The organism is Aeromonas sp. 130281, assembly GCF_056642115.1.
Map to the genome: position 1 here is coordinate 1 of NZ_JBWVQS010000010.1, position 56022 is coordinate 56022.

Genomic DNA, 56022 nt, shown 5'->3' on the forward strand with positions numbered 1-56022 from the left:
CATGCTTTAAAAATGATACAGATGGGTCGTTAGCTCAGTCGGTAGAGCAGTTGACTTTTAATCAATTGGTCGCTGGTTCGAATCCAGCACGACCCACCATCATTCAGTCTTATCCCAGGTCGTTTAGCTCAGCTGGGAGAGCACCTCCCTTACAAGGAGGGGGTCACTGGTTCGAGCCCAGTAACGACCACCATGCTTTGAAAAAAATGATACAGATGGGTCGTTAGCTCAGTCGGTAGAGCAGTTGACTTTTAATCAATTGGTCGCTGGTTCGAATCCAGCACGACCCACCATCATTCAGCTTTATCCCAGGTCGTTTAGCTCAGCTGGGAGAGCACCTCCCTTACAAGGAGGGGGTCACTGGTTCGAGCCCAGTAACGACCACCAGATTGAAAAAAAGCCCGCAGCAATGCGGGCTTTTTTGTATCCGCGCGTCAGGTGCGCAGCCGATCGAGTTCGTTGGCCAGCGTGGTTGCCGCCTGCTCCAGCTCCTCGCTCAAGAGGTGGCTGGCACTCGCCTCCTGCCCCAGGGCGGTGGCGGTATCCCCAATGCGCATCAGATTCTGGTTGATGCTATCGCTGACGGCGCTCTGCTGCTCGGCGGCGGTCGCCACCTGGCTGATGTGATCATGGATCTGCTGGATCTGGCTCACCACCTGATTGAGCGCCTCGAAGGCCTGCTCGGTTCCCTCGACCGTGCTGACGGATCGGGTGATGCCCGTATTCATCAGCTGCTGGCTGCTGGTGACCTCGGTTTGCAGACTGCCGATGAGCTGACCTATCTCGTCGGTGGATGAACGGGTCTTGTTGGCAAGGGCTCTTACTTCATCTGCCACCACGGCAAAGCCCCTGCCGATGTCGCCAGCCCGCGCCGCCTCTATGGCCGCATTGAGTGCCAGCAAATTGGTCTGCTCGGCGATGGCCCGGATCACGTCGAGAATGTGGCTGATGTTGGTGCTGCGCTGGGCCACCTGCGCCACCGCCTTGTCCGCCTGGTGCATGTCCTCGACCAGGGTGTGGATCTCGCTACGGGCCCGGCTCAAGGTCTGCTGGGCCCTGTGGATATGGTGAGTGGCCGTTTCCGACTCTTGCGCCGCCTGCTCGGCGTAACCCGCCACGCTGACCGCAGTGGTGCTCATCTCGTGCATGGCACTGACCACGCTCTCCAGCTCCAGACTCTGTTCATCCAGGCTGCTGCGCATGGCATCCGCCGTCTGCTTCATGCCCCTTGCCTGCTGGTGTACCTGCTGGCCAATCTGCTTGCTGCCCTGCACCATGGCCCTCAGTTTGCCGAGGAAGGCATTGAGGTGCTTGCCGAGCTCGATGAGCTCCTGGTGGGTATCTATCTGCATCTGCTGGGTCAGATCCCCCTCATTGCTGGCGAGGTGGGAGACGTGGCGGCTAATGAGGGAGAGGGGTGCCGTGATGGTCTGAATGAACCAGACGAGCAGAGCCAGTGCCACCAGGGTGATGGCGACTATGGCCATCAACTGCTGTTGCTGGGTGGCTTGCAGCAGGCTGCCAAGCTGGTTGCTGATGGTGTTGGCCTGACTGAGGGCGAGGGCCTTGGGCACCTTGATCATCAGCCACCACTGGCTGTCGGCGGCGTCGATCTTGATGGGTTGCTGCAGGATGAAGTCGCTGTCGCTATCCCTGGGTTTGCCATCTGGCGCCACCAGTCCGGCCTCCGTCAGGGGGCGCCCCAGCTTGTCCGCATGGCGGTTGCTGCCGACGATAAAGCCCATCTTGCTGACCAGGGTCACCTCGGCCTGATTGTCATACAGACTCTTGCCGAGGCGCTCGGCCAGTTGCTGGAAGATGGGCAGGTTCATGTCGACCCCGGCGATCCCGACAAACTTGCCCCCCTTGAGGATGGGGACCGTCAGGCTGGTCATCAGCATCTGCTTGCCAGGGCTTATCTCGTAGAGGTAGGGCTCCATCAGGCAGGGGCGCAGGCTGTCACGGCCACAGAGATACCACTCGCTGTTGCGAATGCCGAACTCGTTGCGCGAGGTATCGAACTTGGCTTCGCTGGTTGCCGCATCTATCTGCTGCTGCGCAATCTGGCCATTCTGCTCCCGGGTGAAGTACACCTCCAGACTGCCTTTGCCCGAGACCGAGTGTGTTGCCCCCGTCTGCCAGCTGGCATCCTGCCCGTCATAGCCATCGGGTTCGAACTGGGCATAGATGGAGCTGATCCCCTCAGCCTGACGCAGGCGGCTGCCAAGCAGCAGCTCCACCTGCGGGCGGCTCGGCATCAGCTCCGGCTGTGCCATGCCGTCTTCGAGCTGTGCGGCTATCCCCAGCGGTATCTGGTAGGACTGCTGCAACAGGTCGGCGATTTGCACGGCATAGCGCTCGGCCTGGAATTGCAGGGTACGCGATACCTCCTGCTCCAGGGCGCCGCGAGTCTGGGTCATGATGTCATTGCGCAGGGTGTTCAGGGAGGCAGACTGCATCAGGGTCATGGCGACGCCACTGGCGAGAAAGAGGCCCAGGGTGAGCAGCAGCAACTTGGTTTTGAGCGAGCGTTGTTTCATTCGACAACTCCTTTTGGCAAGAATGACAACGATACATCCGGGCGGGTTCTGACCGTTTTACTGTACTGGATTTGTTGATGGGTTTGTGCGCGGCTTCTGGTTATAATTTTGGCCTTTCCAAGCGTTGATGGAACAGTCGCAATGAGCAATGCACTGAGCAGTGTCCCTCCGGTCATCGAGATGGACTATCCCTTTCCGGTCAAACCGGCTCCCCTGACTGCCGAACAGAAGGCGGCCCTGATCATCGAGATCAAGGCGCTGCTCGAGGCGCGTCAGGCCGTGCTGGTTGCCCACTACTACACGGATCCCGAGATCCAGGCGCTGGCCGAGGCCACCGGCGGTTTCGTCGGCGACTCCCTCGAGATGGCTCGCTTCGGTCGTGATCACGCCGCCCAGACCCTGATCGTGGCCGGTGTGCGCTTCATGGGGGAGACCTCCAAGATCCTGAGCCCCCACAAGCGGGTGCTGATGCCGACCCTGGAGGCGGAGTGCTCCCTGGATCTGGGCTGCCCCATCGACCAGTTCTCCGCCTTCTGCGATGCCCATCCCGACCATATAGTCGTGGTCTATGCCAATACCTCGGCGGCGGTGAAGGCGCGGGCCGACTGGGTGGTCACCTCCAGCATCGCGCTGGAGATAGTCGAGCATCTGGACAGCCAGGGCCACAAGATCATCTGGGGGCCGGACAGACACCTGGGTGCCTACATCGAGAAGAAGACGGGCGCCGAGATGCTGCGCTGGCAGGGTCACTGCATCGTCCACGACGAGTTCAAGGCCAAGGCCCTGCGCGAGCTCAAGGCCCAGAACCCGGATGCGGCCGTGCTGGTGCACCCGGAGTCCCCGGCTTCCGTCATCGAACTGGCGGATGCGGTGGGGTCTACCAGCCAGCTCATCAAGGCGGCCCGCGAGCTGCCCCAGCAGAAGCTGATCGTGGCGACCGATCGCGGCATCTTCTACAAGATGCAGCAGGCCTGTCCGGAGAAGGAGATGGTGGAGGCGCCGACCGGTGGCGATGGTGCCACCTGCCGCAGCTGTGCCCACTGTCCCTGGATGGCGATGAACGGCCTGGTGGCGATCAAGGAAGCGCTGACCGACGGCGCCGAGCGTCACGAGATCCATGTGGATGAGGCGCTGCGCCTGAAGGCCCTGATCCCGCTGGATCGCATGCTGAACTTCGCTGCCGAGCTCAAGCTCAAGACCCAGGGCAATGCCTGATCTTCTCTGATGACAAGATGCAAAGAGGGCTCCCGCGGGAGCCCTCTTTATTTATCCGTCTGACATATCGTCAGATGATCACGGTAGAGAAGCTGTGCTCCTCGTTCGGCGCCACCGTGATGCCGGCGTCGGCGGTGATGGCTGCCTCGACACAGAGGTGGGAGTGATAGCCTTCATCGCCCGGCCAGGCTTCAGATGATCACGGTAGAGACGCTGTGCTCATCGTCCGGTACCACAGTGATGCCGGCGTCGGCGGTGATGGCTGCCTCGACACAGAGGTTGGAGTGATAGCCTTCATCGCCCGCCCAGGCTTCAGATGATCACGGTAGAGAAGCTGTGCTCCTCGTCCGGTGCCACCGTTACGCCAGCGTCGGCAGTGATGGCCGCCTCGACACACAGCATGGTGCGGTAGCCGTCGTCGCTCATGTCGGCCATGGCCGCGGCGCCCTCAGCCCAGGGATTCCAGACCACCACGCTGTCATGGTTGCCGCTCACTACCCGGGTGGTGCGATCCCCATCCTGCACGCTGACCATGGCGTCGGGCTGGTTGTAGATGCGATCCATGGCGGCAGAGAGCGTCAGCGCCCCCTGTTGCTGCGCATCCCGGCCGGTCAGCTTGTCATGGTAAGGCTCGCCGAGGCCGGTCACTTGAACGGCCTCCGGGCGGCTTATCTGCAGATAGGTGTGCAGGGCCGCGTTGTAGGTGAGGGGCGTCTTGCCGGTGTTGCGGGTGGTCAGCACCAGAGAGAGCTCCTTGCCCACCAGCACATCCAGCTCCAGCTCGAAGGCGTGGGGCCAGAGGGCACGGCTGGCGTCGGTGTCACGCAGAGAGAGATGGACTAGGGTGCCATCCCCGTGATCGGAGACGCCATCCAGGGTCCAGAGGCTGGTGCGGGCGAAGCCATGGGCGGGCTTTCCGCTGCCGACGCGAGCGGGGGAGGGGCCGAACCAGGGCCAGCACAGAGGGATACCGCCCCGGATCGGCTTGCCGCCATCCAGCACGGCCTTGTCGCTGAGCCAGATAGAGGCGGGTTCGCCGTGGCGCTGGTAGCTCAGCACATGGGCGCCAAACAGGCTGATCTCCGCCCTGGCATGCTGGTTGTCGATGGTCAGCAGAGGCTGGCCATCCGCTGGGTGGCTAAGGGTGCAGTGGGCAGTCAGAGTACGTGTCGGTTGCATGAAGACTCCTGTGTTCGGGCACATTCAGAAAGGGTCCGTGATTCAGAATACAAAAAGGCGGCCAATGGCCGCCTTTTTTCAAGCTACGCGATTGCGCATCCCAAATTACTTGGAGATGTGAGCGATCAGGTCCAGAACCTTGCTGGAGTAGCCCATTTCGTTGTCGTACCAGGAGACGACTTTCACGAAGGTCTTGTTCAGCTGGATACCAGCCTTGGCATCGAACACGGAAGTCTGACGCTCACCCAGGAAGTCGGTGGAAACCACTTCGTCTTCGGTGTAGCCCAGCACGCCCTTCATGGCGCCTTCGGAGGCAGCCTTCATGGCCTGGCAGATTTCAGCGTAGGAAGCTTCTTTCTTCAGGTTGACGGTCAGGTCAACGACGGACACGTCCGGAGTCGGAACGCGGAAGGCCATGCCGGTCAGCTTGCCGTTCAGTTCCGGGATGACCACGCCAACAGCCTTGGCAGCACCGGTGGAGGACGGGATGATGTTCTGAGCCGCACCGCGGCCACCGCGCCAGTCTTTGGCAGACGGACCATCAACGGTCTTCTGGGTCGCAGTGGTAGCGTGAACAGTGGTCATCAGGCCGGATTCGATACCGAAGGTATCGTTCAGAACCTTGGCGATGGGGGCCAGGCAGTTGGTGGTGCAGGAAGCGTTGGAAACGATGTCCTGGCCAGCGTAGGAGTTCTGGTTAACACCCATGACGAACATCGGGGTGGCGTCTTTGGACGGACCGGTCAGTACGACTTTCTTGGCACCGGCAGCGATGTGCTTGCGAGCGGTCTCGTCGGTCAGGAACAGACCGGTAGCTTCGGCAACAACGTCAACACCGATGGCATCCCATTTCAGGTTTGCCGGGTCACGTTCAGCGGTAACACGTACGGTTTTGCCGTTGACAACCAGGTTGCCGTCTTTGACTTCAACGGTGCCCTTGAAGCGGCCGTGGGTGGAGTCGTACTTCAGCATGTAAGCCATGTAGTCAACGTCGATCAGATCGTTGATACCAACCACTTCGATGTCAGCACGCTCAGCGGCCAGACGGAAAACGAAACGACCGATACGGCCAAAACCGTTAATACCTACTTTGATAGTCATAATTGGTTACCTAACTGTTCAGTAGTCAAAGAAAATTCCGTTTGTAAATTTACTAGAACTCACCGGTGAGTCAACCAACAATCTGCGCGAAATTGCGCTATATCATGAAAAACTGTGAAATTTATTTTCGTTTTATGTAACTGGCTACCAACTTTTGTCGAATGCATCATCAGCGGATCCGGTCGCAGAGATCAACAATAGTGCCTGTCCGGTCACACATCCGGCCGGGGAGATATGTAAAAATGTGCGCGGTTTAGCATGGCCAAAGAGCCACTGTTCAAGTACCACCCATAAAAATTAATCACAAATAGTGTAGATAGAATCCACAGCGGGAATTCTCAAACTATGACCACCCTGATTGAACAGCTGGCTGCCGCCAAAGGTATCGCCAGTGAGTATGTTGATGCCTGGGGCCACCCGGCCCAGGTATCCGAAGAGAGCAAGGCCGCCATGCTGGGCGCCATGGGCTACCGCGTCGACGACGAGGCCGCCCTGACCGAGCAGCTGGAGCAGGAGCACCGTCAGCACTGGTTGCGGCCTCTGGATCCCGTGATGGTAGTGCGCAGTGGCGATCCCGTCAGCCTCGAGGTTCGTCTGCCCATCGAGTTCGTCAACGACGCCCTCCACTGGCAGATAGAGCTGGAGCAGGGCGCCCTGTTGTCCGGCCAGCTGACCCCCATCGAAGGGGAACTGGTCGGCGTCGCCGAATTCGAAGAGATGGAGTGCCAGGCCTACAGGGTCGCGCTGGATGTGCAGCCGGAGCTCGGCTATCACCAGCTGGTGCTGCTGGAAGAGGGCAACGACGAGCCGCTCGCCACCATGCGCCTCATCGTCGCCCCCAAGTCCTGCTACAAGCAGGCGCCGATTGCCAACGGCCGCAAGGTGTGGGGCCCGAGCGTGCAGCTCTACTGCCTGCGCAGCCGCCACAACTGGGGCATAGGTGATTTCAGCGACCTCGGTCAGCTGGTCGAGAAGGCCGCCGCCTGGGGAGCCCACTTCGTGGGGCTGAACCCCATCCACGCCCTCTATCCGGCCAACCCCGAGAGTGCCAGCCCCTACAGCCCCTCTTCCCGTCGCTGGCTCAACGTGGCCTACATCAACGTGGAAGCCGTGCCCGAGTTTATCGCCAACGAGCGGCTCAAGGCCGATGTGGCGAGCCCGGCCTTCCAGCAGCATCTGGCCTCCCTGCGGGCCAAGGAGAACGTGGATTACACCGGCGTCATCGAGACCAAGATCGGCATGCTGCGTCAGGTGTTCGATGAGGCCAGGCTCGGCGCCGAGCGTCAGGCTGCGTTCGATGCCTTCGTGGCCGCCGGTGGCGACAGCCTGCAACAGCAGGCGGCCTTCGATGCCCTGCAGGCCCACTTCTATGGCAAGGGTGAGAACGCCTGGGGCTGGCCGGTCTGGCCGGATGCCTTCCGTGATTACCACAACCCGGAAGTGGCGGCCTGGATGAAGGAGCACCGCCAGGATGTGAATTTCTACCTCTATCTGCAGTTCCTGGCCGATGAGCAGCTGGCACAGGCCGATGCCCGCGCCAAGGCGGCCGGCATGGTGATGGGGATCTACCGGGATCTGGCGGTGGGCGTCTCCGAAGGCTCCACCGAGATCTGGGCCAACCGGGATCTCTACTGCCCGAAAGCCTCGGTCGGTGCCCCCCCCGACATCCTGGGCCCCCTCGGCCAGAACTGGGGCCTGCCCCCCATGAACCCGAACCAGCTGTTCGAGGCGGCCTATCAGCCCATGGTGGATCTGTTCCGCGCCAACATGCGTGCCTGCGGCGCGCTGCGCATCGATCACGTGATGGCCTTGCTACGGCTGTGGTGGGTTCCGCCCGGAGCGTCCGCCGCCAAGGGCGCCTACATCTACTATCCGGTCAACGATCTGCTGGGGATACTTGCCCTCGAGTCCCACCGCAACCAGTGCCTGCTGATCGGCGAGGATCTCGGCACTGTGCCGGAAGGCATAGACGTGACCCTCAAAGAGAACGGGGTCCACTCCTACAAGGTGTTCTTCTTCGAGCGCTCCAAGGACGACGGCGGCTTCATCTCCCCGGCGCACTACACCGAGCAGGCGATGTCGGCCCTGACCACCCACGACATGCCGACCCTGAAGGGCTTCTGGCATTGCGACGATCTGGCGCTGGGTCGCGAGCTGGGCCTGTACCCGGATGAAGAGGTACTCAAGACCCTGTATGCTGATCGCCACCAGGCCAAGCAGCGGATCCTTGACAGCCTGCATGCCCATGGGGTCATCTCTGGCAACATCAGCCATGACGTGAACTGGGTCGGGATGAACACCGAACTCAACCATGGCCTGCAACTGCACATGTCCCGCGGCAGCTGTGCCCTGTTCAGCACCCAGCTGGAAGACTGGCTGGAGATGGACAAGCCGGTCAACGTGCCGGGCACCAGTTACGAATACCCGAACTGGCGTCGCAAGCTTTCAAAGGATCTGGAAGATATTTTTGCCGATGAGGCGCTCAAGGCGCTGGCGGGCAAGATGAGCCAGGCCCGTGACGAGGCCAGTCGTTGAGCCCCTGCTGTCAACATGTGACTCACTTTCATCCGCTTCGGCCCAGGCCGGAGCGGATGTTCAGCCATGAAAGGAAATGTCGATGCCCGTTGAACGTTTGGTTGCCGCCCGCTGTGCCGATCCCTTCTCCCATCTAGGCCTGCTGGCCAATCCGGATGGGCCAGGCCTGAAACTGACGGCCTGGTTGCCCGATGCGCTCGAGGTCCGGGTCAGGGACCTCAAGTCAGGCAAGATAGTTGCCACCCTGACCTCCGCCGACGAAGCGGGCCTTTTTGAAACTGTTTTCACTCGCCGCAAGAATCCCTTCCCCTATCAGCTGATCGCCAGCTACCCCGATGCCAGTGCCGAATCCATCGACCCTTACCAGTTCCAGGCTGCCGCCTGGGAAGGCCTGGCCGAGCTCGGCTTCCAGCCGGAAAACCTCTACCACACCCTGGGTGCCCAGCTGCGCACCGTGGAGCATCTCGGCCAGCGGGTGGCAGGGGTGCGCTTCGCCGTCTATGCACCGAGCGCCACGGCGGTGAGCCTGATCGGCGATTTCAACTTCTGGGATGGTCGTCGCCACCCCATGCAGCGCAGCCAGTGCGGTCACTGGGTGCTGTTCGTGCCTGGCCTCAAGGCCGGGGATCGCTACAAGTTCGAGCTCAAAGACCCCATGGGCAACCGCCTGCCCCACAAGAGCGACCCGGTGGGCTTCTACTGCGAGCAGTATCCGTCGTTCGCCTCCGTCATCCACGACCATGAGCAGTACCAGTGGCAGGATGCCGCCTGGCGCGAGAGCCAGCGCAACGACAAGCGGGAGCAGCCGCTCTCCATCTACGAGCTGCACGTGGGATCCTGGAAGCGTCACCCCAACGGCGACAGCCTGAACTGGCGCGAGCTGGCGGTGGAGCTGGTCCACTACGTCACCGAGATGGGGTACACCCACATCGAGCTGATGCCGGTCTCCGAGCACCCCTTCAGCGGCTCCTGGGGCTACCAGCCGGTGGGCATGTTCTCCCCCACCAGTCGCTACGGCAGTGCCGATGACTTCAAGCATTTCGTCGACGCCTGCCACCAGGCCGGCATAGGCGTCATCCTCGACTGGGTGCCGGCCCACTTCCCGGCGGATGCCCATGGTCTCGCCCGCTTCGACGGCACCCCGCTCTACGAGTACGAGGATCCGCGTCGTGGCTGGCACCCGGACTGGAACTCCTACATCTACGATTTCGGCCGCAACAACGTGCGCCAGTTCCTGGTGGCGAGCGCCCTGTTCTGGCTCGACAAGTTCCACATTGACGGCCTGCGGGTGGATGCGGTGGCCTCCATGCTCTATCTGGACTATTCCCGCAACGCCGGTGAGTGGGTGCCGAACGTCGACGGGGGCAACCACAACTACGAGGCGATCAGCCTGCTCAAGTGGACCAACGAGGAGGTCTACGGCAAGTATCCCCACGCCATGACCATCGCCGAGGAGTCCACCGCCTTTGCCGGTGTCTCCCGTCCCACCTTCCTCGGTGGCCTCGGGTTTGGTTTCAAGTGGAATATGGGCTGGATGCACGACACCCTGAGCTACATGCAGAAGGAGCCTATCCACCGCCGTTATCACCACAACGAGATGACCTTCTCCATGGTCTATCACTATGACGAGAACTTCATCCTGGCCCTGTCCCACGACGAGGTGGTGCACGGCAAGCACTCCCTGCTCTACAAGATGCCCGGTGACGAGTGGCAGCAGGCCGCGAACCTGCGGGCCTACATGGGCTTCATGTATGGCCATCCGGGCAAGAAGCTCAACTTCATGGGCACCGAAATCGCCCAGAGCAACGAGTGGAATCACGATGCCCAGCTGCCCTGGCACCTGCTGCAATTCCCCAAGCACGGCGGCCAGCAGCGGCTGATCCGGGATCTCAACCGGCTCTATCGTCATGAAGCTGCCTTGTATCAGGCGGATTATGAGCGGAGCGGCTTCCGCTGGCTGGATCACAACGACGCCGATAACAGCATCTTCGCCTGGCTGCGCGCCGACAGGCAGGGGGCCAATCCTGTGGTGATCGCCTCCAACTTCACCCCGGTGCCGCGCCTCGCCTATCGCCTCGGGGTGCCGGCGGCGGGCCGCTATGCCGTGGTGCTCAACACCGACAGTGAGCATTACTGGGGCAGCAACTATGATGTGGGTTTGACCCTAGTCGCCGAGCCGACCCCCTGGCAGGGGATGGCGCACAGCATAGTGCTGGACTTGCCGCCGCTCGCGACCTTGTTCATCAAACAGGAGTCCTGATGTTTGTAATGGAAAATGGGGTGGACTACCCGTTGGGAGCCCGGCTCGACGAGGCTGGCTGCCACTTCTGCGTCTGGGCCCCCCAATCGGACAAGGTGGAGCTCTGTCTGTTCGACGAACAGGAGCAGGAGCTGGTCCGGCTGGCCCTGCCCGGTCGGCGCGGCCAATACAGATTCGGCTATGTGCGCGGGGTGCGGGCTGGTCAGCGTTACGGCTACCGGGTTCATGGCACGCCCCAGGAGGGGATGCTGTTCGACCCGGACAAGCTGCTGATCGACCCCTATGCCAGGGCGCTCAGTCGGGCGACCCGTTGGGATGACGACCTCTATCAGGGGGACAGTGCGGCCATGGTGGCCAAGTCGGTGGTGGTAGACGACGCCTTCGACTGGCAGGGCGTCGGCAAGCCCGCCATCCCCCCCGAGCGGGTGGTGCTCTACGAGACCCACGTCAAGGGCTTCACCCGCCAGCACCCCGGGGTGCCCGAGGCGCTGCGGGGCACCTACCTCGGCATCAGCCATCCGCTGATGATCGAACACCTGCTCTCTCTCGGGGTCACTTCGGTGCAGCTGATGCCGGTGGCCGCCTTCATGTCGGAGCCCAGGCTAGAGCAGCTTGGGCTGACCAACTACTGGGGCTACAACCCCATCGCCTTCTTCGCCCCCGAGCCGCGCTACGGGGCGGGGGAGGCGGTGACCGAGTTCAAGACCATGGTGCGCGAGCTGCACAGGGTCGGGCTCGAGGTGATACTGGACGTGGTCTACAACCACACCGCAGAGTCCGGTGCCGACGGCCCCATGCTCTCCCTCAAGGGGTTCGACAACGCCGGCTACTACGCCTTCGAATCGGGGGCCCACGGCCCTGACTACCAGCGCCACGCCAACGTCACCGGCTGCGGCAACAGCGTCAACCTGGATCACCCCAACAGCCTGCGCCTGGTACTCGATGCCCTGCGCTACTGGGTCACCGAGATGCAGGTGGACGGTTTCCGCTTCGATCTGGCAGTCACCCTGGCGCGGGAGGCGGGGGAGTTCGATCCCATGAGCGCCTTCTTCAAGGCCCTGCTGGCGGATCCCGTGCTGGCACGGGTCAGGCTCATCGCCGAGCCCTGGGACATAGGCCCCTTCGGCTATCGCCTCGGCCAGTTCCCGAGCCAGTGGCTGGAGATCAACGACCGTTATCGCGACACGGTACGCGCCTTCTGGCGCGGCGACGCGGGCAAGATGGGGGACTTCGCCACCCGGCTGGCGGGGTCGCGGGATCTCTTCCCGAAGAACTGGCGCTCCCCCCACACCAGCGTCAACTACCTCTGCTATCACGACGGCTTCACCCTGGAGGATCTGGTCTCCTACAACCAGCGCCACAACCAGGCCAACGGCGAAGACAACAGAGACGGCCACGGCAACAACCTCTCCTACAACCACGGGGTGGAGGGGCCGACCCTGGACCCCAGGGTAAACAACCTGCGCCAGCAGCAGAAGCGCAACCTGATCGCCACCCTGCTGCTCTCCCAGGGCACGCCGCACTTCCTGGCCGGAGACGAGATGGGCCGCAGCCAGCTCGGCAACAACAACGCCTATTGCCAGGACAACCAGATAAGCTGGGTCAACTGGCAACTGCGCCCCGAAGATGAACGGCTGCTCGCCTTCACCCGCCAGATGATGGCGCTGCGGGCGGAGTCCGGGGTCTTCGCCAACCTGCAACTGAGCGACGATGAGTGGAATGGCAAGGCGACCAGCTGTCACAGGGTCAACTGGTATCACCCCGATGGCCATCAGCTCACCGATCAGGACTGGCACGCCCCCATGGGGCAGGCGTTCGCCATGGACATCGGCATGCTGACGTGCGGCGGAGAGCGCTGGTACGTGCTGTTCAACGCCAGCGACTACGACATCCAGTTCCGCCTGCCACCGCCAGGAGAAGGGCTGGAGTGGATCCAGACCATAGACACGGCCACCAACGACGGCCTGCCCTTCCTGCCTGATGACATCAAGCGGCAGGTGGCGGTGGGGCGCGCCCACTCCCTCAAATTGCTGGAGCGGGTTGCGCTGCCGGCGGTGGCGCTGGCCAAGGAAGGGGTAGTCGCCACGCCGGATGTTGCCGCCGTGTTGCCAACGGGATCACAGTTCCCGCTGGCGGGGTAGAGTCGGGGCGTCCGAGTGGGTATGCTGGGCGCCGTGATAAAAGGCAAGGAGTCAGTATGAAGGGCAACAATCCCGAGCAGTGGCGCAGCAAGTTGAATACTGAGAGCCGAGCAGTGTCATGTTTTGGCAAGGGGTCAATATGAGCGGTAACAATCCCGAGCAGTGGCGCAGCAAGTTGAGCGCAGAGCAGTTTCACGTTTGCTGGGAGAAGGGCACAGAGCGCCCCTACAGCGGCGCCCTGCTGCACAATCGCAAGAGCGGCGACTATCTCTGCGTCTGCTGCAAGAGCGTACTGTTCCATGCGGATGCCAAGTTTGACTCCGGCTGCGGCTGGCCCTCCTTCGATCGGGCCATCGAGGGGACAGTGACCTACACAGAGGATCGCAGCCACGGCATGGCAAGGGTGGAGATCACCTGCAGCCAGTGCGGCTCCCACCTGGGTCACGTCTTCCCGGACGGGCCGACCGAGACAGGCCAGCGCTACTGCGTCAACAGCCTGAGCCTGGAGTTCGAGCCCGATACAGACGCCTGAGCGCGTCGGAAATGAAAAATGGCGCCTCCGCTTGCGGAGGCGCCATTTTTTTATGGGGTCCTGGTTGCCCCTCAGAGCGGCAGCAGGCTGGCTCCCACCAGCAGGGCGGCGAGCGCCAGTATGGGCAGCCTGATGACGCGCAGCAGATAGAAGCCGATGGCGGCCAGCGCCAGATCGGTCGGGGCCAGCACGGCGCTCTGCCACACCGGCTGATAGAGGGCGGCCAGCAGCAGCCCCACCACGGCGGCGTTGATGCCGGCTACGGCTCCCGCCAGCCTGGGGTGGGCCAGCCAGCGCTGCCAGCAGGGACCCAGGGCCCAGAGCAGCAAGAATCCCGGCAAAAATAGCGCGAACGTTGCCAGCAGGGCGCCCGCCAGCGGCGCGGCAGGCAGCAGCTGGGCGCCCAGGTAGGTGGCCAGGGTGAACATGGGGCCGGGCACCAGCTGGGCCAGGCCATAGCCGGTCAGGAACTGCTGCTCGCTGAGGCTGTGGCCGACGCTCTCCTGCAACAGGGGCAGCACCACGTGACCGCCGCCGAACACCAGGCTGCCCGCCCGATAGAAGTCGGCGATCAGCTGGCTGGCGGGGCCCTGGGCCAGCAGCGGCAGGCCGACAAACAGCAGAGCAAACAGCAGCAGGGTCGGCCAGTGGGGTTGGCGAGCCAGATCCTCTGAGGGGGCCTGCGCCGGCTCGCTCTGCTCACGGTAGGCGCAGAGCAGGGCCGCCCCCAGCAGCATGCCCAGCTGGGTCAGCAGGCCAGGCTGCCACCAGAGGGCGGCGGCGGTCGCCACCATGACTCCCTGTTGCAGCGCCGTCTTGCAGAACTGGCGGCTCATGGTGAGCACGGCATCGGCCACCACCACCAGCGCCAGCAGCTTGAGGCCGTGCAGGGCGGCATCCAGCCAGAGGTTGTTGCCGAGCTGCCCGAGGCCGATGGCGGCGGCCAGCAACAGCAGGAAGGAGGGCAGGGTGAAGCCGGCAAAGGCGGCAAGCGCGCCCCCAAGGCCCGCCCGCTGGCGGCCGATGGCGAAGCCGAGCTGGCTGGAGGCGGGTCCCGGCAATAGCTGGCACAGGGCCAGCAACTGGGCAAACTCGGCCTGGCTCAGCCAGCCCAGCCGCTGGACGAAGGTGCGCTGGAAGTAGCCGATATGGGCGGCTGGCCCGCCGAAACTGATGCAGCCGAGCCACAGAAATTGAAGGAATACCTGTCCCACCACTCACTCCCCGTTGTCATCGTTGATGGGCGGGATGATATGACAAAGCGATGACTTTTTTATGACAATTCGTGCTGGTGTGGCTGTGGCAATTAGCCGCGAGCCAGCCAGCAGGGGATGGGTATTAGGTCGGCTGGCCTGGTTGTGGCAGATAGCAGCGTCCCGCCAGCCAGCAGGGGATGGGGATTAGGTCGGCTGGCCTGGTTGTGGCAAGTAGCAGCGCCCGGTCAGCCAGCAGGCGATGGTCACGCTGTCGGCTGAGGCAGATAGCTGCGCCCGGCCAGCCAGCAGGCGATGGACTGGCGGCTGGCATCGAAGTGGGGCTCGGGCAGCGCGCGGGGATCGCACCAGACCCAGCCCTCGCACTTCTCAGGCTCCAGCAGTTGCGGCTCCCCTTCCACCTCGGCCAGCAGGGTGACAGAGATGTAGTGCAGCCCGCTCTCGCGCCAGGTTTCCAGGTTGTTGGTGACGGCGATGACGCTGGGGTTGGTGATGAGAAAACCTGTCTCCTCGGCCACCTCCCGGATCGCCGCCGACTCGAAGCTCTCGCCAAGCTCCAGATGGCCGCCGGCGATGGACCAGTAGGGGGCGTGGCTGCCCTTGCGCTTGCCGAGCAGCACCTGGCCCTGATGGTTGACGAGGATGACACCGACCCCGACGCGGGGATAGGGAGTGGACATAAGAAGAGCTCCTTGCTGTGGCTGTGCGACGAGGGGCATCGACCACCGACGCCGGGACAAGACGTGGCAGGGATGGGCAGGGCACCCTGCCGACCCGGCATGGCACCATAAAAAACGGGCCCACCTTAGGACGGATGGGCCCGTTTCGCAAGTCGCCGCTGGAGGAGCCCGAGGGCGCGGGATCTTGCCGTTTCTCTATCTGCCAATCAGATGGCTATCGCGATATTGCATCTACCAGGCAGATGGTAGAAACGGGGAATGAGGCTCCCCGGTGCGTGGCTGGCCGTCAGTCCAGCCAGATCGGCCTCTTGCCGTAGCTGTGCCCATCGTCGATAAGGGCCAGGTCAGGCCGCTTGTCAGCCCAGCCTGACCAGCATCTTGCCGGTATTGCGGCCCTCGAACAGCCCGATAAAGGCCTGCGGCATGCTCGCCAGCCCCTCGCTGATGGTCTCCTCGGCCTGGAGGGCGCCGGCCTCGAAGGCGGGGATGGCCTCGGCCAGGAACTCCCCGTAGTGCTGCCAGTGATCGGAGACCAGCAGCCCCTGCATCAGGAGGCGTTTGCGGATCATCTGGGAGAGGTTGCGCGGGCCGCTCCCCTGGCCATTGCTGTTGTACTGCTCGATGAGGCCGCACAGGACGATGCGCCCGTGCAGCGCCATGTGGTTGAGGGCCGCGTCCAGCATGGCGCCCCCCACGTTCTCGAAATAGACCTGGATGCCTTCCGGGGCGAGGCGGGCCAGCTCGGCGTCGAGATCCGGCGTCTCCCTGTAGTTGATCACCGCATCAGCGCCCAGCGTCTTGAGGTAGGCGACCTTGTCGGCGGAGCCGGTGGAGCCGATCACCCGGGCACCGGCCCGCTTGGCGAGCTGCACCGCCATGGTGCCGACCGCGCCGGAGGCCGCCGAGACCAGCAGGGTCTCACCGGCCTGCAGGCGGGCGACCTTGTGCAAGCCCGCCCAGGCGGTCATGCCCGGCATGCCGAGGGCGCCGAGGAAGAGCTGGGAGGGCAGCGCCGTGGCGGGCAACCGGGTCAGCTGCTCCCCCTTGGCGACGAAGGCATCCCGCCAGCCCAGCATGCTGCTCACCTGGTCACCCACCTGGAAGTCGGGGTGACGGGAGGCCTGCACGGTGCCGATGGCGCCGCCGTCGAGGGGGCCGTTGAGGGGGAAGGGGGGCACATAGCTCTTGGCCTCGCTCATGCGACCGCGCATGTAAGGGTCCACCGACAGCCACTGGTTGGCTACCTGCACCTCACCCTCCTGCAGGGTGGGCAGGGGCACTTCCCTGAGGGCGAAATCGTCCGGGGTGGGGAGGCCGGTGGGGCGGCGCAGCAGTTGGATCTGATGGCTGATCGGGGTCATGGTCTTTCTCCAGCGGGGTAGGGGGCTGTCGACGCCGCGCCAGCCTGGGGGCGGAGGCGGCGGCTCGGGCATTCTGTTTGTGTGCAAACTAAAATCAGGTTAATCCCGAAAAGAGGGGGTGACAACTGTTTTGTGTGCAAATTATTCAGGCGTCAGTTGTCCTGGGGTATACTGGCCCCAGTCGTCAGCGAGGTGCCCCATGAGTGAATTGAAAAAGCAGGTCTGTTTTGCCCTCTACAGCGCCTCCAATGCGGTGATGCGCGCCTACAGGCCGCTCTTGGACAAGCTGGATCTCACCTACACCCAGTATCTGGTGATGCTGTCGCTCTGGGCGCGGGACGAGGTCAGCCTCAAGGAGATTGGCCAGGAGACAGGGCTGGACGCGGGCACCCTGACCCCCATCGTCAAGCGGCTGGAGAGCAAGGGCTGGCTGACCCGCACCGTCTCCAGCGAAGACGAGCGGCAAAAATGCATCCGCCTGACCGAAGCGGGGCGCCAGCTGCAGCAGGGGGTCAGGGAGTGCTGTCTGGCGGACAACCTGCGCAATCAGGTGGATCTGGCCGATGCCGAGCTGGCCGAGCTCAAGCGACTCTGCGATCGCGTGGCGGCCCAGCTCGGGCGCTGAATCCTCTTCCCCTTGCCTGGAGTCATCCGATGAAACCCTGGTTACCCTTGCTTGTTCTGCTGCTCGGTGGCTGCGTCGGCGGCACCCAGCCCCCGTCCGAGTTGCGGATCGATGATGCGGATGCCTGGCAGGCCCTCTGCAAGGATGGCGTCCGGGTCAGGGCCATCAGCGAGGAGGGGATCTGCGCGGATCACCGCGGCCTGGCCATGTGGACGAATAAGCCAAGGGCGGTTCGAATGGCAGAGGAAGCCGCCAAATAGTGTGATCCAGACGCCATAAAATGACACAACCGGCCCCTTGGCCGGTTTTTTTCGCGATCTCGCCTGCACTTTGCGGCCTTGTTCATGGTGCACTCATGCTTCCCTTTCCATACTGGCCCCACAGTTTCATGAGAGGAGAGAGAGATGCAGTCATCCATCGTCGGGCTCTCCATTCTGTGGGGGCTGGCCAGTTTTGGTGTTCAGGGGGATTTCATCGAGAGCCGTGATTCCGTTGCGCCGTCCTGGCAAGCCGAGTCCAGAGTGGAGATGGAAGGTTATCTGATTGAATCGCTTGGCGAAGATCGCTGGGTGTTCGACAACGGCAGCGAGAGTCTGCTGGTCTCCCTGCCCGAGGGGCAGTGGGTGTCAGAGGGGGAGCGGTTGCGACTGAGCGGTGAACCCCAGCAGGAGCAGGCCGGCTGGCTGTTGCAGGTGCAGGACGTCAGCCAGGTCGGCGTCTGACCCTGTCATTCCCTGACATCAGAAACGACAAAGAGGAGGCCTGGGCCTCCTCTTGCTTTTTGCGTCTCTGGCCCTCAGCCCGGGTGCCGGGCTGTCAGCCCAGGTGATTGAGGGGCAGCGCCGTCTTGTGCTTGATGCGGCGCAGCACGAAGCTGGAGCGCACCCCGGTCACCCCGGAGATGTGGGTCAGCTTGTCCAGCAGGAAGTGCTGGTAGTGCTCCATGTCCCGCACCACCACCTTGAGCTGGTAGTCGGCGTCGTTACCGGTGATGAGGTCGCACTCCAGCACCTCGGGCAGATCCTGGATGGCCCGATCGAAGTTTTCGAACCGCTCGGGGGTGTGCCTGTCCATGGAGATGTGAATGTAGGCGGTGAGGGTGAGCCCCAGCTGGCGGGCGTTGAGCAGGGTGACGTGGGTATCGATGAGACCGGCATCCTCCAGCGCCTTGACCCGGCGCGAGCAGGGGGAGGGGGAGAGCCCGACCAGTTCGGCCAGCTCCAGGTTGCTGATGCGGCCATTCTCCTGCATCAACTCCAGAATATGCCTGTCTATGCGATCAAGTTTCAGCATTCTCCGTTCCTCGTTGCAATTACTGATTCACTTTTCCTAGATTAAGGGTGAACTATTGCAAAAACAACTGAAAATACCTACTACTTCACAACCACTCACCGCACCGGCAGGCGTACCATGGTTTCATCTTCCGGTGGCAAGACAGATGCCCGACCAGGCCTCTGTGGTGAAGGACCTTACCGGGTCAACAACCCCATCAGCCGTCCGACCTTATCGGGAAACGACGGGCTGGAACGAGAGCATCCCCTCCCCGAAGGCAACAAAGCAGGCATCCCGGCGCCTGCTTTGTTGTTTTTGCGCGCCGGCATCCTCAGGCCTGCGGCGGCCGGATGCGATAGAGGCAGCGCCTGTCCCCCTCCAGCAGGTACTGCTCTCGCTCCACCCCGGCCGGTGCCAGCAACTGGCGAAACAGCGCCAGCTCGCTCCGGCAAAAGCCCCTGCAGGCCCGCGCCGCGGCGCAGATGGGGCAGTGACTCTCCCACCATAGCCAGCTGCCATCCTCCTCCTGGCTCATGTCCGCCATATAGCCCTCCCGGCTGCGCAGCTCCTTGAGCACGGTCAGCCGATCCGCCAGCGCCGGCTGGGTCAGCCTGGCCTGATAACGGCTCAGCATCTGCTGCTCCCGCCGTGCGATCAGTTGATCCAGGCCGCTCTCGCCAAACAGCTGCTGCACGTCGTCGATGAGCTGCAGGGTCAGCTCGCTGTGGGTGTCGGGGAAGCGCTGCCAGGCCTGCTCGGTCAGGTGCCAGAGCCGTACCGGGCGACCGCGGCCCCGCGCCTCGTCGCTAAAGCCCACCCAGCCGTCGGCCTCCAGCGCCGTCAGATGCTGGCGGGCGCCCATGGAGGTCATCTGCAACTGCTCCCCCAGCGCGGCGGCACTCTGGGGACCGTGAGTCTTAAGCAGGTAGAGGATCTTGTCGGTACTGGCGTTCATGGGGATCTCGTTGTCGACAGGCGTTCGCTGCGGGAAAGCCAGGGCGGCACTGGCGTTGATAGGGTCATTATGGGCAGCGGCCTCATTTAAATCAATAATTCACTTTACTTAATGCCGTTCCCTTCGCAGTATAAATAAACCAATGACTTTATTTAATGAGGCAAAGATGGAAGGGATCAAGGGACAGGCAACCCTCTGGGTATTGGTGATGACGGTGACCCTGGCGGTGGCGGGCTTCAGCCTGCCCTCGCCGGTGCTGGCGCCGCTGATGCTGGATCCGGCCCAGGGCATGCTGACGCCCGAGGCGTCTGACTGGAGCCGCAAGCTGTGGCTCGGGGTCATCATGGGGCTCTATCCACTGTTTCAACTGCTGGGGGCCCCCTGGCTGGGCAAGCTGTCGGATCGCCATGGCCGCAAGCCGGTGCTGACCCTCTGCCTGGTGGGGGTGCTGGCGGGTTATGTGCTGATGGCCCTGGGGATCGCCTGGCGCTCCCTGCCGCTCTTGCTGCTGAGCCGGGTGGTGGAGGGCTTCTTCAACGGCGACATCGCCATCGTCCAGGCCATGGCGGCAGACATGAGCACCGCCAAAACCAAGGCGCGCAACTTCGCCCGCATCAACATCGGCATGAACCTGGGCTGGGTGCTGGGCCCCATGATAGGGGGCTATGCCGCCGTGGTGTCGGGGGATTACAGCCTGGCGGCCTGGCTGGCGGTGGCCATGACGGCGGGCAACCTGCTGCTGGTGCTCTGGCTGTTGCCCAATCGGCCGCCAGTACCGGCCGAGCAGGAGCTGGCCTCCCTCTCGACCCGTCAGTTGTTGTTGCAACCCCGCCTCCTGCCCTACTTCGTGCTGACCCTGCTCAGCTACGGGGCGGTGCAGCTCTACTTCACCTACTTCAACGTCTGGCTGGTGGAGCGGCTCTCCTGGGATCCGGTGCAGCTGGCCCAGGCCGCCGTGCTGGTGAGCGTGCCCATGATGCTGGGTTCCTGGCTCGGGGAACAGTTGGCCCGCCACTGGCGCGGCAGCTCCCTCGGCATAGTCGGACATCTGGTGATGGCGGCGGGCATGCTGATGTTCATCCTGCCGACCCAGTGGTGGGGGCTGGCGCTCACCTTCATTCCGGCCGGCATCGGCATGAGCCTAGGGGAGCTCGCCACCTCGGTGGCCATCTCCAACCGCAGCCATGCCAGCCAGCAGGGGCAGGCGATGGGGATCTATCGCGGCCTGGCGGTGGGCAGCGAGATCCTGGCGGTGGTGCTCGGCAGCCTGGCGCTGCTGGCAGGCACAGAGTGGCCCTTCTATCTGGCGGCGCTCTGCGGCGTGATCTGCGCCCTCGGCTTCTACGGGTTGCGCAGACGGGCGGACAGGCGAAGCGCCGTGGCCGCTTTTGCCGAGCCGGGCTGACGAAGGGCGAGGGGATCACAGATTGGCGCCGGGGTGGCAGGCGGGGCTTGCATCCCGGCGCCGAGTTTGGGACGGTATGGCTCTTTGTCCCCTTTTACTCCGTCGCCCGGCGAACCTGGCCAGCACAGGCCTTCATATGCGCCCCGCGATGCCCAGTCCTGAGAGGTGATATGAATCATTATCAAGCCATTGCGTTGGACGCGGGATTGTACGGTGCCGCATTCGTTTCGACATTCTTGGAGGTGATATGAGTCGTTTTCAGGCCATTGCTTTGGATATGGACGGTACCCTGCTGACCCGGGATCACAAGATCTCGTCCGCCACCCGGGCCGCCCTGGCCCAGGCCCGGGCCCACGGCATCAAGGTGCTGCTGGTGACGGGCCGCCACTTCATGACGGCCCGCCCCTTCCATCACGAGCTGGCCCTCGACACCCCCCTCATCTGCAGCAACGGCGCCTACCTCTATGATCCGGTGCAGGATCGGATCCTGGTCGGGGATCCCCTGGCGGTGGCGCCGCTCACCACCCTGCTCGCCGAGGTGCAGGCCCAGCAGATGGGCGCCCTGTTCCACCTCGACGAAGGCATCGGCTATCTCGGCTGCGAGGAGCACGTGGGGCGGATGCGGCACTGGTCGGCGAACCAGCCGGATCACCTCAAGGTCTCCCTGCTGCCCGCCGAGGATATCGACAGCTGGCTGCAAAAGCCCATCTGGAAGCTGGAGCTGTTCAATCAGGATCCCGGCCTGCTGCACCGCTTCGTGGGGGAGGTGGTGCAGCATCTGCCCTTCACCCAGGACTGGGCGGCGCCCTATGCGGTGGAGCTGGTGCAGCCCGGGTGCAGCAAGGGCAACCGGCTGGCCCAGTGGGCGGCGAGGGAGGGCATAGCGATGGAAAACGTGGTGGCCTTTGGGGACAACAACAACGACATCAGCATGTTCGAGCAGGTGGGGCTGGCGGTGGCCATGGGCAATGCGGCGCCCCAGATCCAGGCCCATGCGGACAGGGTCACCGCGGATCACAACGAAGACGGCATAGCGCTGGCGCTGCAGCGCTGGGTCCTGCCCTCCTGAGGGGCAACAGAAAGGGGCCGGCGCGGCCCCTTGTTTGTCAGCTCCCGAAGGAGAACTGGATCACCCGATCCGGGAAGCGGATCCGGTTGTAGTCACGGCGTACCCCCTCGTAGTGGCGGATGGCACGCTCGCGCTGGGCCCGGTAGTAGTCCCGCTGCTTGCTGTCGCTCTCGCCCCGGATCTGCTGATCCAGCTGATAGATGGTGCGCTCGGTGCGCTCCAGCTCCTGTTGCAGCTCGCCGAGGCGCTGCTCCAGCAGGAACTCCTTGCGGCCGCGCTCGAACTGGGTGAGGAAGCTGGTGTCGTTGGGGCAGACTCCCAGGTATTCGTTCCCCTCCCGCCCCTTGCTGTAGGCGAGCTCCGGGATGCAGTAGAGCTCCAGCCCCTTGGCGTAGCCGCGCTGCCACTCATCTTCGTCCACCCTGAGGCCGTACTCCCCGCAGGTCTGCTTGTAGTCACGGGTGGCGGTCCGGGTCTTGCCCTGCTCCCCGTCCTGATAACCCTGGTTGTACCAGCTCATGGCGCGGCACTCCTCCTCCGACAGGGAGCTGCACCCGGCGAGCAGCAGGGGGAGGGTCAACAGCAGGATTTTGGGGGACATGAAGGGGCTCCGACAGCAATGATGGTGGGGCATTCTAGAAGAGGAAGCCCGCCCGGGACAAGCACCCGGCACCAGGCCGATATCATGATGTTTTTATCAATATTTTCAAGCCGTTGTGAACGGGTTTCCGGCAACCTTTTCTTGCCGGGGGAGGCAGGGTAAACTGCGCCTACTTTTAACTGGCATGTAACAAAAAAACAATGAAAGTCCTGACCGTCGATTATCGCTCCCCCGACGCGGCCGAGCGCTTCACCGAATCCCTGCGCACCACCGGCTTCGGGGTGCTGACCCACCACCCCATCCCGAAGGAGCTGGTGCAGTCCATCTATGACAACTGGTATCGCTTCTTCATGAGCGAGCAGAAGCAGGCGTTCCTGTTCAACCGCGAGACCCAGGACGGCTACTTCCCGCCCTCGGTGTCCGAGGTGGCCAAGGGTAACACCCAGAAGGACATCAAGGAGTACTTCCACCTCTACCCCTGGGGCCAGATGCCGGAAGAGCTGAGGGCGCAGGCGATGGAGTACTACCGCCTCGCCAACGATCTCGCCGCCGAGCTGCTCTCCTGGGTGGAGCAATACACCCCGGCGGACATCGCCGCCCACTACAGCTGCCCGCTCTCCTCCATGATCGAAGAGAGCCAGAAGACCCTGCTGCGGGTGCTGCACTATCCGCCGTTCGACGGCACCGAGGAGCCGGGGGCCATCCGCGCCGCCGCCCATGAAGACATCAACCTGCTGACCATTTTGCCCGCCGCGAGCGAGCCCGGTCTGCAGGTGAAGGGTTCCGACGGGGAGTGGATGGACGTGCCCTGCGACTTTGGCACCCTGATCATCAACATAGGTGACATGCTGCAGGAGGCCTCCCGTGGCTATTACCCCTCCACCACCCACAGGGTCATCAACCCGACCGGCGGCAGTGCCGCCAAGTCCCGCATCTCCTTGCCGCTGTTCCTGCACCCGCGTCCGGACGTGGTGCTCTCCGAGCGCCACACCGCCCACAGCTACCTGATGGAGCGGCTGCGGGAGCTGGGGGTCATCTAATCCCGCCAGAGGCGATCAGACAGCAAACCGGAGCAAACCGCTCCGGTTTTTTATTTTGTGGCACGTTTGGTGGGTTATCCGAATTTTATTGGTTAATGATGCTAAAAACTGAGTTTTATATCGGATATACGCCGAGTGATTGCGCGCCCCCGGGCGTACTCTGAGCGCCATTCCGGGCCCCGCTGGCGGGCCCCTCGATTGGAGTTCCCATGAAGCAGTCCCAATGGTCATCCCGGCTCGGTTACATCCTGGCCGCCGCAGGTTCGGCGGTCGGTCTCGGCGCCATCTGGAAGTTCCCCTATGTGACCGCCGCCAACGGTGGCGGCGCCTTCCTGCTGGTGTTCCTGCTGTTCAGCTTCACCCTGGGGGTGGCGGTGCTGATGGGGGAGACCTTGCTCGGCAGCCTGACCAGGCGCGGGGTGGTGGGGGCCTTCGGCGAACTGATGGGCAAGCGCTGGCGCTGGGTCGGCGCCATGGGCCTGCTGTGCAGCCTGCTCATCTTCAGCTTCTACAGCGTGGTGGGGGGCTGGACCCTGGGCTACACCGGCATGGCGCTGGCGGGAGAGTTGCAACAGGGGGACGGCGCCGCGCTGACCGCCCGCTTCAACGACTACGTCGGTGATCCGCTCTGGCCGGTGCTGACCCACCTGCTGTTCGCCGCCCTCACCTGGTGGTTCGTGCAGGGGGGCGTGCAGAAGGGGGTGGAGCGCACCCTGCGCTGGATGATGCCGGCCCTCTTCATCATGATCCTGCTGCTGGTGGCCTTCGGCCTCACCCTGCCCAATGCCATGGCCGGGGTGCGCCACTTCCTGATGCCCGATTTCAGCAAGCTCGGCATGTCCGGGGTGCTTGACGCCATGGGGCTGGCCTTCTTCTCCCTCTCCATCGGCCTGGGCATCCACACCACCTATGGCGCCTACCTGCCCTCCAGCGAAGGGGTGGGCCGCTCCAGTCTCTGGGTGGTGCTGCTGGCGAGCCTGATCGCCGTGCTGGCGGGCTTGATGATCTTCCCGGTGCTGGCGGCGACCGGCATAGATCCCGCCTCGGGGCCCGGCCTCACCTTCATGACCATGCCGGCGGTGTTCCAGCAACTGCCCTTCGGCCAGGGGCTGGCGGTGGTCTTCTTCGCCCTGCTGGTGGTGGCGGCGCTCTCCTCGGCCATCTCCCTGCTGGAGCACCTGCAGTGCTTCGTCTGCGAGGGCCTGGGCTGGTCGCGGCGGGCGGCCTGCAGCCTGATCACAGCCCTGGTGATGGCGGGAGGCATCCCGGTCAGCCTGTCGTTCGGCCCCTGGGCGCAGGTGACCCTGTTTGGCAAGAACATCTTCGAGCTGCTGGACTTCATCACCTCCAACCTGATGATGCCCCTGTTCGGGCTGGCCCTGACGCTGCTGCTGGGCTGGCAGCTCGGTCGCCGGGCGCTGCCCGCCGGGCTGGCACCGCACTGGCGCACCCTGCTGATGGGCTGCTGGCGCTGGCTGGCTCCCCTGCTCATCGGCGGCATCCTGGTGCGGGGTCTGCTGTAACCTCCCGCCGTGCGGGTGGGCCTCCGGGCCTGCCCGTTGTCCGGACAGAGAGAGGATCCTCGCCGGCAGGATTGACTGCCTCGAAAAATCCACGAAATAGCGGTTTATCAAAACTTTGATTTATCGCTTGGCGATTTAATTGATAAATATTCTGTTTTGCGGGCAAAAATGGACTATTGGCTGTCAACTTCTCTTGCCGTGGTTTAGGCTGTGGCTCCTTTTTCGCGTCCAGGTTACCCACTGCATGTCACCCCTCATCGCCCTCACTGGTCGATTTTTCCGCTCGCAAGAGAGGTGACCCTGCACGCGCACTCAGTCTGAATGTTCATTGCAAAGGTCGCCCCCGGGCGGCCTTTTTGTTGCAACCCGGTCGTTGCGACCCAGGTTGCACTTACCCATGGAGTATCGATTCGATGTTGTCTTCCCCGGAGGTTGTATGAGCCAGGTTCAGTGGTCTTCCCGTCTCGGTCATGTGCTGGCGGCGGCCGGCACGGCCATCGGCCTCGGCGCCATCTGGAAGTTTCCCTATGTGACCGCCACCAATGGCGGCGGCGCCTTCCTGCTGGTGTTTCTGTTGTTCAGCTTCACCCTGGGGGTGGCGGTGCTGGTGGGTGAGACCCTGCTCGGCAGCCGCAGCCAGCGCGGGGTGCTCGGCGCCTTCCACAAGCTGGTGGGGCCGAACTGGCGCTGGATGGGCTACATGGGGATCCTCTGCGGCTTCTTCATCTACAGCTTCTACAGCGTGGTGGGGGGCTGGACCGTGGGCTATGCGGCGCTGGCTGTGGCGGGCAAGCTCAACCTCGGCGAGGGCTCGGCGCTGACCGCCCTGTTCAACGGTTATGTCAGCCATCCCTGGTGGCCTGTGCTGACCCATCTGGTCTTCGCCGGGCTCACCTGGTGGTTCGTGCAGGGGGGCATCCAGAAGGGAGTGGAGCGGGCGCTGCGCTGGATGATGCCGGCGCTCTTCATCATGATGCTGCTGCTGGTGGGAGTGGGTCTCTCCATGCCGGGGGCCATGGCGGGCGTGCGCCAGCTGCTGCTGCCGGACTTCTCCATGCTGACCGGCCAGAGCGTGCTGGATGCCCTGGGGCTGGCCTTCTTCTCCCTCTCCATCGGGCTTGGGGTACACACCACCTATGGCGCCTACCTGCCGAGCAGCGAAGGGGTGCTGCGCTCCGGGGTCTGGGTTGTGACCCTGGCGAGCCTTATCTCTGTGCTGGCGGGGCTGATGATCTTCCCGGCGCTGGCCTCCACCGGCATAGACCCCACCGCCGGCCCGGGTCTCACCTTCATGACCATGCCCGCGGTGTTCAGCCACCTGCCGTTCGGCCAGGGGCTGGGGGTGGTCTTCTTCCTGCTGCTGCTGGTGGCGGCGCTCTCCTCCTCCATCTCCATGCTGGAGCACCTGGTGCGCTTCACCTGCGAGGAGTGGGGCTGGTCGCGCCGTGGCGCCTGCCGGGTGCTGACCCTGCTGATCATGGCCTCCGGCATTCCGGTCAGCCTGTCGTTCGGCCCCTGGGCCAACTACACCCTGTTTGGCAAGACCATCTTCGACCTGCTGGACTACCTCACCTCCAACCTGATGATGCCCCTGTTCGGTCTGGTGCTGACCCTGCTGCTGGGCTGGCGGCTGGGGGAGACCATATTGCCCGGGGGGCTCTCCCCGACCCTGCGTCTGTGCCTGCTCTGGTGCTGGCGACTGGTGGCGCCGCTCTTGATCGGCGGGATCCTGGTGCGGGGTCTGCTCTAGCCGTCGCCCCGTGGCGGCCCTTGGGCTCTGGCCGCCTCTAGCGGGGTGGGAGGGAGGAAAGCCTGGGGGCCAGATGAGATCGGATCTGCCGCAGCGTCTCCTGACAGGCGTCGGCATGCTGCCCCATGAAGGCGGCGCTGTGGTTGAGGCGTAGCTCCAGCCTGTCCACCAGTTGCGCCACCGCCGGGGCGGCCATGCCGGCGGGCCAGCAGTGGGTGAGCAATGTCAGCAGTTGCCAGGCATCCCCCGCCTGGGCGGGGAACGCCTCCTGCAGGGTCAGGGCACACTGCACGGCGAGCTGGTGCTGGCCCGCCGTCATGGCCTGTTGCCGCTGCTGGCGCAACTGGACCAGGTGCTGTTCGCGCTGCTCCAGCTGCCGCTGGAGATCCTCGACCACCTGGCGGATCAGCCGCTGCAACTGCGGGCTCTGCGCCACCGGCCCCCGGTACTGGCCAAGCTGGGCCAGATAGCGCCGGGCGTGGTGGGGCAGGCCGCAGAACTGGCTGACGGCCACGCCGAGCAACTGGTTGAGGTGATGGTCCCGCGCCGCCTCGGGCGGGTGCTTGGCCAGCAGCAGCAGGGCGTCGTCGAAGCGGTAATCCAGCCCCAGCATCAGGGCGCGTAGCAGGGCCTCCTCGTGGGCCCGCAGGGTGCCCGCCTGCTGGCCGAGATCCGCGAGACCCTGTTGCAGTCCATTCACCCTGGCCGCGACCGGGGGATGCCAGAGCACCGCCAGGGTGGCATCCAGCATGCAGCGCTCGACGGACTGGCGAAACTTCTGCTTGGGGAAGAAGCGCAGGGTGAAGTCGTCGGCCTGGGCCAGCACCTTCCCCTCCTCTTTGAGCAACAGGGCCAGCAAGATGGCGGTCTGGCGCCATTGTGGCTGCCAGGGACAGCGTTGCAGCAATCCCGACAAGGTGTCCCAGGCGCTCTCCCACTGCGCCTCGTGCAGCAGGCAGGCGAGGGAGAGCTCCTGATGAATGGCGAGGGGCAACTTCTGCTGATTGCGGGCCAGATCCTTGCGGGCACTCTCCAGCCGGTTCAATCCGAGCAGGGCGAGGATCAACCCCTTGCGCGGCCACCAGGCGTCGTGCTCAGTGGTGCAGATGGCGTAGTGCTGGGTGGCCTGGAAGTGATCCTGCTCCTGCAGCAGCATGTAACCCTTGAGCCTGTCCATCTGCGGCCCCAGTGCCTTGTTGCTGGCATGCCGGTAGAGCAGATCCTCGCACTGGGCGCAGGCGCTGCGCCACTCCCTGAGGGCCATGGGCGTCGCCAGGGGGCGGCTCAGGGTCGTCAGCGCCAGCAGTTCGTGCAGGCTGCGGCTCAACTGCTCGGTGGTGAAGGGGACGGCCAGGCGCAGGGCGAAATAGAGGTCGGCGGGGGGATAATGGCCGGCATCATCGTCATGGTCCAGCAGCAGCAGCACGCAACCCGGCGTGAGCAGCCCCAGGTGGTGGGCCTCCTGCAGCAGGCGGACCCCCTCGCGGGCCTGGTGGTGATACTGGCGGCAGAGGATGGCATCGAACGACTGCTGGCGCAGCAGGGCCGGCAGGGTGGCGAGCTCTTTGCAATGGTGCAGCTGGGAGGGGGCCATCCCCTGGTCACTCAACCCCTGGGTGAGGGCCGAGCCCAGCATGGCATCGTCTTCGATCAGGAGGATCTGCATCTTCGACGCTCCTTCGCCGGTCGGGGTGGCGAGGTTGGATTCAAAAGTAGCCTCCACTGTCGTCCGGGAGCCGTAACGGGGTCAATACCTCACTTGGGTCAGTGGTGAGCTGGCGGGGCCGCAAGGCTCACGCACACTTAGCCCGGACAGGGTCCCGGCGTCGGCAGGCCTCATTGCAACCCCGGCCCCCTGGCGGAGAAGGGACAGTCGCGCTGGTGGATGCGCTGGCTGCCCTGCTGCCCATTCCCCTGCCAGGCGAGCTCGAGCTGGCCGAGGCGACCGAGGTGGCGCAGCTCGAACTCGTAGCGCAGGCAGGGATTGTCCGTGGGCAGCCGGGTCATGGACGCCGGCAGGCGGTAGTCGTAGCGCAGCAGGGGGCCGTCCTGCAGCCGGCTCTGGGCGGGCACCAGGCCCTCCGCCGTGGGGGAGGGGGCGCTCAGGTAGCGGCGCAGGGCCAGGGGCGCGTCTATGGCCTTCTGGTAGTGGAGCCCGTTCATGGCGGCCAGCTCCTCCTCCAGCCTTGTCAGCTCCCCTTCCAGGCCACTCAGGGCCTGGCCCAGCTGCTGATGGCTGGGGGAGGCGCAGCCTCCCAGCAGCAGGGTGACGAGCAGCAGGGCGGGGCGGACGGGCAGCATGGTCACTCCTTCGGGATCAGGGCCACAGACTATAGCAGGGGATTGGTGGGTGGCGCCGCGCGCAGCAGCCCGGCGAGGCGCTCCAGCCCCTCGGCGACTCGGGCGTCGGTGGCGGGCTGGCTCAGGCTCAGGCGCACCCCTTGCGGGGCGGCAAACTGGCCGGCGGCAAAGTGTTCTCCGCTCGCGACCCCGACGTCAAGGGCGTTGGCCGCCTCGGCGAACTCCTGACTGCGCCAGGGCTCGGGCAGCGGCAGCCAGGCGTGCATGGAACCCGGCTGCCAGCGGGCCCCCGGCAGCAGGTGGCGCAGCAGCTCCCCCCGACGCGCCAGGATTTTTCGCTGTTGTTCGATGAGCGGCATGATCTGGCGCTGGCTCACCAGCTTGCAGGCCAGCTCGATGAGCAGGGGGCTCACCATCCAGCTCGACAGCCGCATGGCCTGGGCGAAGCCGTTGCGAAGGGCGGGGGGAGTCAGCACGAAGCCGACCCTCAGGCCGCCACAGGCGATCTTGGCCAGGCTGCCGAGGTAGATGACCCGCTCCGGCGCCAGGTTGACCAGGGGCGGCAGCATCTCCTCGGGCAGCAGGCCGTTGACGTCGTCCTCGACGATCAGCAGATCGTGGCGGCGGGCGATGGCGACGATTTCCTCCCGCCGCGCCAGGCTCATGGTGGCCGTGGTGGGATTCTGCAGTGTGGGGGTCAGGTAGAGCAGCTTGGCCCGCCGCTGGCGGCAGGCGGCCTCCAGGGCGGCGGGGATCAGCCCCTCCTCGTCCATCGCCAGCCCCATCACCTGATTCTTCAGCTGGCGCGCATTGCCCAGCATACCGGGGTAGCTGAGTCCCTCGCAGAAGAGGGTCTCCCCCACGCAGCCGGTGGCCAGCAGGGCCAGCATGATGCCGTGCTGGGCCCCATGGCTGAATAGCAGCCTCTCCTCGCTTCCCCGGATGCCCTGCTCGGCGAGCCAGTCGATGAACAGCTGGCGCTGGGGGGCACGCCCCGCCTCCTTGTCATAGCCGAGCAGGCCGTTGAGATCCCCGTCCGCCAGTTCGGTTAGCATGGGCTTGATGATGGCGGCCCTGTCCAGCTGCACCGGCAGGTTCTGCCACAGCTCGATGCGGTGATTGTCCTCGTTGCGGATCACCCATTCGTTGGCCGGGTCCGCCGCGGCCCGGACCCAGGTGCCATGTCCCACCCTGGCCGCCAGCAGACCCCGCCGCTCGGCTTCGGTGTAGGCGCGGGTGATGGTGCCCACCGTCACCCCCAGCCTGTCCGCCAGCGCCCTGTGGGTGGGCAGCCGGGTCTGGGGAGGCAGGGCGCCATCGGCAATGGCCTGCTCGATGGCCTTGACCAGTTTCAGGTAGAGGGGCCCCTCGAAGGGGGTGAGGTCTGGCGTCCAGATTGTCATGGTGACAATAAATCCATTGATCCAATATTGTCCCCAATATAGCGTGATATTCAGCCTGTTAACAACCCGACAGCTCACATTGTACCGATACAATGTGGCGAGAAAGGAGTCACCCCATGACCATCGAATGGTACGCCACCCTGTTTGGCTTTGCCCTGCTCACCTGCGGCACCCCGGGGCCCAACAACCTGATGCTGACGGCATCCGGCGCCAACTTCGGGGTGCGTCGCACCCTGCCACACCTCATCGGGGTCGCGGTCGGCCAACCCGTGCTGCAACTGGTGCTGGCGCTCGGTTTCTATCCGCTGTTCGAGCGCTGGCCCCTGCTCAAGCTGAGCCTGCAGGTGCTCGGCAGCCTCTATCTGCTGTGGCTGGCCTGGCGCATCGCGGTGGCCGGTGCCCCAGGGGATCCGGCGAGACGCGCCCGCCCGCTGACCCTGCTGGAAGGGCTGGGCTTCCAGTTCCTCAATCCCAAGGCCTGGATGATGGGGATCTCCGCCATCAGCCTGTTCAGCCTGCCGGGGAGCGACTACTGGGCGAGCATGTGGGGCATCATGTCGGTCTTCCCCATGGCGGGGCTGCCAGTCTGCTTTGCCTGGGTGCTGTTCGGCCATCAGCTCAGTCGCTGGATCAACTCGGACAAGGGGTGGCGCCGCCTCAATGGCAGCCTGGGGGCCCTCACCGCCCTGTGCGTGGTGATGCTCTGGTATTAATGAGCGCCTGATTATTCATGCAAAGAAAATGCATTGCTGACCTTGTCGTCAGGGCAGAGGCTCTGCATATTAGGAGGCTTGCCGCGCTCTTGCCGCACTAAAGGATGAGATTGAGATGGATCTGAACTGGTTGTTCCCCCTGGCGGGCTTTGCCCTGATCACCTGTGGCACCCCGGGCCCCAACAACATGCTGCTCACCAGCGCCGGGGCCGCCCAGGGATTTCGCCGCTCCATTCCCCTGCTGGTGGGGGTGGTGGGGGGCATCAACCTGATGATCCTGGCCACGGCCCTGGGGCTGGGGGTGATGTTCGAGAAGGTGCCGCTGCTGCACGACGGCCTCAAGCTGGTGGGCTCGGCCTACCTGCTCTGGCTGGCCTGGAAGGTGGCCAATGCCAGCGGCCCGGCGGATGGCAGCCGGCCGCTGATCCCGGCTCATCAGGGGGCCATGTTGCAGTTGCTCAACCCCAAGGCCTGGATGATGGCGCTCTCCGCCATCAGCGGCTTCACCCTGGCGGGGGAGGCTTACTGGCCGTCCGCCGGCTGGGTGCTCGGCATCTTCTTCGTGACCGGCCTCTACACGGGGGCCTTCTGGGTGCTGTTCGGTGCCCAGGTGCGCCGCCTCATCCGTACCGCCAGAGGCTGGCGTCGTTTTAACCTCGGCATGGGGATCGCCACGGCGGCCTGCGTGCTGATGATCTGGGTTTAGGCCCTGGCCTGAGCCTTTACCGGCTGTCTTGTTGGCCCTTCGGGGCCTTTTTTGTTTCCCCGGCGGCGCGGCATGGCGCTCGCGTCGCCCAGTGCCAGCATGGTGGCAAGGAGGTCTAATGAAATGTATCGGTCTGCTGGGTGGCATGAGCTGGGAGTCCACCGTCAGCTACTACCAGGCGCTCAACCGGGGCGTGCGGGGGCGGCTCGGCGGCCTGCACTCGGCGCGGGTGTTGCTCAATAGCGTCGATTTTGCCGAGATAGAGCGGCTGCAACATGCCGGTGACTGGCCCGCCACCGCCCGTCTGCTGGCGGCCGAGGCCCGGGCACTCCAGGCCGGTGGCGCCGATTTCCTGATGATAGGGACCAACACCATGCACAAGGTGGCGCCCGAGATCGCCGCCGCCATCGAGATCCCGCTGCTGCACATCGCCGACGCCACCGCCCGCCGCCTGCTGGCCGACGGGGTGACCCGGGTCGGATTGCTCGGTACCCGCTTCACCATGGAGCAGGATTTCTACAAGGGGCGGCTGGAGGCGCAGTTCGGGCTGGAGGTGCTGGTGCCCGGTGACGCCGCGCGGGAGCGGGTGCACCGCATCATCTATGACGAGCTCTGCCTTGGGCAGATCCGCGAGTCGTCGCAGGCCGAATACCTGGCCATCATCGCCGATCTGGCCCGGGCCGGGGCCCAGGCCGTGATCCTGGGCTGCACCGAAATCGCCCTGCTGGTGGGGGAGTGCCAGGCCGCCGTGCCGCTCTACGACACCACCGCCATTCATGCCGACGCCGCCGTGGCGTGGGCGCTGGAGTAGGGCAGGGAGAGACAGGATCCCGTGGGGGCGCTGCGGCGCCTCCCCTCTTTCTTTCCCCTCATCCCCCCGATCCTGACTGTGAGTCAGCCTTCACTTCAGCAAGCGGATCGACGCTTTTATTGTCAAACGGCTCACATTTCCCCCTTTTGACCCTTGAGTCTGGTGCGTCAGGCGCCTAGTTTTCGATCACTGAAACGATTCAGCTTTCACGAAAACCACTCACAAGAACAAGAGACACGAGGATAAAGCCATGTTGAAGAGACTCTCCGTTGCCGTGCTGCTCGCCCTGGGCGCGAGTGCTGGCCAGGCCGCCGAATTCCTGCTGACCGACGCCCAGCAGGGGCTGGATGTGGGGGACTGGAAGATCACCAGCGACAAGCTGGGGATCAAGAGCCCGGTCCCCTTCTCCATCGAAAAGAGGCGCCTGCACGGCGGGCGCCAGGAGGGGGTGGATCTGCTCATCGTCGACAACGGGGTGATGAAGATCACCCTGGTGCCGACCCGCGGCATGGGGATCAAGGAGGTCAAGGGAGCCGATCTGCGCCTGGGCTGGGATTCGCCGGTCAAGGAGGTGGTCAACCCGGCCTTCATCGATCTGGAGAGCCGCGCCGGTCTCGGCTGGCTCGATGGCTTCAACGAGATGCTGGTGCGCTGCGGCTACGAGTGGACCGGCCACCCCGGGGTGGATGACGACGGCCGCCTCAAGAGCCTGCACGGCCGGGTGCAGAACATACCGGCGTCAGTGGTCAGCGTGACGGTGGACGAGGAGCCGCCCTACGCCATCCACGTGCGGGGCCGGGTGGACGAGCGCACCTTCAAGATGAGCGAGCTGGTCACCTGGACCCAGCTGAGCGTAGTGCCAGGTCAGGCGGAATTTGCCCTGCAGGACAAGCTGACCAACCACGCCGACTACGAGAACGAGTACCAGATCATCTATCACGGCAACTTCGGGGCCCCCATCCTGGAGGAGGGGGCGCGCGTCAGCACCCCGGTGAAGCAGATCTCCCCGTTCAACGACTACGCCAAGGGGGGGCTCAAGGGCTGGCAAACCTATCTGGGGCCCACCAAGGGCTTCGACGAGATGGTGTTCAACCTGGTGCCCTACAGCGATGCCGAGGGCAATACCCTGGCGGTGCTGAACAACAAGGCGGGCAGCGTTGGGGTGGCGGTGGGTTACAACACGCACCAGTTGCCTGTGCTGACCCTGTGGAAGAACACAGACACCCGGGCCCAGGGCTATGTGACCGGTATCGAGCCCGGCACCAGCTATGCCTACAGCACCAAGTACCAGCGTCCGCTGGGGCTGGTGCCCAAGATCCAGCCTGGGGAGACCAAGACCTTCGACCTGACCTATCGCCTGCTGCGCAATGGGGAGGAGGTGAAGCAGGCCCTGGCCCAGGTGGAGAAGATCCAGGATGGCCGCCCCACCGAGCTGCGGGAGCAGCCCCTGGTGAAGCTGCCCTGAGGCACAGGCAGACAGCAAAAAGCCGCTCCATGAGCGGCTTTTTCATGCCAGATGAGGGATCAGCAGTAGCTGGACTCAGACATGGCTATACATGGCCTCGATCTCGCTCTGGTACTTGGATTCGATGATCTTGCGGCGCAGCTTCATGGTGGGGGTGATCTCCCCGAGCTCCATGGAGAAGGCGCTCGGCAGCAGGGTGAACTTCTTCACCTGCTCGAACTTGGCCAGCTCCTGTTGCAGATCCGCGATCCGTGCCTCGAAGAACTCCACCACCTTGGAGTGGCGCAGCAGCTCGGTCTTGCACTGGTACTGCAGGTTGATGGAGCGGGCGTACTCTTCCAGGGACTCGAAGCAGGGGACGATCAACGCCGACACGAAGTGGCGGGCGTCGGCGACGATGGCGATCTGCTCGATGAAGCGATCCTTGCCCAGGGTCCCTTCCACCAGCTGCGGTGCCACGTACTTGCCGTTGGAGGTCTTCATCAGCTCCTTGAGGCGCTCGGTGAAGTAGATGTTGCCCTCGTCGTCCAGCTCGCCGGCATCGCCGGTACGCAGGAAGCCATCCGCCGTCATCACCTCGGCCGTGGCCTCTGGCTTGTTGTAGTAGCCGCGCATCACCGTGGGCGAGCGCACCAGCAGCTCGTTGTTCTCCCCGAGTTTGACCTCTATGCCCTCCATGACGGTGCCGATGGAGCCCAGCTTGAACTGGCTCTCCTCGTAGCAGCAGACGGTGGCCGTGGTCTCTGTCATGCCGTAGCCGTACTTGAGGTTGAGCCCCATGGCCTGGAAGAAGAGATTGACGTCGTCCGCGAGGCGGGCGCCCGCCACCGGCAGGAAGCGGGTGCGGCCGCCGAAGCGGGCACGCAGTTTGCGAAACACCAGCCGCTCGGCCAGGGCCAGCTGCAGGTAGAGCAGGGGGGAGGCGGACTTGCCCGCCTGGCGGGTGGCGACCATCCGCTTGCCGACCCCGGTGGCCCAGCCGAACAGGGCACGGCGCAGGCGCGGCGCCTGGGCAACTTTGGCCTGGATCATGGCGTAGGCCTTCTCGTAGAGGCGCGGCACGGCGCACATCACGGTGGGCTTCACCTCGCCAATCACCTCCATCACCTTCTGCGGATCGCGGATATAGACGTTCTCGGCGCCGCAATAGAGCACGTAGTAGCTCCAGGCGCGCTCGAACACGTGGCTCAGCGGCAGCATGCAGAGGGACACGTCCTGCTCGCCAAGATCCAGGCGGCGATCGTGCATCTCGAAGCAGGCGGCGATGTTGTTGAAGTCGAGCATGACCCCCTTGGGTTCACCCGTGGTGCCCGAGGTGTAGATCAGGGTCAGCAGATCGTCCATGCGATAGTGCTGCTCGCGCTCCCTCAGCGCCTGCTCGCTGGGCTGATGGTTGCCGGAGACCAGGAAGCTCTGGAAGTGGCTCGCCTGCTCGCAGCCACGCAGATCGACGGTGCCGTCCAGGGTGACTATCTGGTTGATCTCGCCGCTCTCGAGCAGCAGGAGCGCCTGATCGAACTGGGGCTGTTCCCCCACGAACAGCAGCTTGATGCCGGCGTCCTTCACGATGTAGCGCAGCTGTTCGAGGGTGCTGGTGGGGTAGATGGGCACGCTGACGCCACGGGCGGCCAGGATGCCGAGATCGGCCTGGGTCCACTCCGGCATGTTGCGGGCATAGATGCCGACCATCTCGGTGGGCTGGTGGCCGGCGCGGATCAGCGCCTGGGCACAGTAGTCCATGGCCTGGCCCAGGGTGCGCCAGCCGATGGCGCGCCACTGGCCATCCTGCTGTACGCGCAGGGCGGCCTTGTTGCCAAGGCGGGCAATACGCTCACGCATCACTCTAACCAGATGAAGCTGCGACATCTAAATCATCCTCAAGTAACAGTTGTGCGCCCGCAGGGGCACTAAAATCGGGGCTGGAGTTTAAACTCTAACATTACAGCTTACAAGTGTGCGCCATTTGTCCTGGATCACAAAGTCGTCAACTCGGGGAGAGTCAGGCATGATAAGGGCAAGGGTCGGATTCATTCAGGGAGTAGCGCCATGGGGATCGGGGTCAAGAGTCTGTTGACGGGCATGTTGTTGCTGCTGGCGGGAGCCGGCGCACTCTGGTTTCTCCTTGGCGGATCCGAGGGGCAGGACAACCCCTGGCTGAGGGGGGCCGAGGGTTATGAGCAGGCACAGCGGCTGGCGCTGAGGGAAGGATACCCCCTGCTCTACGTGATAGAGCGCGCCAAATGCCGACGCTGCAAGGCGCTCGATAGCGAGCTGTGGCGTGCCCCCGAGATGCAGTCTGCCCTGGCGGGGCTGGCCAAGGTGCGGCTCAACCCGGATGCGGGGGATGGCAGCGAGCACATATTGCGGCGCTTCCCCCAGGTGGCGACCGCCCCCGGCATCTATGTGCAGCGACCGGGGGAGCCGCTTCGGCCCATCAAGGTGGCGGTGGATATCCAGCAGATCTGGATGCCAGGGGTCACCTACGGGCGCGGCTTCTTCATGCCGCTCTCGGGGGCCGCCTTCGAGGCGGTGCTGAGGGTCACCCTCAGCCTGGAGGATCCCGCCATCGACAATGCCCCCCTGCCCTGAGGGGCGGCTGGGGAGCGGGATGAGGGTAGACACGACAAGGGGGCTGCACGGCCCCCTTGTCTGTTGCGGGCGGTCTCTTAGCCGAAGTCGAACAGGCGGGACATCAGCACGGCGTCCTCCCGATCCTGGCCGGTGCCGTAGTAGTCGGCGCGGCGGCAATACTCGGCAAACCCCTCGCTCTCGTAGAGGCCGATGGCGGTGCGGTTGCCCGCCCGCACCTCCAGGAACCAGGCCTCGGCCCCCTTCGCCTTGCTGCGGGCCAGATACTCCTTGAGCAGCGCCCGACCCAGCCCCTTGCCCTGAAACTCGGGGTGCACGCAGATGTTCATCAGCGAGCTGTCTCCCGCCACCAGATCCGAGATATAGAAACCGGCGGGACGCCCCTCCACCAGCATCAGGCCGTTGAGATAGCGCGGCCCGAAGCAGGAGAGCAGGTTGGCCTGGCTCCAGGGCTCCTGGTGGGCGGCCCGCTCTATGGGATAGATGGCATCGAAATCGGATTCGAGCAGGGGACGAAAGCTGGGCAAGAGGTCAGACATGGTTACTCCGGACGGGATTCGGACTTGCGACGGACGGCATGGTCATGCCATGGTCGTGGCTTCAAGGATCTTGGGGGCTGGCCGGTTCAACCGGGCTGGCGCTGCCGGCACTGCTGCCAGAGGGCGCGCTTGTGCGCCGGGCCTGGCTTGAGCGGGCAGACGAGGGCATGGGGCCAGCGCGGATCCGGGGCCGTCAGCCAGAGCAGGGGGGGCGTCACCCCCTCGGGCAGCTCGCCGAGCAAGGAGACCTCGTCCGTGCCTATGCCGAGCCACTGGCAGATGTCCCCGAGCAAAGAGGGCGCGGGCAGCGCCTCGGCCTGCAGCCACAGCTTGCCGGTCGGCACCGCCACCGGCTGGCGTGGGGTCGCCGCATCCTCTGCCGCCGGGGTCACCTGCGGCTGCCGGGCTGCCGCAGCGTCTGCCGGTTGGTCTGGCAGGCCCCGGGCTCTCAGTTGCCAGAGGGGGATGCCCATCCGGGCTAGGATGCGCTGACGCAGTGGGTCCAGCAGGGGATCTTGCATGCGAAGGCTCACTCTTGATCTGCGTTGGGGTAAATTCTGATGCGCAGAGTACACTCTCGCAGGTTTTGCTGCACCCCCTTGCGTGCCGGGATTGTCCCGCCGGGGCCGTGCTGTCCCGACCCCGACCGCGGGATGACCAGATTCAACAGACCATGACAGTGAGGCGGGGCCTGAGGCCGGACCCCGTGGACACCATGACAATACCAGCTTCGGAACTGTGCCTATGCCGCCTTTAGCCCAGAATACTGTTCGTGCCACCCCCATCCATGAGCGCCTGCCACGGCTGCTGGCTGCCCTCGGGGAGGGGCTCTATGAGCGCCAGGACGCCCTGCGGCTCGGCCTGCTGGCGGCCTTGAGTGGCGAGAGCGTCTTCCTGCTTGGCCCCCCCGGCATCGCCAAGAGCCTGATCGCGCGGCGCCTCAAGCTCGCCTTTCACGATGCCCGCCACTTCGAATACCTGATGACCCGCTTCAGCACGCCGGAGGAGGTGTTCGGCCCCCTCTCCATCCAGGCGCTCAAGGAGGATGGCAAGTACCTGAGGCTGACTCACGGCTACCTGCCGGAGGCCGAGGTGGTCTTCCTCGACGAGATCTGGAAGGCGGGCCCGGCCATCCTCAACACCCTGCTCACCGCCATCAACGAGCGGCAGTTCCGCAACGGCGACAGCCAGCACCCCATTCCCATGCGGCTGCTGGTGACCGCCTCGAACGAGCTGCCCGCCCCGGACAGCGGGCTGGAGGCGCTCTACGATCGCATGCTGGTGCGGATCTGGATGGACAGGGTGCAGGAGAAATCCAACTTCCAGGCCATGCTGGCGAGCGATGGCCAATCCCACCAGAACCTGACTCCCTCGGTGCAGATCCGGGGGGAGGAGTACGAGGCCTGGCAGGCGGAGATCGAGCAGGTGCGCCTGCCCGACGCCTGTTTTGAGCTCATCTACCAGCTGCGCCAGCAGCTCGATAGCCAGCTCGGCCACGGCTGCTATGTGTCGGATCGGCGCTGGAAGAAGGCGGTCAGGCTCATCAAGGCGAGCGCCTTCTTCAACGGCCGCGACGAGGTGGCCCCGCTGGATCTGCTGCTGTTCAAGGATTGCCTCTGGCACGACGAGGCCTCCCGCACCGCCTTGCTGGAGATGATCGGCGAGTTCTCCCGCCTCTACGGCTACCAGCAACTGGTGCTGACCCGTGAGCTGCTGGCCCTGCGCGAGCGGTTCAAGCAACTCAAGGGGGCGGTTGCCCAGCGACTCGCCTGCAAGGCGGTCAAGCGCAAGCAGTGGTTCGGCCGCCGCGCCCGCGGCACCGAATTGCCGCTGGCCAACGCCAAGCCCTTCGGCAAGCAGGTGCACTTCCACCTGCTCACCCCGGCGCCCCTGGATGGGGGGGATCCCGATCGCCTGACCGAGACCCTCACCTTCGATCGCACCCTGCTCTCCCACTGGCACCCCACCGGGGAGGCGCTGGTGGGCTGGCCCCTCGGCAACCCCAAGGAGGGGCATTACGAGCTGGTGCTCGACGAGCAGTTGCGGCTGCAGGTGCTGGATGTCCAGCGCCAGCCCGTGCCCCTGGTGCTGGTGGAGCGAACCCCCATCCCCGAGGTGGTGACGGCCCCCTGGCAGGCGGAGCTCGGTGAGCTGGCGAGCCAGGTTGTCCGGGTGCAGCAGAGCCTCAAGGGGCAGCGCAGCCTGTTCGATCGTCACCAGCCCCACCTGTTTGTCGGGGAGCACTGGCTGCGCCAGGTGGAGGACAGCTTCTTCGTGCTGAACCGGGACCTGGAGCGGCTGGGCGAGGAGCTGCAGCAGTGGCGGGATCGCCTGCCCGGGCTGGATGCCTGATGCGCTCCGGACTGACGCCGCCACCAGCCCTTGGCCGCCTGCCGCACCGGCAGCATGGCGCCGCGCGTCCCTTGCCTAGGGAGTGCCCATGCTAGAGATCGGCATGATGGATCTGGGGCTCCTCATCGGGGAGGGGGAGCTGGCGGGGGAGATGGCGCTGCTGCTGGCCTCCACCCCCAAGATCTCCGAGTTTCTCAAACGCTCCCCGCTGCAGGGCAAGCTGCTGAAAAAACGCATCCAGAGCTGGAGCGAACAGCTCGGCGAGGAGATGCGCCACAAGCCGGTGCCGGTGGCGCTGGAGCAGGAGTACCTGCTCTATCAGGCCCACAGATTGCTGTCCCTGCCCGAGCTGGTGGGGCGGCTGCCGGCCCTGCTTGAGGCGCTGGAGCAGCACAGTCCCTTCGCCGGGGATGCCCGCAGCCTGGTGCGCCAGATAGTGGCCCAGCCGACCGAGGGGCTGCGTCAGCTGTTCGTGGAGAAGTGGCGGGCCAGCCTGGTGGGCAGCCTGCTGCAGTTGCAGCAGCAGATCGCCGAGGCGGAGCGGGAGAAGCAGCGCCAGGAGATAGAGGATCAGCTGCTGGCGAACCGGACCCTGGCCGATGCCCTGGATCCGCACCAGATCTCCGCAGGGGGGCTCTGGGATCTGGCCCAGGGCAGCTGGCACAAGCGCAGCCTGGTGCTGGTGCAGCAATATGCCCGCATGTTGCAGCGCGAACCCCTGCTGGGGGAGATAGCGGCCCTGCTGGGGCGCAGCGAGCGGGATCGGCGGACCGACGCCCGGACGCAGCCCCCCGTGCCCATGCACGAGCTGGAAGAGGTGCAGACCGACGACGTGCCTGACGATCTGGTGGGGGTGCACCCGGCCAGCGATCTGATGCGCCTCTTGCCGAGCGAGGCGGTGATGCTGGCCCTGCCGGAGCTGGAGCTGGAGTTCTATCGCCGCTATCTGGAGCGGCGCCTGCTGAGCTATCAGTCGCGGGGCACCTTGCCGCGCCAGCGCCTGATGCAGCGCTCCCCGGAGCAGGGCGGGCAGGAGGTGCAGCCGCGGGGGCCCTTCATCGTCTGCGTCGATACCTCGGGCTCCATGGGAGGCTATCCGGAAGAGTGCGCCAAGGCGCTCTTCCTGGCCCTGCTCAAGCTGGCGATGGACGAGAAGCGGGGCTGCTATCTGATGCTGTTTTCTACCGAGGTGGCGACCCTGGAGATCACCGCCGACACCGGGCTGGACAAGGCGGAGCGCTTCCTCTCCATGAGTTTCCACGGCGGCACCGATCTGGTGCCTTGCCTCGAGCAGGCGCTGGTGCAGCTGGATCAACCGGATTTTGCCAGGGCGGACGTGCTGGTGATCTCCGACTTCATCGCCCAGAGCCTGCCCCATGCCCTGCTCGATCGGATGAACCGGCGGCGAACACAGCAGACCCGCTTCCACGCCGTCGCCATGTCCAGGCATGCCAAGTCGGCCATCTTGCGGGTGTTCGACAACAGCTGGCTGCTGGACTGCGGTCTGCGGGGCCGCCTGCTCAGGCGCTGGCAACGCAGCTAGGGGCGGGCTGGCGCCGCTCCGGTGTCAGGTGTCGGCCCTGTGGTAGAGGCCCCGTTCGCTGATCTGATCCTGATCCAGCAGCGGCTGGCCGCTCGGCCTGGCGATATAGAATCCCCGTTTGCCGCTGCGCTTGACCCTGTACATGGCCTGATCGGCCCGGGCCAGCGCCGTGCTGAAGTCATCCTGTGGCCGAATGGCCGCTATCCCCATGCTCATGCCCACGGCCGCCTCTCCATTGGGCAGCTCGAACGGGGTGGTAATGGTGTCGACACATTGACGGGCCAGGTGGCTGGTGCGGGGATCCTCGCTCGGCCAGGGCAGCAGCAGCACGAACTCATCCCCCCCGAGCCGACCCAGCCTGACCTCCTCGCCGCAGCAGTGACGCAGCCGCTGGCTGAGGGCCACCAGCAGCTCGTCCCCGGCGCGGTGGCCCAGGTTGTCGTTCACCTGCTTGAAGTCATCGAGATCGATAAAGCAGATCGCCTGGTATTCCTGCGGGAACTGGCGGTGCAGGGCGGTGCGATTGAGCAGGCCGGTGAGGGGATCCCGGTGGGCGAGCTGGGCCAGCTGCTGCTCGTACTCCTTCTCGTGGGTGATGTCGATGTGGGTGCCCATCACCCGGATGGGGTTGCCCTGGGCATCCCGCTCCACCACCCGGCCGCGATCCAGCACCCAGGTGGTCTTGCCGTCCTTGGCGATCATCCGGTGCATCACCTGATAGAAGGGGCTCTTGCCCTCCAGGTGGTCGAAGAAGGCCTGCAGCACCCGCTCCCTGTCTTCCGGGTGCAGGTGCTCGCGCCAGATGTCGAAGTGGGCAGACAGCTCCTTGGGCTGATAGCCAAGCATGGATCCCCAGCGCCGGTTGAAGATGATGAGCTTGCCGGTGGGCACATGGTTCTGCCAGATGCACAGGCCGGTGCCGTCCATGGCGGCATCCAGCTTCTCCCGTGCGTCGTCCGCGATGCGTTTGAGGCGCTCGTTCTCCAGCAACAACCTGTCGTAAGCCTCCCGCAGCTCCTCGTAGGTCATTCTTCATCCCTTCCCTTGTGTCAGTTCGCTTATAGTCGATGCAGACTTTCCTTCTGTAAAGAATGAGATAGCAGGATTGAGCGCTGACAGGGCAATGCATGCCGTGGCTGTGCGCCCATGACAAGGAGGGATATGATTGAGGCGGCGGGCACGGCGTCCGGGCCATCGAACGGGGAGACTGAATCAGCATGAAGATCCTGATGGGCGTTAGCCTGCTGTTATGGCTGGGAGTGACACCCGCCTTCGCGGTGTCCCCCCGGCTGACCGAGCCCGCGCTGTCCCGGGAGTTGCAGCAGCTGGAGGATGATGCCCCGCCCCTGCAGGTGTTTCGCGATCGTGTCGCCGCCCTGGTTGCCCATGTCGATGCCTATCCGCCGGAGGTGCAGGGTCGCATCGCCCGGTTGCAGTGCTGGGCCCAGCCGAGCGAGCGGGACGAGGAGTTCCTGCGTGCCGTGCGGTTTGCCGATCGGGCGCTGGCAGAGGTGAAGAGCCGCAAGGACAGGGTCGCCGAGAGCGGTCTGCTCGCCTGTCGCGGTTATCATCAGCAACTGCTCGGCAACATGGACGAGGCGCGGCAGGACTACGACGCCGCCCTGACCCTGGCGCGCAGGCTGGGGGATGAGCGGCAACGGGCCGACATCCTCAACCTGCGGGGGGAGATGTACTCCTACCAGGGGGAGCTGGCCGAAGGGCTGATGGAGCTTATCGATGCCCATCGCCGCTACGAGGCCCTGGGGTTGGAGAACAAGGGGCGGGAGGTGCTGGCCAGGATCGCCAATGCCTATCGCCGGATGGGGCTCTTCGAGCGGGCCGAGGGCTACTTCCAGGAGCTGGAGCACGACTACCGGACGCTGGGGGATCAGGAGCGGCTGGTGGATATCCACACCCAGCAGGGGCTGCTCTATGTGGACACGGGCGAGTACGACAAGGCGCTGCCCCTGATGGTGGAGGCCGAGCGCTACTATGAGGCGCAGCGGCAGGACGGGGTGCTGGCCTGGAGCAGGATAGAGCTGGCCACCATCCTGCTCAGGCAGGGCAAGACGGCGCAGGCCATGGCCAAGCTGGAGCAGGCCGCCACCTTGCTGCAGCAGGGGGAGGGGGCGGACAGTGTGACTCTGGGCCACTGGCACATCGTCATGGCCACCGCGCTGGATGCCATGGGCAAGCCGGCCGAGGCGCTGCGGCACCTGGACGAGGCCGAGCCGATTTTTGCCCGGGAGCAGAACCTGCGCTTCCTCGCCTGGGTGCACGAGGTGCGCGCCCGGGTGCTGGAACATCAGGGGCGGATCGGGGAGGCCCTGGCCAGCCTCAAGGCCTTCGTGCAGACCCGTCATGCACTGGATCAGCGGCTGCGGGAGCAGCGGGCCCTGCAGATGCGCTTCGAGTTCGATCTGGCGCGCAAGGAGCTGGAGAACCAGACCCTCAGATCCCAGCAGCAGTTGCAGGCGGAGAAGCTCAAGCAGCTGCAGGAGCGGCGCTACTGGCAATATCTGGTGGTGGCCCTGTCGCTGCTGGTCATGGGGGTACTGGTGCTCCATCAGCGCAGCCGCACCCGCAAGATGCAGCACCTCGCCATGACAGACGAGCTGACCGGTATTCACAACCGGCGCCAGATCCAGGCCAAGGGGCGCAAATGGTTCGCCCAGGCGCGTGCGAGCGGCAAGCCCCTGTGCGTGCTGCTGCTGGACATAGATCACTTCAAGAAGGTCAACGACCAGCTCGGCCACCAGGTGGGGGATCAGGTGCTGACCGCGGTGGCCCAGTGCATCGAGGAGCAGGTGCGCAGCCTGGACAGGGTGGGGCGCAACGGCGGCGAGGAGTTTCTGGTGCTGCTGCCGGACACCGGTCTGGAGGAGGCGGCCGAGGTGGCCGAGCGGGTCAGGATTGCCGTCTCCCGCCTCGTCATCGAGGGGGTGCCTGAGGATCACCCCATCCACGTCAGCATAGGCTGTGCCGAGTACAAGGCAGAGGATGACAATCTCGGGGAGCTGATCCGCCGGGCCGACGAGGCCATGTACGGCGCCAAGCTGGCGGGGCGCAACCGGGTGGTGAAGGCGGCCTGATCCCGAACCGCCCTCCAGCCCCTCATGCCGGGCTGGGTATTTTTCACTCGCGCGGGTATAATGTCGCGCAATTTTGCTTTGACTCAGGCGAGAAGGCCCATGTAACGCAGCGCTCCTCCTTTTTCCACCTGCGGGTTCCATGACCCGGCTGCGTGGCGTCGTTGTCTGCATGGGAGCCCTGATCTCAAGGTGCTGTCCCGCATTTATTCCCACGGTGGCTCCAGGCCGCCGCTCAATAGAAGAACGTCGAATTATGTCAGCTGAATTTCTGAGTGAAGTCTCCAAGAGACGCACTTTTGCGATCATCTCGCACCCGGATGCGGGTAAAACCACCATCACCGAAAAAGTCCTGCTGTTCGGACAGGCCATCCAGCGCGCCGGTACCGTCAAGGGCCGTGGCTCGGGTCAGCACGCCAAATCCGACTGGATGGAGATGGAGAAGCAGCGCGGTATCTCCATCACTACGTCCGTGATGCAGTTCCCCTACGCCGACTGTCTGGTCAACCTGCTCGACACCCCGGGTCACGAGGACTTCTCCGAAGATACCTACCGTACCCTCACCGCGGTCGACTGCTGCCTGATGGTCATCGACGCCGCCAAGGGCGTCGAAGATCGGACCCGCAAGCTGATGGAAGTGACCCGGCTGCGGGATACCCCCATCCTCACCTTCATGAACAAGCTGGACCGCGAAGTGCGCGATCCCATGGAAGTGATGGACGAGGTGGAGCGCGAGCTGAAGATCATGTGCGCTCCCATCACCTGGCCCATCGGCTGCGGCAAGTCCTTCAAGGGGGTCTACCACCTCTACAAGGACGAGACCTATCTGTACCAGACCGGTCAGGGCCACACCATCCAGGAGAAGCGGGTGGTCAAGGGGCTGAACAATCCGGAGCTGGACGCCGCCATAGGTGAAGATCTGGCCGCCCAGCTGCGCGGCGAACTGGAGCTGGTGCAGGGCGCCTCTCCCGAGTTCGATCACGAGGCCTTCATCGCCGGCGAGATGACCCCTGTCTTCTTCGGGACTGCGCTGGGCAACTTCGGTGTCGACCACATGCTGGACGGCCTGACCGACTGGGCGCCGTCTCCGATGCCGCGCAAGGCGGAGAGCCGCGAAGTGGTGGCCACCGAGGAGAAGTTCTCCGGCTTCGTGTTCAAGATCCAGGCGAACATGGACCCGAAGCACCGGGACCGTATCGCCTTTATGCGCATCGTCTCCGGCACCTACTCCAAGGGCATGAAGATGCGCCACGTGCGCATCGGCAAGGACGTGAACATCTCCGACGCCGTCACCTTCATGGCCGGTGACCGGGAGCAGGCGGTCGAAGCCTGCGCCGGTGACATCATAGGCCTGCACAACCACGGCACCATCCAGATCGGCGACACCTTCACCCAGGGTGAGGATCTGAAATTCACCGGCATCCCGAACTTCGCCCCCGAACTGTTCCGCCGCATCCGCCTGCGCGACCCCCTCAAGCAGAAGCAGCTGCTCAAGGGGCTGGTGCAGCTCTCCGAAGAGGGCGCGGTGCAGGTGTTCCGTCCGCTCATCAGCAACGATCTCATCGTCGGCGCGGTCGGTGTGCTGCAGTTCGATGTGGTGGTCTCGCGCCTGAAGAGCGAGTACAACGTCGAGGCCATCTACGAGGCGGTCAACGTCTCCACCGCCCGCTGGGTGGAAGGGACCGACGTCAAGAAGTTCGAGGAGTTCAAGCGCAAGAACGAGGTCAACCTGGCCCTGGATGGCGGTGACAACCTCACCTACATAGCCCCGACCATGGTCAACCTGCGCCTGGCCCAGGAGCGTCACCCGGACGTGGCGTTCCGCCAGACCCGCGAGCACTGATCACCCCGCCCGCGCCCTGCGGGTGGCTGTGACAAGAGAGACCCCGCTTCGGCGGGGTCTTTTGTTATGTGCGCTTTCGGGAGGCTATCCCCATCCGGGGCTTGATGTGTGAATAAAAAACACGGATAAGTGATTTAAATTTCATTTGTGGAGGTAAATATGTCCGTCACCCAACCCGTAGAGGCGCAGTTTGCCGCCTACAATGCCCACGACATCGACGCCTTCCTGGCCTGCTTCGCCGAGGATTTCAAAGGCTATCGCATGCCGACCGAGACCCCGAGCACAGTCGGCAAGGGGGCGCTTCGGAGCTTCTATGCCGAGCACAGATTCAACAACCCGGCCTTGCGGGCCGAGCTGCTTTCCAGAACCCTGCTCGGCAACAAGGTGTTCGATCACGAGCTGATTTATGGCCTCTCCCCTGAGCCCATCGAGAGCGTGGCGGTGTTCGAGGTGAAGGACGGCCTTATCCAGACCGCCTGGTTCTATTTCCCCTCTTAAACCCGACACTGTATTTGCCATAGGGCCCCATCCGATTGCACGAGCTGAGATGATGGGGCGGGCGGCGCTGCTAGCTAGAAAGCGCGCAGCAATCGGGCGGGGTTGCCGGCATAGGTGCCAGGTACAGTGATGTCCCGGGTCACCACGGCGCCAGCACCGATGACGGCTCCCTGGCAGATCCGTACAGGTAAAATGGTGGCGTTTGAACCTATGGACACCCCGTCCCCGATGTGGGTGTGGCCCCAACTGGCGGGATCAGGGTCGGGGGTGCCGTTCTGAAAGAGGTCATTGGCAAACATGACGCCGTGGCCGATAAAACAGCGCTCACCTATGGTCACATGCTCACAGATAAAGCTGTGGGACTGGATGCGGGTTGCGCGCCCTATGGAGACGTTCGACTGTATCTCCACGAAGGGGCCGACAAAGACATCGTCAGCCAGGGTACAGCCGTAGAGATTGACAGGCTCAACCAGTTTCACCCCTTCACCGAAGCTGACATCTCGTATGCCGACAGCGAGTCGGGTTGGTTCACTCATATCCCCTCCTTCCCGTCGAGCGCCAGCACCATGCAGATCTCGCAGGCGTCGTGGCCGGTACAGCCGAGCGGGCCAGGCAGGTGCTCGAAGCCCAGCGACTCGTAGAGGCTGGTGGCCTCGCGCAGATCTGCCGTGGTCTCCAGATAGCAGCACAGGTATCCGAGGTTGCGTGCCTCGGCCAGGGCCTGCAGCACCAGCCGCCGCCCCAGCCCCAGGCCGCGCAGGGCGGGCAGGAAGTACATCTTCTGCAGCTCGCAGGTTCCGGCTTCCCCTGCCAGGGGGGCTATGCCGCCCCCGCCGAGAATGGCGCCGTCCGGCCCCTCAATCACCCAATATCGGCTCTGCTCCCCCTGATAGGTCTCATGGAGGAGGTCGAGATTGGGATCCGCCACTCCGTAGCCCTTGTCGGCGGTGAGGCCGTATTCGGCGGAGACGGCCCGGATCACGGCGGCGATGGCGGCATTGTCCTCGGGGGCTATGGGCCTGATGCGATAGCCCTGCTGGCGGCGGGCGCGGGAGAGGGCGCTGCGATAGAGGCGCATGCCGTCCCAGAGCCGCTCGCGTTCCTCGGGGGCGAGCTGGGCCAGGGTCTCGGCCATGGCCTCGTCCATCTGCCGGTGCAGCTCCTCAAGCTGCGCCTTGCCCTGTCCGGTGAGGCTAGCCTGCTTGCTGCGCCCGTCCGAGGGGTGCGGCTGCCAGGTGATCAGCTCCCGCTCGGCGAGGCGGGCCAGGGGACGGCTGGCATTGGACTTGTCGATGCGCAGCCGCTCGGCGAGCTGCTGGTTGGTGGCGGGGCCATTCTCCAGCTCGATGAGCAGGTGGGCCTCCAGGGGGCTCAGGGCCAGGGAGCCGCACTGCTGGGAGAGCATGCCGAGTTCGCGTACCAGTTCCCGTGACAGGGCGCGCAGGGGGCGGGGATCCATCTTGTGAGTGTCCTTCTGGTTGTTACCTGCAACCAATATAGCCAACTAGTTGTTGGTGGCAACCATTTTTCAGGGGCAGAAGGCGGGCACAAAAAAGGGCCCGGGAGAGGGGCCCAAACATTGGAAACCCGCGCCAGGGCGCGGATCCCATCCTTGGTCAGGAACAAGCTGGCCGGGCAAAGGCGGCCCGGCCTGTGTATGGCTCGGATCTGGCGGCTTGTACCAGCTCGGTCAGCATGGTGCCGGCCACAGCGCTGCCTCGGGGCGCGGCGCGGTTTATACCAATTCCGCCAGCATGGTGTCGGCATAGGGGACCAGGGCGTCGCCCTGTTTCACCTTGGCGAGGTAGTCCGGGTTGGCGATAAGGGGGCGGCCGATGGCGACGAGGTCGAAGCGGTCGGCACGGATCGCCTCGGCGGCCCTCTCTGCCGTGTAGTTGCCGACCCCCACCAGGTGGCCGTCGTAGTGGGCGCGCAGGTAGTCGGAGGCGCGGCCATCCAGGTAGTCGAAGGTGAGGCTGTCATCGAAGATGCCGAGGTGCACATAGGCCAGGGCGCGCTGGTTCAGCTCCGCCAGCAGGTGGTCGAACACGGCGCGATCCCGCGCATCCCCTTCCAGGTGCACATAGGCACCGGGGGAGAGGCGCAGGCCTACCCGCTCGCTGCCGATGCGGGCGTTGATGGCGTCCACCACCTCCAGGGCGAAGCGGCTCATGTTCTCCGGGGTCTGGCCGTACTGGTCGGTGCGCAGGTTGCTGGAGTGGTGCAGGAACTGATCGATGAGGTAGCCGTTGGCACCGTGGATCTCCACCCCGTCAAAGCCCGCCTCGATGGCGTTGGCGGCGGCCTGGGCGTAATCCTCGACCAGCTGGGCAATGTCGCTCTCGGTCAGGGCGCGGGGCACCTGATATACCAGTTCGCGCATGCGCGGCACAGTGCCATCATGGGCGACCGCGGACGGTGCCAGCACCTCGCCCTGATGGAAGAAGGGGTGGGAGAGACGGCCCACGTGCCACAGCTGGGCGAAGATCTTGCCCCCCTTGGCGTGCACGGCGGCGGTAACCTGTTTCCAGCCGGCGATCTGCTCAGGGCTGTAGATGCCGGGGGTGTTGGGATAGCCCTGGCCGTCCGGGCGAATGATGGTGGCTTCGGAGATGATGAGGCCGATGTCGGCGCGGCGGCCATAGTAGGCTGCCATCTGCGCGGTCGGCACCAGTCCCGGGCCCGCCATGCAACGGGTGAGGGGAGCCATCATGAAGCGATTCGCGAGGGTGAGGGTGCCGTTGAGGCGGTAAGGTTGAAACAGGGTATCCATGCAGAGCGTCCTCGGGGGTGATTCTTGAATGGGCATTCAAGACGTTTTTTGATTTGTACGCAAGTCTTTTTTGAGCAAGCATTCAACATGGATTGGTCTTGCCTGCCTGCTGGGGTAAACTTGCCGCCCTGTTCCCCGGTACGCCGGGCCCTTGCCAGCGGAGATCCCATGCGCAGTGCCGAATTTGATCGGGACCTTGTCCTGCGAAGCGCCATGGAGGCGTTTCGTGCCAGAGGCTATGCCAAGACCACCATGCAGGATCTGGTGGCGGCAACCGGGCTGCACCCGGGCAGTCTCTATGCCGCCTTTGGCAACAAGCGTGGGCTGCTGCTGGAGGCGGTCGATCACTATGTGCAGGAGAAGGGCGCCCTGCGCCGTCGCTGCTTCGATCAGCCGAGCCCGCTGGCCGGGCTGAAGGCCTACTTCACCCAGCTGGTGGACGATGCCCTGCAGGGCTCCTGCCTGCTGACCCGCACCCTGATGGAGCTGGCGGAGCAGGACGAAGAGCTGCACCTGCGCTTCAAGGTCATCTATGGCGAGCTGGAAAGCGACCTGGCGCAGCTGCTGCGTCAGGCCAGCGAACGGGGGGAGCTGGCCCCCGGGGGGGACATTCCCACCCTGACCGCCTTCTTGCAGGTCAACATCCAGGGGCTGGTGACCTTCGCCCAGTGCCACCCAGACCGCGCCCTGCTGGGGGACGTCGTCGACCAGCTGATGGCGGCCCTGACCCCTCGCCGCTGAATCCCGGCCCTCTGGGCCTATATTTGTCCCCGGTGCTTGCCCCTGCCTGCCCCCTCTTCCATCTTGATGGTGAGGATATCGGCAGGAGGAAAGAGAATGACCAGGAAGGCAACGTCTCGGACGATACTGGCGCACTTCACCACGCCACAGCTCTCCATCGCGCAGCGGTTCGCCGCCGGCAAGGCCCTGCGGGAACAGTTTCCTCGCGAAGCTCACTCCTGGCTGCCGCCCGCGCCCTATGACAGGGATCCCATCGCCGTGCTCAAGGCCCAGGCCACCACTCGCTTGAAGCAGCTGGTGCCGGTGCGCCATGCCAGGATGCAGGAGTCCCCCTTCGCCTTCCTGCGCGGGGCGGCCGCCATCATGGCGGGGGATCTCGTCGCCACCCCTCACTCCGGCCTCATGGTCCAGGCCTGTGGTGACATGCATGTCGCCAATATCGGCCTCTACGCGAGCGCCGAGCGCAACCTGGTGCTGGCCATCAACGACTTCGATGAGACCCACCTCGGCCCCTGGGAGTGGGACCTCAAGCGCCTGGCCGCCAGCGCCCTGGTGGCGGCCGAATACCTGGGGGCCGACGCCGCCCGCCAGCGGGAGGCGGCCAGGATGATAGCGACCGGTTACCGCACCAAGCTGCGGGAATACGGCAAGATGGGCTTTATGAGGGTCTGGTACGATCACATCGAACAGGCCTCGGTGCTCGACGCCTTCTCCGTCGATGCCCACAGACGGGTCAAGGCCACCTTCGCCAAGGCCCGGGGTCGCAACCACCTGCAGGTGCTCGGCAAGATGACGGATCTGGTGGACGATCAGCACAGGATCCGCGAACTTCACCCCTTCGTCATCCGCGAGACCCACACCGAGGACGGGGAGCCCGTCTATGAGGTGCTCGGCGAGTTGCTGGAGGCCTATCTTGCCTCCCTGCCGGAGGACAGGCGTATCCTGCTGCGCCGCTACCGGGTCGTGGACGTGGCCCGCAAGGTGGTGGGGGTGGGCAGCGTGGGCACCCGTTGCTGGGTGATCCTGCTCACCGGCGCCGACGATGAGGATCCCCTCTTCCTGCAGGTCAAAGAGGCGCAACCCTCGGTGCTGGCCCCCTATTTCACCTCGGAAGACGACAGCGGCAACCAGGGGCGGCGGGTGGTGCGGGGGCAGCGGATGATCCAGGGATCGCCGGACATCTTCCTCGGCTGGTGCGAGCTCAGGGGTCGCCACTTCTACGTGCGTCAGCTGCGGGACATGAAGGGGGGCATCGACATCACCCCCGGCATGGTCAAGCCCCGCCACTTCGTGGAGTATTGCCAGCTGTGCGGCTGGGCCCTGGCGCTGGCCCATGCCAAGTCCGGGGATGCGGCCCAGATCGCCGGCTACCTTGGCAAGTCGGAGGTGATGGATGAGGCCATCGCTGACTTCGCCGTGGCCTATGGCCAGCGCACCCGGGAAGATCACGCCCTGCTGCTGGCCGCCATCGCCCGCGGGGAGCTGCCGGTCGCCTCAGAGGCGAGGTGAGCGCTTCCCCTCACCCTGACCCTCTCCCGGAGGGAGAGGGAACCGATCGAGGAGCTGGTGGAGGCGAGGCTCGAAATAGGCTGTAGTGCCAAAGTGCTGGAATCTTGGAATCTTGGAATCTTGGAATCTTGGAATCTTGGAATCTTGGAATCTTGGAATCTTGGAATCTTGGAATCTTGGAATCTTGGAATCTTGGAATCTTGGAATCTTGGAGTCTTGGAGTCTTGGAGTCTTGGAGTCTTGGAGTCTTGGAGTTTTGAATCTTTCTTGCCTTGGCGTGTCGGCTGCCACGATTTATCCGCAGGCCGCCGATCCGCTCCCTTCTCCCCTTGCGGAAGAAGGGTTGGGGATGAGGGGGGGATCTAGTCACTGCAATGACAATCTGATAAACGCCAGCACTCCATCCATCCGCCCCAGCACCTCGTTATTCCACACCCTGATCACCCGAAACCCTTCGCCATTGAGATAGGCCGTTCTGGTCTCATCCTGTTGTTGACCTTCCGGCTGGCTATGTTGCGAGCCGTCGACCTCGATCACCAGCCGCTGTTCCAGGCAGATGAAATCCACTATGTAGGGCCCGACAGGGAACTGGCGGCGGAACTTGAGCCCCTCAAACCGGCGATTGCGAAGCTGGAACCAGAGCTTCTGCTCTGCCAGGGTAGCTTCGGTACGTAGGTGTTTGGCGAAAGAATGGGTCTTCATCACATACCTGCGGTGCTGTTTGAACCTAATAGGTATAGCCATCCGCCAGTCCGCTCACCCGCTGGTCATAGCGGCCCTCACCCTGGCCCTCTCCCAGAGGGAGAGGGAACCGATCGGGGAATCCTTGAAAGTGAAGATCACAAGGGGCCTCTAGTGCCAACACATTGAAGCCCTGGCATTTTGGGTCTTTGTCGCGTTGTCGCGTTGTCGCGTTGTCGCGTTGTCGCGTTGTCGCCTTGTGCCTTGTCGCTTTGGCGTGTCTGCTGTCCCGATTCTTTCTATTTAACACCGATCTGCCCCCCTTCTCCCCTTGCGGGAGAAGGGCTGGGGATGAGGGGGAGGAACTGCCAGACTCAGCGGGCTTAAACAGGGCTCACCAACTCCTTCATCAGCTCTTTCAACCAGATCAACGCCGGCTGCTGCGCATGGACCGGGTGCCAGACGCAGTTGAGATGATAATCGGGCACGGCTTCGGGCAGGGGCAGGCTCTTCAGCGGCCAGTGGTTGGCGAGCAGCTCGGCCACCATGCTCGGCAGTACCAGCAGGTGGTCGCTCTGGCTGACGATGGCGGCGGCGGACATATAGCTCTGGCTGTTGACCGAGATGGTGCGGCTGTGCCCCAGGCTCTGCAAATAGCGGTCGAGGCTCGCCTCCGAGGTGCCGAGCGGCGAGTGGAACACATGGGGCATCTCGATAAGCTGGGCGAGCGTGATGCGCTCCTCCTCCAGCTCCAGGGTGGCGCGCACCAGCCCGGCCAGGGGCTCGGTGAGCCAGGTCTCCTTGCCCAGATACCCCGGCACCTGCATGTACTCGTCAAAGCCCAGCACCAGGTCTATCTCGCCGCTCGCCAGCTCCGCCTCCGGCAAGGTGTCGCGCAGTATGCGGATCTCTATGGTGACCCCGGGCGCCAGCTTCCTGAGGCGCTGGATGAGCGGCGGGATCAGCACGCACTCCACGTAGTCCGTGGTGCAGAGCACGAAGCGCCGCTTCGACTGGCGCGGCTCGAACAGCTCCTCCTCGCTGAGCTGCTGCTCCAGCAGTCGCAGCACCTGCTGCACCCCCAGATGCAGCCGCTGGGCCCGGGGGGTCGGCAGCATCCCCTGGGGCGTGCGCACCAGCAGTGGATCGTCAAAGAAGGCCCGCAGGCGATTGAGGGCATGGCTCATGGCGGGCTGGCTGATAAAGAGCGACTCGGCGGCGCGGGTCACACTCCCTTGTGTCATCAGGGCGTCAAGGGCAAGCAGCAGATTGAGGTCGAGCTGGTGCAGTTTCATGGGGGGATTATTCGCCGTGTTTATGGGACAATCCATCCTATTCATTTGATGGATGGACACGCAACTTCTTACACTGCGACCCACTGTTATTTTTCCAGGGTTCCCAGATAAATCGGGGGCCTCAATCCATGCAAGGAGCCTTGCGATGAGCATCAAGACCATCAACTCCATTCCGGCCGCCGACGGCTTTACCATGCCCGCCGAGTGGGCGCACCAGCAGGCCGTCTGGATGATCTGGCCGTTCCGCCCGGACAACTGGCGCGTCGCCGGTCGCTTCGCGCAGGCCACCTTCGCCAAGGTGGCGGATGCCATCGGGCAAGCCACCCCGGTCTTTATGGGGGTGCCGGCCCAGTTTATGGAGCAGGCCCGCGCCATCATGCCCGCCCACGTCACCCTGGTGGAGATGGCCAGCGATGACTGCTGGGCCCGCGACACTGGCCCGACCGTGGTCACCAACGCCGCAGGCGAGTGCCGTGGCGTGGATTGGGGTTTCAACGCCTGGGGCGGCCACAAGGGGGGTCTCTACTACCCCTGGGATCAGGATGAAAAGGTGGCGGCCCAGATGCTGGAGCAGCACGGCATGGATCGCTACGCCGCGCCGCTCATTCTGGAAGGGGGCTCCATCCACGTGGACGGTGAAGGCACCTGCATGACCACCGCCGAGTGCCTGCTCAACGAAAACCGCAACCCGCACCTGAGCAAAGCGCAGATCGAAGCTCACCTGCGTGACTATCTGGGTGTCACCAGTTTTATCTGGCTGGACGAAGGGGTCTACATGGACGAGACCGACGGCCATATCGACAACATGTGCTGCTTCGTGCGCCCGGGTGAAGTGGCCCTGCACTGGACCGACGATGAGACTGATCCCCAGTACGCCCGCTCCCTGGCCGCCCTCAAGGTGCTCGAAGCCGCCGTCGATGCCAAGGGTCGCAAGCTCAAAATCTGGAAGCTGCCCCAGCCGGGCCCGCTGTTCTGCACCGAGGAGGAGTCTGCCGGTGTCGAGAGCGGCAGCGGTGTGCCGCGCGAGGCAGAAGGCCGTCTGGCCGGCTCCTACGTGAACTTCCTTATCACCAACGATCGCATCGTCTACCCGCTGCTGGATGCAGCCACCGACGGCGAAGCCCAGCGCATTCTGGAAGAGATCTTCCCGGATCACACCGTGGTCGGCGTCCCGGCCCGCGAGATCCTGCTGGGCGGTGGCAATATCCACTGCATTACCCAGCAGATCCCGTCCGGCCAGTAAGAACCTGTTTCAAGCCAGCCGAAGTTAGTATTCAAAACCCCACGCTGTGGGGTTTTATCTCTTGATGACGTGATGGTCGCAGGCGCCGATGCGGCGATCATCATGACAAACAGTCACCCTTCTACAGGAGATCAACATGATCGAAGTGACCGAGGTTTCCATTGCCGAGCTGCGCGGTGCGCTCGAATCAGGCCGCACCACTGCGGTCGAACTGGTCGAGGCCTATCAGGCCCGGATCAAAGCCTATGACGGCCCCGAGACCGACACCCGCCTCAACGCCGTGGTGGTGCCCAACCCCGATGCCCTGAAAGAGGCGCAAGATTCTGATGCCCGCCGTGCCCGTGGCGAGACCCTGGGGCCGCTCGACGGCATCCCCTACACCGCCAAGGACAGCTATCTGGTCAAGGGGCTGACCGCCGCCTCCGGCAGCCCGGCCTTCAAGGATCTGGTGGCCCAGCGCGATGCCTTCACCGTGGAGCGGCTGCGCGCCGCTGGTGCCATCTGCCTGGGCAAGACCAATATGCCCCCCATGGCCAATGGCGGTATGCAACGCGGCGTCTATGGCCGTGCCGAGAGCCCCTACAACGCCGACTACCTGACCGCGCCCTTTGCCTCCGGCTCCTCCAACGGTGCCGGTACAGCCACCGCCGCGAGCTTCGCCGCCTTCGGTCTGGCGGAAGAGACCTGGTCGAGTGGCCGGGGCCCGGCTTCCAACAACGGCCTCTGTGCCTACACCCCGTCCCGTGGCGTCATCTCGGTGCGTGGCAACTGGCCCCTGACCCCGACCATGGATGTGGTGGTGCCCTACACCCGTACCATGAGCGATCTGCTGGAAGTGCTCGACGTAGTAGTCGCCGACGATAGCGACACCCGTGGGGATCTCTGGCGCCTGCAGCCCTGGGTCAAGATCCCCAAGGCTTCCGAGGTGCG

48 protein-coding genes, 4 tRNA genes and 1 pseudogene (1 of these 53 only partly in view) are annotated in these 56022 nt (G+C 64.4%); 31 read left to right on the forward strand and 22 right to left on the reverse strand.

Annotated features, from left to right (window positions below; genetic code table 11):
* Window positions 1-23 precede the first annotated feature (23 nt).
* From AC1IN8_RS18945 to AC1IN8_RS18960, 4 genes are all read left to right on the forward strand, one after another.
* Window positions 24-99, forward strand: a tRNA-Lys gene (locus AC1IN8_RS18945).
* A gap of 18 nt (window positions 100-117) precedes the next feature.
* Window positions 118-193 (forward strand) — tRNA-Val (locus tag AC1IN8_RS18950).
* A 24-nt stretch (window positions 194-217) separates the two neighbouring features.
* A tRNA-Lys gene (locus tag AC1IN8_RS18955) sits at window positions 218-293 on the forward strand.
* Between the two features lie 18 nt (window positions 294-311).
* Window positions 312-387: transfer RNA gene (locus tag AC1IN8_RS18960), tRNA-Val, on the forward strand.
* 47 nt (window positions 388-434) lie between these two features.
* Here the strand turns inward: AC1IN8_RS18960 and AC1IN8_RS18965 are convergent.
* The gene (locus AC1IN8_RS18965; protein ID WP_479760123.1) at window positions 435-2540 is read right to left on the reverse strand and encodes a methyl-accepting chemotaxis protein; all 2106 of its coding nucleotides are present in this window, start codon (window positions 2538-2540) and stop codon (window positions 435-437) included.
* Window positions 2541-2681: 141 nt separating this feature from the next.
* Here AC1IN8_RS18965 and nadA point away from each other — a divergent pair, with 141 nt between their 5' ends.
* On the forward strand, window positions 2682-3755 hold the full coding sequence (gene nadA / locus AC1IN8_RS18970; RefSeq protein WP_265437453.1) for a quinolinate synthase NadA: 1074 nt from the start codon (window positions 2682-2684) through the stop codon (window positions 3753-3755).
* Window positions 3756-3825: 70 nt separating this feature from the next.
* Here the strand turns inward: nadA and AC1IN8_RS18975 are convergent.
* The 3 genes and pseudogenes from AC1IN8_RS18975 to gap form a co-directional block, all read right to left on the reverse strand.
* Window positions 3826-3936 (reverse strand): annotated as a pseudogene (locus AC1IN8_RS18975) (D-hexose-6-phosphate mutarotase); the annotation flags it as partial.
* 131 nt (window positions 3937-4067) lie between these two features.
* Window positions 4068-4934 carry a D-hexose-6-phosphate mutarotase gene (locus AC1IN8_RS18980; RefSeq protein ID WP_479760125.1) on the reverse strand — a complete coding sequence of 289 codons (867 nt, stop codon included), beginning with the start codon at window positions 4932-4934 and terminating at the stop codon, window positions 4068-4070.
* 105 nt (window positions 4935-5039) lie between these two features.
* Window positions 5040-6035, reverse strand: coding sequence for a type I glyceraldehyde-3-phosphate dehydrogenase (gap, locus tag AC1IN8_RS18985; RefSeq protein ID WP_139439088.1), 996 nt, complete (start codon window positions 6033-6035; stop codon window positions 5040-5042).
* Window positions 6036-6380: 345 nt separating this feature from the next.
* Between gap and malQ the strand changes: the two genes are divergently transcribed.
* The 4 genes from malQ to msrB all read left to right on the forward strand — a co-directional run bounded on the left by malQ (window position 6381) and on the right by msrB (window position 13503).
* Window positions 6381-8570, forward strand: coding sequence for a 4-alpha-glucanotransferase (gene malQ / locus AC1IN8_RS18990; RefSeq protein WP_479760127.1), 2190 nt, complete (start codon window positions 6381-6383; stop codon window positions 8568-8570).
* A gap of 82 nt (window positions 8571-8652) precedes the next feature.
* Window positions 8653-10830 (forward strand): 1,4-alpha-glucan branching protein GlgB, encoded by a 2178-nt coding sequence (glgB, locus tag AC1IN8_RS18995; protein ID WP_479760129.1) that lies wholly within the window; start codon window positions 8653-8655, stop codon window positions 10828-10830.
* Window positions 10830-12971, forward strand: a complete 2142-nt coding sequence (gene glgX / locus AC1IN8_RS19000; protein ID WP_319914289.1) for a glycogen debranching protein GlgX — start codon at window positions 10830-10832, stop codon at window positions 12969-12971. The genes glgB and glgX overlap by 1 nt, the downstream gene beginning before the upstream one ends.
* Before the next feature lie 139 nt (window positions 12972-13110).
* Window positions 13111-13503 (forward strand): peptide-methionine (R)-S-oxide reductase MsrB, encoded by a 393-nt coding sequence (msrB, locus tag AC1IN8_RS19005; protein ID WP_202047849.1) that lies wholly within the window; start codon window positions 13111-13113, stop codon window positions 13501-13503.
* Between the two features lie 71 nt (window positions 13504-13574).
* On the opposite strand, the gene chrA is transcribed toward msrB, so the two are convergent.
* The 3 genes from chrA to AC1IN8_RS19020 all read right to left on the reverse strand — a co-directional run bounded on the left by chrA (window position 13575) and on the right by AC1IN8_RS19020 (window position 16758).
* Window positions 13575-14717: a chromate efflux transporter gene (chrA, locus tag AC1IN8_RS19010; RefSeq protein WP_479760132.1), complete on the reverse strand. Its 1143-nt coding sequence runs from the start codon at window positions 14715-14717 to the stop codon at window positions 13575-13577.
* A 245-nt stretch (window positions 14718-14962) separates the two neighbouring features.
* A complete protein-coding gene (locus AC1IN8_RS19015; protein ID WP_479760134.1) occupies window positions 14963-15397 on the reverse strand; it encodes a nucleotide triphosphate diphosphatase NUDT15 in 435 nt (144 codons plus the stop codon).
* A 356-nt stretch (window positions 15398-15753) separates the two neighbouring features.
* Complete coding sequence (locus AC1IN8_RS19020; RefSeq protein ID WP_319916987.1) at window positions 15754-16758, reverse strand: NADP-dependent oxidoreductase; 1005 nt, start codon at window positions 16756-16758, stop codon at window positions 15754-15756.
* 199 nt (window positions 16759-16957) lie between these two features.
* Here AC1IN8_RS19020 and AC1IN8_RS19025 point away from each other — a divergent pair, with 199 nt between their 5' ends.
* From AC1IN8_RS19025 to AC1IN8_RS19035, 3 genes are all read left to right on the forward strand, one after another.
* The gene (locus tag AC1IN8_RS19025; protein WP_162519291.1) at window positions 16958-17383 is read left to right on the forward strand and encodes a MarR family winged helix-turn-helix transcriptional regulator; all 426 of its coding nucleotides are present in this window, start codon (window positions 16958-16960) and stop codon (window positions 17381-17383) included.
* Between the two features lie 29 nt (window positions 17384-17412).
* On the forward strand, window positions 17413-17643 hold the full coding sequence (locus tag AC1IN8_RS19030) for a hypothetical protein (protein WP_319916988.1): 231 nt from the start codon (window positions 17413-17415) through the stop codon (window positions 17641-17643).
* A gap of 144 nt (window positions 17644-17787) precedes the next feature.
* Window positions 17788-18105, forward strand: a complete 318-nt coding sequence (locus AC1IN8_RS19035) for a single stranded DNA-binding domain-containing protein (RefSeq protein ID WP_005324594.1) — start codon at window positions 17788-17790, stop codon at window positions 18103-18105.
* Between the two features lie 94 nt (window positions 18106-18199).
* Here the strand turns inward: AC1IN8_RS19035 and AC1IN8_RS19040 are convergent, their stop codons facing one another.
* Window positions 18200-18676, reverse strand: coding sequence for an Lrp/AsnC family transcriptional regulator (locus tag AC1IN8_RS19040; RefSeq protein WP_025325819.1), 477 nt, complete (start codon window positions 18674-18676; stop codon window positions 18200-18202).
* Between the two features lie 310 nt (window positions 18677-18986).
* A complete protein-coding gene (locus AC1IN8_RS19045; RefSeq protein ID WP_319916989.1) occupies window positions 18987-19610 on the reverse strand; it encodes a helix-turn-helix transcriptional regulator in 624 nt (207 codons plus the stop codon).
* 166 nt (window positions 19611-19776) lie between these two features.
* Between AC1IN8_RS19045 and AC1IN8_RS19050 the strand changes: the two genes are divergently transcribed.
* Window positions 19777-21015: an MFS transporter gene (locus tag AC1IN8_RS19050; protein WP_139439105.1), complete on the forward strand. Its 1239-nt coding sequence runs from the start codon at window positions 19777-19779 to the stop codon at window positions 21013-21015.
* Window positions 21016-21262: 247 nt separating this feature from the next.
* The gene (locus AC1IN8_RS19055) at window positions 21263-22084 is read left to right on the forward strand and encodes a Cof-type HAD-IIB family hydrolase (RefSeq protein ID WP_479760138.1); all 822 of its coding nucleotides are present in this window, start codon (window positions 21263-21265) and stop codon (window positions 22082-22084) included.
* 37 nt (window positions 22085-22121) lie between these two features.
* Here AC1IN8_RS19055 and AC1IN8_RS19060 read toward each other — a convergent pair whose 3' ends face one another.
* Window positions 22122-22685 (reverse strand): DUF2799 domain-containing protein, encoded by a 564-nt coding sequence (locus AC1IN8_RS19060; protein WP_106884903.1) that lies wholly within the window; start codon window positions 22683-22685, stop codon window positions 22122-22124.
* A gap of 200 nt (window positions 22686-22885) precedes the next feature.
* Here AC1IN8_RS19060 and AC1IN8_RS19065 point away from each other — a divergent pair, with 200 nt between their 5' ends.
* The 3 genes from AC1IN8_RS19065 to AC1IN8_RS19075 all read left to right on the forward strand — a co-directional run bounded on the left by AC1IN8_RS19065 (window position 22886) and on the right by AC1IN8_RS19075 (window position 26998).
* Window positions 22886-23725, forward strand: coding sequence for an isopenicillin N synthase family dioxygenase (locus tag AC1IN8_RS19065; protein WP_043128396.1), 840 nt, complete (start codon window positions 22886-22888; stop codon window positions 23723-23725).
* Between the two features lie 209 nt (window positions 23726-23934).
* Entirely contained in the window at window positions 23935-25248 is a 1314-nt protein-coding gene (locus AC1IN8_RS19070) for a sodium-dependent transporter (RefSeq protein WP_139439109.1), read from the forward strand.
* Window positions 25249-25684: 436 nt separating this feature from the next.
* The gene (locus AC1IN8_RS19075) at window positions 25685-26998 is read left to right on the forward strand and encodes a sodium-dependent transporter (RefSeq protein ID WP_479760140.1); all 1314 of its coding nucleotides are present in this window, start codon (window positions 25685-25687) and stop codon (window positions 26996-26998) included.
* Between the two features lie 37 nt (window positions 26999-27035).
* On the opposite strand, the gene AC1IN8_RS19080 is transcribed toward AC1IN8_RS19075, so the two are convergent.
* The 3 genes from AC1IN8_RS19080 to AC1IN8_RS19090 all read right to left on the reverse strand — a co-directional run bounded on the left by AC1IN8_RS19080 (window position 27036) and on the right by AC1IN8_RS19090 (window position 30702).
* Window positions 27036-28664, reverse strand: coding sequence for a response regulator (locus tag AC1IN8_RS19080; protein WP_479760142.1), 1629 nt, complete (start codon window positions 28662-28664; stop codon window positions 27036-27038).
* Between the two features lie 170 nt (window positions 28665-28834).
* Window positions 28835-29299: a hypothetical protein gene (locus AC1IN8_RS19085; RefSeq protein ID WP_479760144.1), complete on the reverse strand. Its 465-nt coding sequence runs from the start codon at window positions 29297-29299 to the stop codon at window positions 28835-28837.
* Between the two features lie 29 nt (window positions 29300-29328).
* Entirely contained in the window at window positions 29329-30702 is a 1374-nt protein-coding gene (locus AC1IN8_RS19090; RefSeq protein WP_202047861.1) for an aminotransferase-like domain-containing protein, read from the reverse strand.
* Between the two features lie 116 nt (window positions 30703-30818).
* Between AC1IN8_RS19090 and AC1IN8_RS19095 the strand changes: the two genes are divergently transcribed.
* From AC1IN8_RS19095 to AC1IN8_RS19110, 4 genes are all read left to right on the forward strand, one after another.
* A complete protein-coding gene (locus AC1IN8_RS19095) occupies window positions 30819-31415 on the forward strand; it encodes a LysE family translocator (protein WP_429110316.1) in 597 nt (198 codons plus the stop codon).
* A gap of 115 nt (window positions 31416-31530) precedes the next feature.
* Entirely contained in the window at window positions 31531-32121 is a 591-nt protein-coding gene (locus AC1IN8_RS19100; protein WP_139439688.1) for a LysE family translocator, read from the forward strand.
* A gap of 118 nt (window positions 32122-32239) precedes the next feature.
* Window positions 32240-32932: an aspartate/glutamate racemase family protein gene (locus AC1IN8_RS19105; protein ID WP_247627835.1), complete on the forward strand. Its 693-nt coding sequence runs from the start codon at window positions 32240-32242 to the stop codon at window positions 32930-32932.
* A gap of 250 nt (window positions 32933-33182) precedes the next feature.
* Window positions 33183-34397: an aldose 1-epimerase family protein gene (locus tag AC1IN8_RS19110; protein WP_479760147.1), complete on the forward strand. Its 1215-nt coding sequence runs from the start codon at window positions 33183-33185 to the stop codon at window positions 34395-34397.
* 75 nt (window positions 34398-34472) lie between these two features.
* Here the strand turns inward: AC1IN8_RS19110 and AC1IN8_RS19115 are convergent, their stop codons facing one another.
* Complete coding sequence (locus tag AC1IN8_RS19115; RefSeq protein WP_427231401.1) at window positions 34473-36263, reverse strand: AMP-dependent synthetase/ligase; 1791 nt, start codon at window positions 36261-36263, stop codon at window positions 34473-34475.
* A 180-nt stretch (window positions 36264-36443) separates the two neighbouring features.
* Between AC1IN8_RS19115 and AC1IN8_RS19120 the strand changes: the two genes are divergently transcribed.
* The gene (locus AC1IN8_RS19120; RefSeq protein ID WP_247627832.1) at window positions 36444-36986 is read left to right on the forward strand and encodes a thioredoxin family protein; all 543 of its coding nucleotides are present in this window, start codon (window positions 36444-36446) and stop codon (window positions 36984-36986) included.
* Window positions 36987-37063: 77 nt separating this feature from the next.
* Here the strand turns inward: AC1IN8_RS19120 and rimI are convergent, their stop codons facing one another.
* Both rimI and AC1IN8_RS19130 read right to left on the reverse strand, forming a co-directional pair.
* Window positions 37064-37513 carry a ribosomal protein S18-alanine N-acetyltransferase gene (gene rimI / locus AC1IN8_RS19125; protein WP_139439695.1) on the reverse strand — a complete coding sequence of 150 codons (450 nt, stop codon included), beginning with the start codon at window positions 37511-37513 and terminating at the stop codon, window positions 37064-37066.
* A 98-nt stretch (window positions 37514-37611) separates the two neighbouring features.
* Window positions 37612-38046, reverse strand: coding sequence for a hypothetical protein (locus AC1IN8_RS19130; RefSeq protein WP_479760149.1), 435 nt, complete (start codon window positions 38044-38046; stop codon window positions 37612-37614).
* Window positions 38047-38269: 223 nt separating this feature from the next.
* Between AC1IN8_RS19130 and AC1IN8_RS19135 the strand changes: the two genes are divergently transcribed.
* Window positions 38270-39877: an ATPase RavA domain-containing protein gene (locus AC1IN8_RS19135; RefSeq protein WP_479760151.1), complete on the forward strand. Its 1608-nt coding sequence runs from the start codon at window positions 38270-38272 to the stop codon at window positions 39875-39877.
* A gap of 88 nt (window positions 39878-39965) precedes the next feature.
* Window positions 39966-41420 (forward strand): ATPase RavA stimulator ViaA, encoded by a 1455-nt coding sequence (gene viaA, locus AC1IN8_RS19140; protein ID WP_479760153.1) that lies wholly within the window; start codon window positions 39966-39968, stop codon window positions 41418-41420.
* A 24-nt stretch (window positions 41421-41444) separates the two neighbouring features.
* On the opposite strand, the gene AC1IN8_RS19145 is transcribed toward viaA, so the two are convergent.
* Window positions 41445-42449, reverse strand: a complete 1005-nt coding sequence (locus AC1IN8_RS19145) for a sensor domain-containing diguanylate cyclase (protein ID WP_139439681.1) — start codon at window positions 42447-42449, stop codon at window positions 41445-41447.
* A gap of 188 nt (window positions 42450-42637) precedes the next feature.
* Here AC1IN8_RS19145 and AC1IN8_RS19150 point away from each other — a divergent pair, with 188 nt between their 5' ends.
* The 3 genes from AC1IN8_RS19150 (at window position 42638) to AC1IN8_RS19160 (ending at window position 46850) form a co-directional block, all read left to right on the forward strand.
* Window positions 42638-44512 (forward strand): diguanylate cyclase, encoded by a 1875-nt coding sequence (locus AC1IN8_RS19150; protein ID WP_479760155.1) that lies wholly within the window; start codon window positions 42638-42640, stop codon window positions 44510-44512.
* A 250-nt stretch (window positions 44513-44762) separates the two neighbouring features.
* Entirely contained in the window at window positions 44763-46352 is a 1590-nt protein-coding gene (gene prfC, locus AC1IN8_RS19155; RefSeq protein ID WP_139439693.1) for a peptide chain release factor 3, read from the forward strand.
* 159 nt (window positions 46353-46511) lie between these two features.
* Window positions 46512-46850 (forward strand): nuclear transport factor 2 family protein, encoded by a 339-nt coding sequence (locus AC1IN8_RS19160; RefSeq protein WP_247627827.1) that lies wholly within the window; start codon window positions 46512-46514, stop codon window positions 46848-46850.
* 74 nt (window positions 46851-46924) lie between these two features.
* On the opposite strand, the gene AC1IN8_RS19165 is transcribed toward AC1IN8_RS19160, so the two are convergent.
* From AC1IN8_RS19165 to AC1IN8_RS19175, 3 genes are all read right to left on the reverse strand, one after another.
* Window positions 46925-47386: an acyltransferase gene (locus tag AC1IN8_RS19165; RefSeq protein ID WP_479760157.1), complete on the reverse strand. Its 462-nt coding sequence runs from the start codon at window positions 47384-47386 to the stop codon at window positions 46925-46927.
* Window positions 47383-48309 carry a GNAT family N-acetyltransferase gene (locus AC1IN8_RS19170; RefSeq protein WP_479760159.1) on the reverse strand — a complete coding sequence of 309 codons (927 nt, stop codon included), beginning with the start codon at window positions 48307-48309 and terminating at the stop codon, window positions 47383-47385. The genes AC1IN8_RS19165 and AC1IN8_RS19170 overlap by 4 nt, the downstream gene beginning before the upstream one ends.
* A 276-nt stretch (window positions 48310-48585) precedes the next feature.
* Window positions 48586-49623, reverse strand: a complete 1038-nt coding sequence (locus AC1IN8_RS19175) for an alkene reductase (protein ID WP_479760161.1) — start codon at window positions 49621-49623, stop codon at window positions 48586-48588.
* A gap of 168 nt (window positions 49624-49791) precedes the next feature.
* Here AC1IN8_RS19175 and AC1IN8_RS19180 point away from each other — a divergent pair, with 168 nt between their 5' ends.
* Together AC1IN8_RS19180 and AC1IN8_RS19185 are read left to right on the forward strand one after the other, a co-directional pair.
* Entirely contained in the window at window positions 49792-50364 is a 573-nt protein-coding gene (locus AC1IN8_RS19180; protein WP_479760163.1) for a TetR/AcrR family transcriptional regulator, read from the forward strand.
* 96 nt (window positions 50365-50460) lie between these two features.
* Complete coding sequence (locus AC1IN8_RS19185) at window positions 50461-51873, forward strand: DUF2252 domain-containing protein (protein ID WP_479760164.1); 1413 nt, start codon at window positions 50461-50463, stop codon at window positions 51871-51873.
* Window positions 51874-52239: 366 nt separating this feature from the next.
* On the opposite strand, the gene AC1IN8_RS19190 is transcribed toward AC1IN8_RS19185, so the two are convergent.
* Window positions 52240-52575, reverse strand: coding sequence for an endonuclease domain-containing protein (locus AC1IN8_RS19190; protein ID WP_408817827.1), 336 nt, complete (start codon window positions 52573-52575; stop codon window positions 52240-52242).
* 362 nt (window positions 52576-52937) lie between these two features.
* Window positions 52938-53849, reverse strand: coding sequence for a LysR family transcriptional regulator (locus AC1IN8_RS19195; protein ID WP_139439673.1), 912 nt, complete (start codon window positions 53847-53849; stop codon window positions 52938-52940).
* A gap of 145 nt (window positions 53850-53994) precedes the next feature.
* On the opposite strand from AC1IN8_RS19195, the gene aguA reads away from it, so the two are divergent.
* Complete coding sequence (gene aguA / locus AC1IN8_RS19200) at window positions 53995-55092, forward strand: agmatine deiminase (RefSeq protein ID WP_479760166.1); 1098 nt, start codon at window positions 53995-53997, stop codon at window positions 55090-55092.
* Between the two features lie 136 nt (window positions 55093-55228).
* Window positions 55229-56022: the beginning of an amidase gene (locus AC1IN8_RS19205; RefSeq protein WP_479760167.1), read on the forward strand. It continues 910 nt past the right edge of the window; 794 of the gene's 1704 nt are visible here — the first part of the coding sequence; its start codon is at window positions 55229-55231; its stop codon lies off the right edge, out of view.

What these genes read in the sequence shown, in the direction of transcription:
- glgB (WP_479760129.1), top strand. Translation starts at nt 8,653, where the DNA reads ATGCCCGTTGAACGTTTGGTTGCCGCCCGCTGTGCCGATCCCTTCTCC.
- AC1IN8_RS18965 (WP_479760123.1), bottom strand. Translation starts at nt 2,540, where the DNA reads ATGAAACAACGCTCGCTCAAAACCAAGTTGCTGCTGCTCACCCTGGGC.
- AC1IN8_RS19180 (WP_479760163.1), top strand. Translation starts at nt 49,792, where the DNA reads ATGCGCAGTGCCGAATTTGATCGGGACCTTGTCCTGCGAAGCGCCATG.
- AC1IN8_RS19055 (WP_479760138.1), top strand. Translation starts at nt 21,263, where the DNA reads ATGAGTCGTTTTCAGGCCATTGCTTTGGATATGGACGGTACCCTGCTG.
- viaA (WP_479760153.1), top strand. Translation starts at nt 39,966, where the DNA reads ATGCTAGAGATCGGCATGATGGATCTGGGGCTCCTCATCGGGGAGGGG.
- AC1IN8_RS19025 (WP_162519291.1), top strand. Translation starts at nt 16,958, where the DNA reads ATGAGTGAATTGAAAAAGCAGGTCTGTTTTGCCCTCTACAGCGCCTCC.
- AC1IN8_RS19075 (WP_479760140.1), top strand. Translation starts at nt 25,685, where the DNA reads ATGAGCCAGGTTCAGTGGTCTTCCCGTCTCGGTCATGTGCTGGCGGCG.
- AC1IN8_RS18980 (WP_479760125.1), bottom strand. Translation starts at nt 4,934, where the DNA reads ATGCAACCGACACGTACTCTGACTGCCCACTGCACCCTTAGCCACCCA.
- AC1IN8_RS19040 (WP_025325819.1), bottom strand. Translation starts at nt 18,676, where the DNA reads ATGCTGAAACTTGATCGCATAGACAGGCATATTCTGGAGTTGATGCAG.
- aguA (WP_479760166.1), top strand. Translation starts at nt 53,995, where the DNA reads ATGAGCATCAAGACCATCAACTCCATTCCGGCCGCCGACGGCTTTACC.
- AC1IN8_RS19175 (WP_479760161.1), bottom strand. Translation starts at nt 49,623, where the DNA reads ATGGATACCCTGTTTCAACCTTACCGCCTCAACGGCACCCTCACCCTC.
- malQ (WP_479760127.1), top strand. Translation starts at nt 6,381, where the DNA reads ATGACCACCCTGATTGAACAGCTGGCTGCCGCCAAAGGTATCGCCAGT.
- AC1IN8_RS19160 (WP_247627827.1), top strand. Translation starts at nt 46,512, where the DNA reads ATGTCCGTCACCCAACCCGTAGAGGCGCAGTTTGCCGCCTACAATGCC.
- AC1IN8_RS19100 (WP_139439688.1), top strand. Translation starts at nt 31,531, where the DNA reads ATGGATCTGAACTGGTTGTTCCCCCTGGCGGGCTTTGCCCTGATCACC.
- AC1IN8_RS19190 (WP_408817827.1), bottom strand. Translation starts at nt 52,575, where the DNA reads ATGAAGACCCATTCTTTCGCCAAACACCTACGTACCGAAGCTACCCTG.
- glgX (WP_319914289.1), top strand. Translation starts at nt 10,830, where the DNA reads ATGTTTGTAATGGAAAATGGGGTGGACTACCCGTTGGGAGCCCGGCTC.
- AC1IN8_RS19060 (WP_106884903.1), bottom strand. Translation starts at nt 22,685, where the DNA reads ATGTCCCCCAAAATCCTGCTGTTGACCCTCCCCCTGCTGCTCGCCGGG.
- AC1IN8_RS19020 (WP_319916987.1), bottom strand. Translation starts at nt 16,758, where the DNA reads ATGACCCCGATCAGCCATCAGATCCAACTGCTGCGCCGCCCCACCGGC.
- AC1IN8_RS19065 (WP_043128396.1), top strand. Translation starts at nt 22,886, where the DNA reads ATGAAAGTCCTGACCGTCGATTATCGCTCCCCCGACGCGGCCGAGCGC.
- nadA (WP_265437453.1), top strand. Translation starts at nt 2,682, where the DNA reads ATGAGCAATGCACTGAGCAGTGTCCCTCCGGTCATCGAGATGGACTAT.
- AC1IN8_RS19130 (WP_479760149.1), bottom strand. Translation starts at nt 38,046, where the DNA reads ATGCAAGATCCCCTGCTGGACCCACTGCGTCAGCGCATCCTAGCCCGG.
- AC1IN8_RS19185 (WP_479760164.1), top strand. Translation starts at nt 50,461, where the DNA reads ATGACCAGGAAGGCAACGTCTCGGACGATACTGGCGCACTTCACCACG.
- AC1IN8_RS19035 (WP_005324594.1), top strand. Translation starts at nt 17,788, where the DNA reads ATGCAGTCATCCATCGTCGGGCTCTCCATTCTGTGGGGGCTGGCCAGT.
- AC1IN8_RS19105 (WP_247627835.1), top strand. Translation starts at nt 32,240, where the DNA reads ATGAAATGTATCGGTCTGCTGGGTGGCATGAGCTGGGAGTCCACCGTC.
- AC1IN8_RS19015 (WP_479760134.1), bottom strand. Translation starts at nt 15,397, where the DNA reads ATGTCCACTCCCTATCCCCGCGTCGGGGTCGGTGTCATCCTCGTCAAC.
- AC1IN8_RS19030 (WP_319916988.1), top strand. Translation starts at nt 17,413, where the DNA reads ATGAAACCCTGGTTACCCTTGCTTGTTCTGCTGCTCGGTGGCTGCGTC.
- AC1IN8_RS19045 (WP_319916989.1), bottom strand. Translation starts at nt 19,610, where the DNA reads ATGAACGCCAGTACCGACAAGATCCTCTACCTGCTTAAGACTCACGGT.
- msrB (WP_202047849.1), top strand. Translation starts at nt 13,111, where the DNA reads ATGAGCGGTAACAATCCCGAGCAGTGGCGCAGCAAGTTGAGCGCAGAG.
- AC1IN8_RS19070 (WP_139439109.1), top strand. Translation starts at nt 23,935, where the DNA reads ATGAAGCAGTCCCAATGGTCATCCCGGCTCGGTTACATCCTGGCCGCC.
- AC1IN8_RS19165 (WP_479760157.1), bottom strand. Translation starts at nt 47,386, where the DNA reads ATGAGTGAACCAACCCGACTCGCTGTCGGCATACGAGATGTCAGCTTC.
- AC1IN8_RS19120 (WP_247627832.1), top strand. Translation starts at nt 36,444, where the DNA reads ATGGGGATCGGGGTCAAGAGTCTGTTGACGGGCATGTTGTTGCTGCTG.
- AC1IN8_RS19135 (WP_479760151.1), top strand. Translation starts at nt 38,270, where the DNA reads ATGCCGCCTTTAGCCCAGAATACTGTTCGTGCCACCCCCATCCATGAG.
- AC1IN8_RS19090 (WP_202047861.1), bottom strand. Translation starts at nt 30,702, where the DNA reads ATGACAATCTGGACGCCAGACCTCACCCCCTTCGAGGGGCCCCTCTAC.
- AC1IN8_RS19050 (WP_139439105.1), top strand. Translation starts at nt 19,777, where the DNA reads ATGGAAGGGATCAAGGGACAGGCAACCCTCTGGGTATTGGTGATGACG.
- AC1IN8_RS19080 (WP_479760142.1), bottom strand. Translation starts at nt 28,664, where the DNA reads ATGCAGATCCTCCTGATCGAAGACGATGCCATGCTGGGCTCGGCCCTC.
- AC1IN8_RS19150 (WP_479760155.1), top strand. Translation starts at nt 42,638, where the DNA reads ATGAAGATCCTGATGGGCGTTAGCCTGCTGTTATGGCTGGGAGTGACA.
- AC1IN8_RS19145 (WP_139439681.1), bottom strand. Translation starts at nt 42,449, where the DNA reads ATGACCTACGAGGAGCTGCGGGAGGCTTACGACAGGTTGTTGCTGGAG.
- AC1IN8_RS19115 (WP_427231401.1), bottom strand. Translation starts at nt 36,263, where the DNA reads ATGTCGCAGCTTCATCTGGTTAGAGTGATGCGTGAGCGTATTGCCCGC.
- AC1IN8_RS19170 (WP_479760159.1), bottom strand. Translation starts at nt 48,309, where the DNA reads ATGGATCCCCGCCCCCTGCGCGCCCTGTCACGGGAACTGGTACGCGAA.
- AC1IN8_RS19095 (WP_429110316.1), top strand. Translation starts at nt 30,819, where the DNA reads ATGACCATCGAATGGTACGCCACCCTGTTTGGCTTTGCCCTGCTCACC.
- AC1IN8_RS19110 (WP_479760147.1), top strand. Translation starts at nt 33,183, where the DNA reads ATGTTGAAGAGACTCTCCGTTGCCGTGCTGCTCGCCCTGGGCGCGAGT.
- gap (WP_139439088.1), bottom strand. Translation starts at nt 6,035, where the DNA reads ATGACTATCAAAGTAGGTATTAACGGTTTTGGCCGTATCGGTCGTTTC.
- AC1IN8_RS19085 (WP_479760144.1), bottom strand. Translation starts at nt 29,299, where the DNA reads ATGCTGCCCGTCCGCCCCGCCCTGCTGCTCGTCACCCTGCTGCTGGGA.
- AC1IN8_RS19195 (WP_139439673.1), bottom strand. Translation starts at nt 53,849, where the DNA reads ATGAAACTGCACCAGCTCGACCTCAATCTGCTGCTTGCCCTTGACGCC.